The following is a 46869-nucleotide window of genomic DNA, read 5'->3' on the forward strand; positions in this document are numbered from 1 at the left end:
CCGACGTGGGAGGGCTTCTTCGACGAGGCGGACTACTCCTCCGTCGCGAGCATCGGGGAGCGGATCGTGCAGGGCTGCCTCGACGCGGGCGCCGACGTGCTCTTCAAGCCGCATCCGCTGACCGGTCACCGCCTGCCCGAGGCCGGTCGCGCGCGGGAGGCGATCGACGACCTCGTCCGCAAGGCCGGCGGCGGCAGCGAGGTCGTGGCGCCGTCCCCGAACTCGCTCTACGAGGCGTTCAACCGCGCCGACCTGCTGATCAGCGACATCTCGAGCGTCATCACCGACTTCCTCGCCTCCCGCAAGCCGTACGCGGTGAGCAACCGGCGGGACGTGCCGGCCGACGAGTTCCGTGCGATGTTCCCCTCCTCCTCCGCTGCGGAGCTGATCGGCAGCGATGTCGCTGCGCTGCCGATCGCGCTGGCCGACGCTGCCGGGGCGGACCCGCGCCGCGCGCAGCGGGAGGCCCTCGCCGAGTACCTCCTGGGGCCGGAGGGGGACCCGATGGTCGTATTCCTTGCGGAGATCGACGCGTTCGTCGCGCGCTCCGACGCCCGCATCGCGCGGCTGGCGGGGGCCTGATGCGCCGCGTGCGGCGGGCCGGGATCACCGCCGGTCTCGGGCTCGCGTACGTGCTGCTGCTCGTGGCGGCGGTCGTGCCGCTGCCGATCCTGTTCCTGCTGGCCGCGGTCGCCGCGGTCGTGCTCGAGCTGGTGCTGTCCCGCCGCGCGCCCTACCTCCTGCCCGAGGTGCTGAACACGGGGCTCGGGATCCGGTTCCGGGTGCTGTCGCTCGACGTGCTGACCGCGATCCTCGCGGCTCGGCTGCTGCCCGATGCGGGCGGGATCGTCGCCCTCGCGATCGTCGCGGTGCTGCTGCTCGCCGCGGGGCGCGACGCCGCCGGGGTGTTCGCGCGCCGGCTGCACTGGCGGCGGGCCGGCGGTCCGGTCAGCTGGCGGAACCTGACCGTGCCGAGCCTCCCGGAGCCGCGCTCGCTCGGCTCCGTGCCCGAGCTGGACCTGCCGTTCACGCTGCTCGGCCTGCTCATCCCGCTCGGCTACGCGATCGGGTCGGTCTCCGACCGGTTCGGTTGGGCGATCCTCGCCCAGTGGGTCGTCATCGGGCTGGTCGTGGTGTTCCTCGCCGTGCGCGTCGGGCAGTACGTCGTCCTGAACCGGCCGAACGACGCGGTGCGGGAGGCGGTCCGCGCGGCGATCGAGCTCGCGAGCCCGGAGGTGGTCATGCACCACGCGGGCCGGCGCGGCACGGTCGATCAGGTGCTGCTCTGGGTGCCCGCGCTGCTCGCGCTCGAGCGGCCCTGCCTGATCGTCGTCCGCGAGCCCACGCACCTCGACGCGCTCGCCGGCTGCGGGATACCGGTCGTCTGGGCGCCGCGCAGCCAGGACGTCGAGCTGTTCATGGTCGCCTCGGTCGACCTGGCGCTCTACCCCTCCGACTCCACGAACATCAACAACCACCTCCTGCGCGTGCCGGGGATCTACGACGTGCTGGTCGGCCACGGCGACTCGGACGAGCCGGAGTCGGGCAGCCCGATCGCGCGGATGTACGACGAGATCTGGGTGGCCGGCCCGGCCGGACGCGCGCGGTACGCGTCCCCGGTCAGCGGCGTGCCCGACACGAAGGTGAAGGAGATCGGGCCGATCCGCCCTCCTGCGCCCACGGCCCGGGAGGCGGGCCCGCGGCCGACGGTCGTCTACGCGCCGACCTGGGAGCACGTGGTCGACGCGACCGACCTCGACTCGCTGCAGTCGCACGGCGCGCAGATCGTGGAGGCGCTGCTGGCGCGTCAGGACGTCCGCACGATCTTCGTCCCTGCCGCACCGACCGGTTCCCGCCTCCCCGCGCTGCAGGTGGAGGCGGACCGGCTGCGGCACCGCATCGCCGCGGCGGGCGCCGATCACGGCACCTGGCCGGCAGAGCGCCTCCCCGAGGCCCTCTCGATCGCGTCGTTCGCGGTCGTCGACGTGTCCCCGGCGCTCGCGGAGGCGGTGCGCGCCGACGTGCCGTTCGCCGTCCCGGCGGTGAAGGACGTCGCGACCTACCCGTCGGTCGCCGCGGGAGCCCTCCTCCGCACCTACCCGAAGGACGTCTTCGCCGCGCTCGACGACGCCCTGGGCGATGACGCGAACGCGGCCGCCCGCCTGGCGCTGGGCCGCCGCCTGGACTCCTCCGGCGACTTCACCGCCCGCTTCCGCGCGGCGGTCGACGCGGCGATCGCGGTCCAGCGCCGCCGCCGCGCGTTCGCCCGCCCCACCGCCTGACCCGCCTCCGGGTGCCTGTCCCGCCCGCCGCGGCAGGCGGGACAGTCACGCAGCGGCGGGTTCAGCGCCGCCCCTGCGCCATCAGGTCGCCGGTGATCTCCGCGAGTGCGGTCGCCCCGGCCAATCGCATCGAGTGTGCGAGCTCGTGCCGGAACGTCTCGAGGGCGCGGGTCACGCCCTGCTCGCCGTCCGCCATCAGCGCGCGGAGGATCGGGCGCCCGACGAGCACGGCATCGGCGCCGAGCGCCAGCGCAGCGAGGACGTCGAGCCCGGACCGGATGCCGCCGTCGACGAGCACGGGCGCCGATCCGCCGATCGCGGCGACCACCTCCGGCAGCGCGTCGGCGGTCGGCAGCGCGCGATCGAGCTGACGGCCGCCGTGATTCGAGACGAGCACGCCCGACGCACCGGCCTCGAGCGACGAGACGGCGTCATCGCCGCGCAGCACGCCCTTGACGAGCACCGGCAGCCCCGTCTCCTGCACGAGGCGGCCGATGAAGGAGAAGTCGATCGTGGGGTCCTGCTCGACATCCGCGGCCACGAGATCCGACCCGGTCTGCGCGCGCAGGTTGCGCAGGTGCGTCTCGGCGACCACGAGCCCGGGGGTGGCGCGTTTCTTCGTGCCCACCACCGGGGTGTCGCCGGTCAGCACGAGCGCCGTCGCTCCCGCGGCGGCGGCACGCCGAGCCAGGTCGAGGGTCAGGGCACGGTTGCGCATCGCGTACACCTGGTACCACCAGGGCCCGCCGAGCGCGGTCGCGACCTGCTCGAGGGGGACCGACGACCGGGCGGAGAGCGTCAGGAGGTTCCCGGCGGCGGCCGTCCCGCGAGCGGTGGCGAGCTCGCCGTCCTCGTGGGCGAGCCCGTGCAGCGCCGAGGGGGCGACGACGACGGGGGAGGGGAGTCGGACTCCCAGCAGGTCGACGGCCGTCGACACCTCGCCGACGTCGCGCAGCACGCGCGGCCGGAAGCGGATCGACCGCCAGGCTGCTTCGTTGGCCTCGAGGGTGGTCTCGGTTCCCGAGCCGCCCTCGTAGTAGTCCGCGACGGACTCGCTGCTCGTCCCACTCACCGGCCTTGTCCCCCTCGTGTTCTGCGGCCCCTCGCGCCTGCGGGTGCGGTCAATTCAAGCGTCTCGACCGCGCGGCCGCCGGGCTGCTCGCGCGATGACCCGCGAAGTGGGGATGGGACGGACCTGTCCGCTGTTCTACGGTCGGGCCAAGCGGTCACCCAGCCGCGATGCCGATGACCCCGCTCGGCGCACGTGCAGTGCTTCCTCGGCGTCGACCAGGTCATCGGTCCGTTCCGGCCGTGCCACGCCGGACGTCCGAAGGAGACCACTCGTGCAGACCGGAACCCGATCCGACGGCACCGACCGAATCGCACCCTGGCGGGGACCGCTCGCCGCTGCGAGCGTGATCGCCGCTGCGGCGCACGTGCCGGTGACCGGTGAACATCTGGAGGAGGCGCTGTACATCGGCGTCCTCTTCATCGCACTGGAGGTGGTGTCCGTCGCGCTCGCCGTCGTGGTGCTGCTCCGCCCGTCCCGCGCCGTGTACGGCACGATCGCCGTCGTCGGAGCGCTCGCCGTGGCGGCGCTGGTCGTCAGCCGCACGATCGGCCTGCCGCTGATCCAGGACGACATCGGGAACTGGACGGAACCGCTCGCGACCGTGTCGATCGTCGCGGAGGCCGTGATGGCCGTCGGAGGCTGGATCGCGGCCGTCGGCCCCGCGTCCTCGCCCGGTCGCACGACGCGATCCGGGCTGGTCGCCGGCTTCATCATCCTCGCACTGGGCATGACCGCGACGGGCTTCGCCGCTGCGGCCGAGACCGCCGAAGCGGATCACGACGTCCCCGGGATGGAGATGGAGATGGAGGGGATGGACATGGGACTGCCCCTCCTCCCGTCCCCCGAAGCCGCCTGACCCGCCTCCGAGTGACTGTCCCGCCCGCCGCGGCAGGCGGGACAGTCACTCAGCGGCGGGTTCTGGGGACGGCCAACCGTGCCTCGGCCGCCCAGTCGGCGAGCGTGGGTCGATGCTCCGCCGGTCTCAGGCCGACTCGATCCAGGATCGGGCGGAGGAGGGTGGGCCGTCGCGCCTCGCTGTAGCCGAAGCGGGCGAGGTCATGGATCTCGGCGCGCACGCGGTCCTCGCGCCACTTCTCCTCGATGACGGCTCGCCCGGCGCCCTGCGGCGCGAACGCCGGGTCGAGGTACTTCTTCAGCCCATCGATCTCGGTGCCGATCCGTCGGCGGCGGTCGTCGGTGTCGAGCACCCCCGCAAGCCCCTTCGCATCCCAGACCTCGTGCTGCAGCTCCTGCGGCTCCATGCCGAGCTCGAAGAAGCTGACCCGACCCTCCGACTCGGCAGCCGATTCGGCTCCGGGGTGTGCGAACGCGACGACATCGCCGATACGCCCACTCGCGCGGCGCAGGCCGGCCAGGTCGACGGCCTGCTCGAGGAGCGCCCTCGGGAGGCCCGCACTCAAGGCGCCGTCGGCCGTCAGGACTCCCGCGCGGAACGGCGCAGCACCGGCGATGTCGACCACGGTTCTGGCCGAGCCGGTGACCAGCAGGTCGCCCACCTCCACCACCTCCTGTCGACCGAGGTGGAACGCGTGCACGGCGACACCGTCGATGCCGCGCCGCCGGTCATCCGGTGCCGTGACGTGCACCTTGGTGAGCCGCTCATCGACCATGGGCAGTGCGAGGATCGCGCCCGCTGTCCAGTGCGAGAAGACCGGGCGCTCCGCGGCGACGGCGTCGAACGCGCGAGCACGAAGGGCGTGCCGGGCGAGCTCGCGCTGCCAGCCCTCGCCGGCGTTCCAGTCCACGGCGGGCACGGTGACGCCCTGGCGCAGTCTGACCAGCAGACCTCGCTCCACATCACGCGAGATCGAGCGTCGCTCCGTGACCCCCAGCGATCCGTTCTTCACGACGATCAGCTCGACGGTCCAGGGATCCATGGTCGCCACCCTCGCGTGCCGAGGAGGGTCGTGGGGCGGTCCGACCTGGGGAGGAGCGGATTCCGGGCTCTCGCCCGCGCACCGGGCTCAGGTGGGCTGCGGGGCCGCGTCGCGGCGACGCACGTCCACGATCTGGCCCGTCACGGGGGAGAGGAGGGTGTCGAGCGACGCCATCGCGACCGTCTCGGCGGCGAGGAGGGTGCCGGTCGGCTCCTCGCCGAACGCCTTCGTGCGCATCCCGGTCGCCGTGCGCTCCGGGTTGATGCAGTTCACCCGCACGCCCGCCTCCGCCCACTCCTCGCTGAGGGACTGGGTCAGGTTCACGGTCGCGGCCTTCGTCGCCGAGTACATGCCGTAGTTCGCCCGCCCCCGCGTGTAGGAGGAGGAGGTGAAGAACAGCAGCTGCCCCTTCGTCTCCTTGAGGTGGGGGAGCGCCTCCTGGGCGATGATGATCGGCCCGAGCAGGTTCACCTGGATCGTCTTCTTCACGGCCTCGTGGCTGAAGGTCTCGAGCCCGCCGAGCTCGAGGATGCCCGCGCAGTTCACGACGTAGTCGATGCGGCCGCTCTGCCGCCTCGCCTCCTCCAGCGCCGCCTTGACGCGCTTGCGCTTGCGGATGTCCGTGCCGGTGGAGGAGCGCGAGTACGAGAACACCGAGGCCCCGAACCGCTGCGCCGCGTCGGCGATCGCGGCGCCGATGCCCTCGCTGCCGCCGAAGACGACGACGGTCTTGCCGGTCAGCGCGGCCTCGCGCTCGGTGCTGGACAGCCCCTCCGCCTCCGCGGACTTCAGCTGGAACAGCTTGTCGGCGATGAACACGTCGATCGACTCGGTGATCTTCATGTTCTCGTCCGAGCCGGCGACGACCGCGATCGGCACGTCGGGCGTGTACTTCAGCACCACCGTGCAGTCGTCGGTCGCGACGAAGTTGCGGTCCTTGCCCGCGCGCTCGTAGGCCGCCCGGATCGCGGAGTTCAAGAACGCCTGCGGCGTCTGCCCGCGCCGCAGCAGGGCGCGCGGCGGCACGTGTTGATCTGGATGATCGTGTCGGCGGAGGGGATCGCGACGTCGACGGCGCCGTAGTGGTCGAGCGCGTCGACGCAGTCCTGCAGGATCCGCTCGTCGACGAACGGCCGCACCGCGTCGTGGAACAGGACCTTGCACTCGTCCTCGCCCAGCTGCTCGAGCGCGAGGCGCGTCGTGTCGTTGCGGGTCGCGCCGCCCGGGTGCACGCTCTTCAGCTTCGGGTAGCGGCCGGAGGCGATCAGGTCCTCGACGGCCGACATGTGGTTGGGCTCCATCATCACGAAGATCTCGTCGATGCAGGGCGCCGAGTCGACCGCCGCGATGGTGTGCTCGATGATCGGCTTGCCGGCGATGCGGGCCAGCTGCTTCGGCATCCCGAGGCCCGCACGCACACCGACGCCGCCGGCGAGGATCACCGCCACCGTGCGCAACCGCTGCTTCGTCGTAGCCATGCCCTGGATCGTAACCGGGCCCCATCCCGCGCACTCGGACCTGGAAGGCGGGGCAGGGATTCCCAGGCGCTCCGACGCGGCTGGGTAGCCTGTCGGGGCAGTTCCGGCGACGGAGGAGGAGGAGCCGTGCAGCCACGGGTGAGCGTCGTCATCGCGGCGTATCAGCCCGGCGACGGCTTCGATCGGGTGATGGCGTCGCTCGACGCGCAGACCCTGCCGCAGGACCAGTTCGAGCTGATCGTGGTCGATGACGGATCGCCGGACGACACGGTCGAGCGCCTCCTGGCCCGCGCCGCGACCCGCCCCAACATGCGGGTGGAGCGGATCGAGAACTCCGGCTGGCCCAGCCGGCCGCGGAACATCGGCACCGACCTCGCGACGGCGCCGTACGTCTTCTACATGGATCACGACGACTCGCTGTACCCCGATGCGCTGCAGCGCCTCGTCGACTACGCGGCCGAGACCGGCGCGGACGTCGTCAGCGCGAAGGAGGCCCAGACCAGGTCGGTCTGGTGGGGCACGTCGCCGTTCCGGCACGGCAACATCCCGAACGTGGTGCCGTCCGGCGACATCCACCAGCTGATGCCGATGATCCCGCACAAGCTGTACCGCCGGGCGTTCCTCGCCGAGCACGGCATCCGCTTCCCGGAGGGGCGGCGGCAGCTGTGGGAGGACATCTTCTTCAACATCCAGGCGTGGCGGCACGCGACGGTCATCGCCCTGCTCGCCGACACCCAGGTCTACCTCTGGCATCTGACGAAGGCGAACAACTCCAGCACGTACGGCCCGGGCGGCATGGAGTTCTGGGACCGGATGGATCTGCTGCTCGAGTTCATCGACCGCACGCTCGACGGTGCGGAGTTCGCGCGCGCGCACCAGGACGAGGTGCTGCACCAGTGGCGCTCCCGCGCCCTCAAGCGGTTCGCGAAGCTCGCCGGGACCGCGGAGGACGACCGCCCGGCCACCACCCTCCCGCGCGCGCAGGCCGTGCAGGCGAAGTACATCCCGGAGGAGGTCGAGCCGCTGCTGGGGATGGTGAGCCGCCCCTACTCCGCACTGACCCGCTCCGGCAGCATCGAGCTGCTCGGCGAGCTGTGGAAGCTCGACCAGCAGATGGCCGGGCGATTCACCGCCTTCGACGCGCGCTGGACCGCCGGCGTGCTCGAGGCGGACGTGGTCGCGCGCTGGACCGGCCCGGACGGGAAGCCGCTGCGGCTGACCCGTCGCGACGGCCGGATCCTCCGGGACCTGCCGGCCGGGATCGCGGCCGCGCTGCCGCCGGAGGCGCTCGACGTCACGGACACGCTGGAGACGTTCGTGCTGCGCGTCGGCGTGCACTCCCGGACCGAGCATGTGACATGGGACCTCCCGGTCACGGGTGCGACGACGGCCTGGGAGCCGCTCGGGCCGGGCATCGTCACGCCGGTGTCCCGCGGCCGCGTGGTGATCGATGTCGAGCGGGCCGGCGGCGGCCGACCGCTGGCGCCCTCGGTCTGGGAGATCACGGGGATGATCCAGTGGGATGACATCTCCCGCAGCCAGGGCCTGCGCATCAAGGTGAAGGCGATGCCCGCGCTGCCGGCAGGCAGGCCCACGGTCGCGTACACGAACACGTCGGGGACGCTGGCGATCGACCTGATCGGGCGGGCGCGGAACCTGGTCGCCGAGGGCGGGCCGGCCGGCGGGCCGGTGCAGGGGAGGGTCCGATCGTTCGTCCTCCCGCTGCCGAAGGTGCAGACCTGGGTGCCGCAGCGGACGCCCGCCACGATCCGGTTCGAGACCGATCGCGCGGCGGGCCACAGGGTGCAGGCGGAACTCGTCGCCGACGCGGCGGGTGTCCGCCTCGAGGGCGGGGGACCGGTCCCGCCCGGGCGCTACCGGCTCGCCTTCCTCCTCCCGGACGGCGTGGACCGCGTCACCCGGTGGTCGGCCCACGTCACCCGCCGAGGCGACCTGACCCTGACCGACACGAAGCTGCGGCCCTCGCGCTCGACGATCGCGGGCGCGAAGGCCGAGGTCCGGCGGATCGCGGCCGGCGTCCGCCGCCGGATGCAGCGCCGGCTCGGCCGCTAGCCCTTCGCGGGGCCGATACGGGTGTGGAGGCGGTGGGCCAGCTCGTTCGTAGCCAGGTAGCCCTGCTGCACCTCGCGCAGCAGCGAGAAGATCTCGTTGTCGCTGAACTGCACGGACCTGCCGTTCAGCTCGAGGAAGACGTTGGTCGCGAGCCAGGCGAGCCGCTTGTTGCCGTCGAAGAGGGCGTTGCTGCGGGCGAGGCTCTCCATGAACGCCGCGGCCTTCATCGCGAGCGGCGTGTAGACCTCCATCCCGCGGTACTTCAGCGCAGGCCGGTCGACGGCCCCGATCAGCAGCCCGAGATCCCGGACCGCCTCGCGGAGGGGGGACTCGCTGAACATCTCGACGATCTGCACGACGTCGTCGATGGAGAGGTACTCCGTCTGCGCGACGCGCTGCGCGTACGGATCGGACACACGACTCCAGACGGACCGGCGGGCGGAGAGCGCGTCCTTCGGGGAACGCTGCACCAGGGTACCCAGCGGCGGGGTGCGGCAGGATCGACGGATGGGCGAGGCGGGGGACTGGCAGCGTCTGTGTGCGCTGCTCGACGACGACGAGTCGGTCTGGGAGGCGGTGGAGGCGGCGCTGCAGGACGGCGAGGACCCGTGGGACGCCCTGATCGGGGGGCTCGACGACGCGGGAGCGCTCGCCTACCTGCAGGCTGACGACACCGGGATGGAGCTCTCGGACGCGCTGGCGCAGCTGCCGCGGGTGTTCGCCCTGCAGCCGGACCTGGACGAGGTGACCGACACCGACGACCTCGTGGCGGCGACGGCAGCGGCTGATCGCATCCTGTCCGCCGCGGGCCTGCGGATCGTGCGGCTGGTCGAGGAGGAGGACGCCTGGCCGGTCGCGGTCGTAGCGGCGTCAGGCGTTGCTGAGATCGTTCGGCTGGCCCACGGGACCGGTCATCAGGTGATCGAGGGCGGGTAGCTCGTTCAGGCCTGTTCGAGTCGGCTGAGCAGGTCGTCGTACTGGGAGATCAGACGCCGAGTGGTGCGCTGCACGAACTCCGGGTGATTCCGCTTCGGTGCGGCCAGATCGATGGCCTGCGCGGCCGCCTGGTTCTTGCTCACCCTGAATTGGCGCGCCAGGCGGGCGAGGGTCTCGTCCTCGGCGGGGCTGAGTCGAAGCGTCATGGCCATACCCTCAACCTAGGATTGAGGTCGAGGGTTCTATGGAGCGCCACGCCGGTGCGGCTGCCGCGTCCAACCCGTCGCCGTCTGTGATCTGATCGTCGTGTCGGTCCCGCAGACCCGGAAGGATGCCGTGCGCGTCGCCTACCTCCTGATGGTGCACCGGAACCCCGACCAGGTGGCGGCGCTGCTGCGGGCGCTGCCGGCGGATTCCCCGGTGTTCGTGCACATCGACGCCCGCGTGCCGCGCCGGAGGTTCGCGGCGCTGTCGGCGCTGCAGGAGGTGCGGCCGTTCACGCTCGTGCGGCGGCACCGCTGCTACTGGGGCCGGATCGGGATGGTGCGCGCCACGCTCGAGCTGACCCGGGCGGCGCTCGCCTCCGGGACCGACTGGCAGTACGCGTCGCTGCTCTCCGGCGCCGACTACCCGATCGCCTCCAACGAGGCGATCGCCGAGTTCCTCGAGGAGCACGCCGGGCAGGAGTTCCTCTCCTTCTGGGACATGCGGGCCGAGTCGAATCCGTGGAGGCACTCGCCCGGCCGGATGCAGGCCGATGCCCGCGTCGACCGGCAGTACTTCGGCGCGGGTCGCCGCATCGTGCGCGCGCCGTGGCGGAGGTCCATGCCCGGCGGCCTGCACCCCTACGGCGGTGCGCAGTGGTGGACGCTGACGCGGCAGGCGCTGGAGTTCGTGGTCCGGTTCACGGATCAGCATCCCCGCTACCTGCGCTTCATGCGCGGTGTGTTCGTGCCGGACGAGTGCTTCGTGCAGACGGCGCTCGGCAACTCCCGCTTCAAGGCCGCGATCCCGGGCGACGACCTGCGCTACGTGGACTGGAACCGGCCCGAGCCGCCGCACCCCGCGATCCTGCGCTCGGAGGATGTGGAGGTCCTCGGCGCGAGCGGCAAGCTCTACGCCCGCAAGTTCGATCTCGGGGTCGATCCGGAGGTGTTCGCGGCCGTCGACGCGCGCCTTCGCGGCGCGACCCCCGTCGGCTGAGCTCAGCCCACGGCTCCGCGCGGCGGGCGCTTGGCGTCGATCCGGTCTGCGAAGAAGTCTGCGCGCACCGCGCGGGAGATGGCCGTGCCGGCCGGGTCCTTCTTCGGCGACGACGGTTGGTAACCACGCAGGGTCGTCATCCCCGTTCCGCCGGAGCCAGGGGCTCGCAGGCCGGGGTCGGACCGCTTCGTGCCGCTGCCCTTCGGCTCGCTCGAACCGTGCACACCGACGAAGGTGTTGCTGCTCGCCTTCACCGATGTCGGCCATGCGTAGGAGGGGTTGGCCGTGTTGTAGACGAGGTTGTTGAAGAAGCGGATGTCCGAGCCGCCCGTGCCGCCGAAGGTCCTCGCGACCTGCCCGCCCGCCTTCTTCGAGATGGAGACCGTGTTGTTGTAGATGGAGGTCCCGTTCGCGGGGATGCTGCCGATGAAGGTGAATGCGCCGAGCCGGTTGTCCTCGAAGATGTTGAACCGCACGGTCGCGTTCGTCGAGCCGCAGATGAGGATGCCGCCGCCGTCGTTGTCGTGGGCGTAGTTGTACTCGACGACCGTGTCCCTGGCGGAGATGTCGATGTCGAAGCCCTCGCCGTCGCCGCCGGGCTGCTTGGTCCCGTACGCCTCGTTGTGGTCGATCCGCACGCCCTTCGACGACCCGGTCCACACGCCGGCGTTCGCCGTCCGGGGGCTGACCCCGCCGCAGTCGGGACAGGGCCATTCGTCGTTGGCGTTGGAGCTGACGTTGTGGTCGATACGGCCGGCGGTCGCGCCGAGCATGACGATGCCGTCGCCGCGGGTGTGGTCGACCCGGTTGCCGGTGATCCGCGGGCGGACATCGCCGCCCGTGTCCCACGAGATGTTCGTGGTGATGATGCCGGTGCGCCCCACCCGGGAGATGCGGTTGTCCTTGATCAGCAGGTCGGTGAAGCCGCCGACGAGCCCGGGCATGGTGATCGCGGAGATCCCGCCGAACGAGCGCGAGCCGTTGAAGTCGTCGGACATGCTGCTGACGACGTGGTCGATGGTCAGCCGCTGGACGACGATGCCGCGCAGCTGCCCGCCCGAGCGGTTCAGCAGCATCACACCGGACCGGTAAAACGGAGTCGTCGCATCACCGTTCGTGTTCGTGACGTGCAGGTCCTGCACCGTCCACCACTGCTGGTCGGTCAGCTGCACGCCGCCCTCCCATGTGCCGGTGCCGCCGCCTGCGATGGTCGGCTTCGCACCGGACCCGTAGGCGTCGACGACGACCGGCTTGCCCGCCGCGCCGTTGCCGGCGGGTACGAGCTGCCCGGCGCACGTCGTGCCGCGCCTGAACAGGATCCGGTCGCCGGGCGCGAACGCCCCGTGCTCGTTGACGGCGGCGGTCGAGTTCCACGGCTGTGCGGAGGAGCCGGAGCCCTGCCGCGGCGAGGCGCAGTCGACGTAGAAGGTGCCGGAGGCGGCCTGCGCGGAGGCGGGAACGAGCGATGATCCGACCGCGAGCGCAGCGGCGATCGCAAGTGCGTGGGGGCGCACGGGTTCTCCTTGGGTGAGGAGCATGCGGCCGAGTTCGGGTTCGGCCGCACGTCAGGTTGTACTCAGCGGCCGTTCGGGGGACAGCTGCGCGGTGGGTGCGGCCATAGTGATGGAGGCGGGTACCTCGCGCAAGACCCCAGTCTTCAGAGAACGACGAAGGCCCCTCCTGCGCACAGGAGGGGCCTCCGTCGTTCGGCTACTTGATCGCGGCGCCTCGCGGCGGGCTCTTGGGATTGATCGTGTTCCCGAAGAAGTCCTTGGTCACGCCCTTCGGAATCGCGATACCCCTCGGGTCGTCCTTCGGCGACGAAGGGTGGTACCCGCTCAGCGTCTTGAACCCGTTTCCGCCGTTGCCGGGACCGCGCAGGATCGCCGTGTCGAAGATCGTCCCGTTCCCACGCGGCTCACCAATTCCGTGCGTGCCGACCACCGTGTTGTGGCTGCTCTTGTAGGGCGCCGGCCACACGTAGTAGCCCCAGCCCATGTTGTAGATCAGGTTGTTGAAGAAGTTGATTCCCTTGCCGCCGCCGTCTCCCTGAGTGTGCACCACCTGAGAACCGTTCTTCATCGATGTGTACACGGTGTTGTTGTAGATGCGAGTGTTGGTGGCGGGGATGCTCCCGATGAAGATGAAAGCTCCGCGGCTGTTGTTCTGCAGTACGTTGAAACGTGCCTTGGCTTTGTTGGACCCGCAGAATAGAATTCCGCCGCCCTCATTGTCGTGCGCGTAGTTGTACTCGAACACGACGTTCTCGGTCTGGCCATCAGCGTCGAACGCGACACCGTCGCCGCCCAGCCTCTTCATGCCGTACACCTCGTTGTGGTCGATCTGCACGTCCGAACTGCGCGCCGGCCAGATCCCGGCGTTCGCGGTGTTCGGGGTGATCCCACCGCAGAGAGGGCACGGCCACTCGTCTCCGGCGAAATCGACCACGTTGTGATCGATTCGTGCGTGCTTCGCGCCGAATATCACGATTCCGTCACCCCGAGCATGGCTCACACGGTTGCCGGTGATCCGGAGGTCTTGGTTGAACGTCGTTGGATATTCCCAGCCCATGACCGCGATACCTGTCCGCCCGACGTGCGATACCACATTGTTGCGGATCTGTAGACCCGGGAACGAGTCTCCGGTCACGCCGCCAACCGCAACCGTGATTCCGCCCCACTCACGCGAGCTGCCCTTTTTTTCGTTCGGTGCACTCGCGACGTTCTCTACCTTGAGGCGCTGCACGAGAATCCCCGGAAGCACACCGCCGTCCTGATTTCTGATGGAGACCCCTGCGCGGTAGGTCTGGGTCGAGGTGCGTCCGTTGGTGTTCGTGATGTGAAGGTCCTGGATCGTCCACCACTGCTGATTGCGCAAGTCGACCGCTGCCGTGAAGTTCGGAGTGCCCCCTCCAGCGATCGTCGGTCTTGCGCCAACGGATCCCCACTTGCCGATCGTGATCGGGGCGCCCCTCGCACCGTTGCCCTTCGGGTGTAGTCGACCGCGGCACGTGGTGGCGCGCTTGAACAGGATCTGGTCACCGGGCTTGAACGCTGCATGTGCGTTGACGGTGGCGAGCGATCGCCATGCCTTGGAAGTGGTCGAGCCGTCGCCCCCTGACCTCGCCGCACAGTTCACGTAGTACGTCGTGTTGGTCATAGTCGTAGAGGCTCGGGGTTCCGGCGCTGCGAGTGCAGGCGCGGCGGCCTCACCTACGAGCGCGGTGCAGAGCGCGGCGATGATCGCAGTGTGTCGGAGGCGGATGATGAGGTCTCCTGATGATCGGGACCGCCGGGTCGACGGTAGCCAGAAGGATGCAAGAAGGTCGCGAATCATCCCGGTGGGACTCGCCGCCAAGGACGATTCCGCCACGTTGGCAGGTCTCGTGTCCGGCCGATAGATCCCCGCTCGGGGGCGACCCGGATCTCGTCCTCGACGCTCTACTCGCGGGGCCGCGTCGCGGTGCGGTGAGCGCCTGGACCATGACGAAGCGGGCACCGGCATCAACGCGCGGTCCGGAGTACGAGGCGGCCCGGGTATCGGTGACGTCGGCAACCACGACACTCCGCGCGAGTGGAAGGCCGCGCGCTGCCTGCGACCTACAGTGACCCTCAAACGAGGGGGTGGCATGACAATGGGCGCTGTACTGCAAATGTCGAAGAGGAATGCCGCGATCGCCCTCGGCGTACTGTCTCTGCTCTATCTGGTGTCGACCACCTACGCGGCGTTGAACGGGACCCACGTGTGGCGTCAGTCGGACGCTTTCGCGCAAATCATGAGCTTCCTGGGCGCGAAGAGCATGGAGCCGTTGCAGCTCTTCAACCAGCCCGCGACTATGTTCGACACGCCAATCTACGAATGGCTCGCGGCCACGTTGAGCCGGATCACCTCGAGCGATCCCCTCGTCTCCGCTCGACTCGTGAACGACCTTTTCTGGTGCGTGTTCCTCTTGTGCGGTTACCGGGTGACCGAGCGCATCGTTTCGGGTGCTGGGCTGTACTTCGTGTTCCTGGCCGCGACCTCGCCCGTATTCCTCCAGTACTTCGCGGCTCCGATTCCGGACGGTATGGCTCTCGCTCTCTCAATCGCCGCCATCGATGTGATGGCGACGTCGGTGCGTGCGCTCCAGCTTTTCTCAGCCTCCTTGCTCTTCATCGTCGCGGCACTGATCAAGTCACCGATACCCTTCGTGATAATCGTCTTCTTCGTTGTCAGCACAGCGGTGACCGCGCTGTCTGAGCGAGGCGTGCGCGGTCTCCTGCGGCACTGGCCGATGGTCATACCCCTCGCGGCCGCAATGGGGGCGACGGTTGCAGCGGAGGTCATCCGCAAGATCGTGACGCACAGTACGCCTGCAGGTGAAGCCGCCAACTTCACCTGGTACTTCGGCACGGGATCCACTCGCCTGCAGCAGTACTACTGGCAGACGATGCTCGACCGCGCAACCGCGAGCTTCGCCAGCCCGGCCCTGGTCGCAGTGGTGCTCTTGGGTCTCGTGGTCCTTCTCGCCTGCGCGCCCCATGACTTCGCTCGTCTCGTGCTGCCGCCCGCGGCGGGATTCTTTGCGGGCTGGCTGGTGTTCGCAAATGTGTTTCTCTTGCACGACTACTACGAGATGGCGGTTTCAGCCCTGCTGATGATCGGGAGCGCGCTGGCGCTCGAACTCCTCGCTCAGCGGGCCAGGGCTGCGATCGCCGTGCGCGGCTTGGGTCTGAACTTGAGTACGACGTGAGGTACCTCGGTCTGGCCGCCGTGATTAGTGGAGCCCTGCTGATCGCACTTGCTCCCAAGCAGAACCTGCCGGCTGTTGCGTCCGACTCCGATGTGCTGACCTACGCCCTTTCTGGGCAGAGGGAGATCCTGTATGTGTCCGACAACGCCTCCAATCCAGTGATCGGCGGTCTCGCTCGGACTCCGTCCGTGCCGATCAGCAGAGCGGAGTTCGAGTCGGGCTGCGACCGTTGGCTCATCCGCTTTCATGCTGTCGTCACTGACGGCGACTCGGCCTGCCTGCGCGCACATCGGGACGACGCGACCACCTACCTGCGCGGTGGTCCGTACGAACTCTCAGAAGCCGGATTCACGCTCTACGTCGCTGGAGAGGAAGGGCGGTGAACGCTCCGAATCTCCCCCGACAGGGTCGAGCGGTGATCGCACTGGTCGGGCTGACCGGCGCGTGTGCGACGGGCGCCTATGCCGTCCGCCCGGACCTCGTGCCGGGTGGGTTCCACGGTGTCGACGTCTTGCTCGTCCTTGCTGGCTGGTCAACGGTTCGACGTCTGCGAGACGGGCGGGCGTTGCCGACCGCAGGTCATGCGGCAGCGGTCGTCGCAGCGATCTGCGTCATGGCAGCCGTAGCGGCAGTGGTCCTCGAGCGCGGCGCGAATCGGACCCATGACGCATTGGGCATTCTCGCCGCGATCACGGGCAGCCTGAATTGGGTACTCCAGTCGGGCTTCGAAGTGCCCGGCTCCTACGCGACTATCGTGCAGAACCTGTGGCTGGCTGACGCGGTCGCGCAGCTCGCGCTGGTGACCACACTCCTCCTCCTTCTGCTGGCGAGGACAGCTCCCAATGCGGACCGAGCCGCGATTCGGCTCGCGGCCGTGGCCGCCGTGCTGTCCTTCGCCTACGCGGCGACTCCGGGCGTCTACCTTCCCTTCAACGGTTACTTCGCGTTTGCGTCCCGCGGCTGGGAGTTCGCAATCGGATGTCTCGTCGCACTGGTGGCTGCGCGGGCCCGAGATCCGCGCGGACGTCTGGGCGGAGCTGTGGCACTTGTGGGTCTGGCCGGGACGATCCTCTGCGCCTTCGTTGTCCCGCCGTCGGCGACCAACAACGCGTCCTGGTGGGCCATCCCCTTAGTGGCCTGCGCGGTTGCGATGACGGCAGGGGCAGAGCAGTGGGAACGAGGTCTCGACTCGAACGACGGTCCGCTGCTGCGCGCGCTCGCCGCGCTCCCGCTGCCGCTTTCTCTCACTCCGGGTATTGTCGTCGGGGCACTTCTTTACGTGACGGGGCCCATCTGGATTCCGGGTTCGAATGTCGTTCGCGACATCTCCGCGGTACTCCTGTCACTCCTGTCCGCTGTCGTCGCACTCGTGTTCGCGCGCGTACTGACCGGCGCCGTGCGAAGCCTTCGCTTGCGTTCGACCGTTGACGCAGGCGCGCTTCGGGAGCGCTCGGCCTGACTCCTTGCGTTCGTTGTATGCACGCCTGCCGTGTAGCTCTCCCGCAGCAGGCGACAAATGTGCGATGGGTCTGCAATGAGCCCAGACGGACACATCGGCATACGCCCGTGGGTCGCAGTGAGTTGCTTCGTCGGAGTCTGCCCTTCCGTGCGCGATCGGCGTACGCAGTTCGTCGGGCAATTCGCACTCGGCGTGACGGCCAGGATGTTGAGCGGGACCGGCGCACGATCGATTCCAGTGATAGCGCGGCATACGTAACTCGAGTCCGTCAACTCGGCGCGTTTGCTGGCGAGAGGGAAGTCGAGCAGGCTGCGGTCTTCCCCCCGCGGGCGTCGAGCGCGGCAGGTACCGGTTCAGCCTCGGGGTGCACCCTGGTCGAATTCATTCGCCCTGCGCCGGGTGCGTTGGTTCGGCCGAGAAGTGCTTCTCGATCGGCGTGCCTCGAACGGATTCACCGATCGCGACCACAGGCTTGGTCGAACTCGAACATTCGCTCGACCAATTAGGAGCAGGACGTGGCAGCCACTATGGGACAACGCGTACTCGCCGACTACCCGGGAGTAGCTCGATGACCGCCATGGACCCCGGCCTCGAGCACGGCGGAACGAGATCACAGGATGAGGGGGTGGCTCCTCGGCGGCTTCGACGCATGGGTCTGCTGGGAGTGACGTCAAAGGCTTCGACCTGGTACTGGCTCGCCAAGACCCGCTTGTATTTCAAGCCTCAGTTCGCAGCTCTGGGCGAGGGTTCGGTCATCCGGAATCCATTGCTCATTCGCAATCCTGCCGGAATCTCCATCGGCCGCGATGTGAGTATTCGGGACGGGGCGCGCCTCGAAATTATCGATCGGCAGGGGCTGCCGGGGGGTCGCCTTTCCATCGGCGACGGGGTCAATATCGAGCAGGACGTGCACATCGCGGCCTGCGACGACGTCGTGATCGAGGACCTTGTCTGCTTCGCCGCCCGCTGTGCGATCGTCGATACCAATCATCCCGCGAACACCGAGGGGAACCGTGCGTCGGCCGTGTCGTCGGAGCGATCCTTCGTGCGGATCGGGAGGCGCGTGTTTCTCGGCGTTGGTGTTGTGGTGCTGCCCAACGTCACGATCGGCGAGAACAGCATCATCGGCGCGAATTCGGTGGTGGCGAAAGACATCCCACCCAATTCCGTTGCCGTGGGTGCGCCCGCGCGGGTCATCAGGACGCTCGCCGCCCCAGCCTCGGGCGAGACGTCGGAGAATCGCGGCTGACGGCTGACGGGTACTGCGCACCAGCAATGCGGTCGAGCACGAGTGGCGCCTGCGAGATGCGAGCAACAGCGCGCCGGCTCTACACGCTGCGAACGACCTGGGAGATTTCGAGTGCGCTCGAGGCGCTCCAGGCGTGAAGGATCTGGCGAACGGCGGCTCGCCGATCTTGAGTGCGAAGCCGGCTACGCACGTGGGACAGCGGCAGACCGACCGCTCCAGACGAGGCGGACCACGCCGGTCAGCTGATCGGCTGCACCCCAGTCACCAGGCGAGGTGGGCGGACAGGGGTGAGGATGGCGGCACGGCGATCTGCGCCTCACATGGCCGCTCCAGGCCGAGCCGCCGTCCGCGCTTTACGCGACGACGCGAATGGCCGGTCCGCGCCGCGCCGCGTGCCGTCGCCCTCGATTGAGGGCCAACCTCTATCGTTCGGCGCGATGCGCACTATGAGCTCCTGGGGTCTCCTCACGAAGGAACCACACACCGTCGTCCCCCTGACCGACCGCCGTGCCGTGCCCGACGCGATGCGCGTCGATGGCGCGGGCGTCGCCTACGGCGCCGGCCGCAGTTACGGCGACGTCGACTTGAACGCTGGCGGAGTGCTGTGGGACATGCGGGGCCTCGACCGATTCATCGCCTTCGATGACCAGACGGGCGTCCTGCAGGTCGAGGCGGGCCTGCTCATCAAGGAGATACAGGACCTGCTCATCCCCCGCGGGTGGAAGCTCGCAGTCACTCCGGGGACGCAGCTGATCACGGTCGGTGGAGCGATCGCGAACGACATCCACGGGAAGAACCATCACAGCGACGGCAACTTCGGCCATCACGTGCTGGGCCTCACATTGGCCCGCACTGATGGTGAGCTCATCGACTGTGGCCCCGATCTCGAGCCGGAACTCTTCGCCGCGACCATCGGCGGGATGGGACTCACCGGGGTGATCCTCGCGGCCACGCTTCGACTGCAACCTGTCGCCGGCCCCTGGATCGACGCCGAGGACATCGTGTTCGAGACCATCGAAGATTTCTTCCGGCTCTCGGAGGAGTCGGACCGGACCTGGAAGCACAGCGTCTCGTGGGTCGACTGCACCACCGACAGTGGGCGGCGCGGCATCTTCAGCCGCGGCAACCCCTCGACCGAGCAGAGGCCCGCCGTGCGCCGCGACCTGCCCCTCGGCATTCCGATCACGCCGCCGCTCTCGATGGTGAACGGGCTGACGCTGCGCGCATTCAACAGGGCCTACTTCGCGATGAAAAAGCTGCGCAGCGGGCGGGCGCTCGTCGACTATCGGTCCTTTTTCTACCCGCTCGACGGAATCCGTACTTGGAACCGTATGTACGGCCCCGCCGGGTTCTTCCAGTATCAGAGCGTCATCCCGCGGGAGGGCGCGGTAGAGGCGACGAAGGAGATGATGGGAGAGATCGCGCGGTCCGGCGACGGTTCCTTCCTCGGCGTACTGAAGACATTCGGGGACAAGCCGTCGCTCGGGATGCTGAGCTTCCCGCAGCCCGGCGTGACGCTGGCACTTGATTTCCCCAATCGCGGCGAGCGCACAGAGCGGCTCTTCCGGCGGCTCGACTCGATCGTCGACTCCGTCGGCGGTCGCTTGTACGCCGCGAAGGATGCGCGGATGAGCCGCGAGATGTTCGAGCGCGGGTACCCGCGGCTCGGCGAGTTCGACGCCTACCGGGACCCGGGCATCAGCTCGGAGCTGTCCCGTCGACTGACTGGGAAGTGACATGACAGTTGTGCGAAACGTGGCAGTGGTCGGGGCGACCTCGGGAATTGCGAAGGAGAGCGCGCGTCTCTGGGCCCAGCGGGGTGTGGACCGCCTCGTGCTGGTCGGCCGCGATGCCGGCGCACTCGAGTCGATCGCTGCGGACCTCCGCGTACGAGGCGCTGGCGCGCTCGTAGAGGTCGAGCGCGCGGATTTGACGGACGTCGAGTCAATCGAGCCGGTGGTGAACGCGATCTTCTCCCGCGGTCCGATCGACGCCGTACTCATCGCTCACGGGTGGATGGGCTCGCAGGATGAGGGACAGACCGATCTCGTTCACGCGGCTAGAGTTCTCGAGGTGACCGCGGTGTCGCCAGTCCTCTGGGCTGAGGCCTTCGCGCAGCACTTCGGACGTGCTGGTAGTGGCCGCATCGCCATCATCGGGTCGGTGGCAGGTGACCGTGGGCGCCGCACGAACTACATCTATGGGTCCGCAAAGGCGCTCGTTGCGGCATACGCGGAAGGCATGGCACATCGATTCGCTGGAACGGGCGTGAGCGTCACCATCGTCAAGCCCGGGCCGACCGACACCGCCATGACCAGCGATCTGAAGGCAAAGGGCGCGCGGCTGGCGCCTGTGCGCGCTGTCGCCGCGCAGCTCGTCGCCGGTGTCGAGAGCCGGAAGCCTGTGGTCTACGCGCCGGGGCTCTGGCGGATCATCATGCTCGTGATTCGGGGATTGCCACGGCCGATTTTCAATCGACTTTCCATCTGACCACATAACGCCGAAGGGTCCGCATGCTGCCGCATGTGGACCCTTCGGCGTTCGGCCGGTCGGACAATTAGGCCGCGACCGCCTCGCTGGATCGGAACACGAATCGGCGGTCGAGCTGGTACTTCGCGACGTACCCTACGAGCAGCCCGAGTGCGCCACCGATGTAGCGAGCGGACTCCGTGCCGAAGACGGCACCGAAACCGAATTCGCCCGACCAGAAAATCACGGTGGTGACGATGCTCATCAAGCCGTACAGCACGAAAAGTCGCCCGTCTTGCCCGAGGCTCTGTGTTGTGAACCGGAAGATGTACCGTTTATCGAGTACGTACTTGACGGCCAGTCCCGCGAGCGTCCCGATGACGACCCCTGCTGCAACGGCGTAGGGGAGCGGCCAGAGACGCACCGTCGCAGCCTGAAACGCGAAGTTCGTCAGCGTTGCGACAGCGGCGAAGATCCCGTAGAGAACTGCGCGGCGAGCGGTCATGGATCCTCCGGAGTGTCGTTCCATCCCGATACTCGGGACCTTCTTACGCTACGGCGGTGTCCCGCGTTCGAGGGGTGCCGCGCCGAGCAGAGGAGTCCCTTGTCCGACCAGACCATCGCCGTCCGTGGCGTCGAATACGCGACGCGCGATCGCGCGATCGGGCTCGTGCTGCTCATGCGCCCGAAGCAGTGGATTAAGAATCTCTTCGTCTTCATGCCGCTGCTCTTCGCCCGCCAGTTCCTGAACCCGGTCGCGCTGGCCGACGCAATCGCGGCGTTTGCGCTCTTCTGCGTGGCATCGAGCGCTACCTACATCGTCAACGATATTCGGGATCGCGAGGCGGACCGGCTGCATCCCACCAAATCGAACAAGCGGCCGATCGCGTCCGGCCGCGTCACGGTTCGGGCAAGCCTGGCCTTGCTTGGGGTGCTGTACGCCGTCCTCCTTGTCGGGCTTTTCCTCCATCCGGCTGTGCTTGCGGTGATCGCCGGCTACTTGCTGCTCAACGTCGCCTACAGCTTCTACCTGAAGCACCAGCCCGTTCTCGACATCTTCACCATCGCTCTCGGCTTCGTGCTTCGCGTCATTGCGGGCGCAGTTGCGATCAACACTGCCTTGTCGAGTTGGATGTTCATTACGACGCTTTGCCTTGCTCTCTACCTAGCTGCGGTCAAGCGTCGCCAGGAGTACCGGGGCAGCGGATCCGGAACCCGGGCCGTGCTCGGCAGCTACTCGCTGCCGCTCATCGACCGGTACGCCGAGATGGCCGCGATCGGCGCAGTGATCTTCTACAGCCTGTTCGTCGTCTCTGTACCGCACCGTCACATGACGCTCACGATTCCGTTCGTGCTTTTCGGGCTCTTCCGCTACTGGTATGTCGTTGAGGTGAAGGAGGGCGGCGAGTCGCCCACGGACGCTCTCGTCGGAGACTGGCAGCTCGTTGCCTCGGTTGCAGCCTGGGCGACCATTTGCATCTGGGCCCTGTGGCCGACGCCGATTTTCGCGCTGCCGTTCTGATGGCCACTGCGCTGCTGACCCCGCGCGCCGCGACCCGCGAGGACACGGCGCGGCCGCGGCGACTTCGCGTCACGGGCGTCCTGATCGTCGCTCCGTTCCTGGTTGCATGCGTGTGCGTCGCAGACTGGATCTTCGCCGCCGTACGACCGGCGACTCGCGACCAGATCTGGCTCTGGTACACGGCCACCCACTTCAACGGCCTGCACGAGGTGCAGCTGGGGTTCCTGCTGCTCTCTGCGGCCACGATCGCGATCGCTGCACGTGGTCGATTCGAGTTCAGATGTGAGGTCGCCCTCGTCGTTGAGTTCGCTGCTTACTGCCTAGGCACGAAGATCTGGCCGCCGACTGGTGATCAGATGACCTGGTACCAGAATGCGGCGACGCCAAACGTCTCGTTATCCGAACCTCTCGCCGACGTCGTGCACAAGATCCCGTTCTGGCTTACTGGCGACCTCGAAGCGGTGCGGCTTGTGTCGCCAATATTCGGCGTCGCTGCGATGATCGCCGGGATCGCGCTGTCGCGCCGGTTGAGCTCGATCCTCGGACTACCTCGCTGGCCTCTGCTCGCCGGACTCGTCGCCAGCCCGCTGCCGTTCTGGTACGTGACGGGCTACGTCGAGAACACCTTCCTCGCAGTGCCGTTCATCATGCTCGGGCTCTGGTTCGCGTGCGGCGCTACGTCGGGTTCGCTTCATCAGCGGCGTCGGGTCGTCGGCTCTGCATCCATGTTCGTGCTCGCGGGTCTGTTCCACGCGGGCTTCATGCTTCTTGCCGTAGGCCTCGGTGCGTGGTTCCTTCTGCGAGAAGTGGGGTCGCCCTGGGGGCGCCTGAAGGACGTGGCCGCTGCGGTCGGCGCCGCTGTCGCGACTGGTGCGGTCGTGATCGGCGGGGTCGCATTGCTTCCCGTCCGGCTCGCGCCAGGAAACTCGCAAGGCGGTTACGACGGCCAACTGCTCGTGCCCTTTGCGCCCCGAGCCGACGACCCGATCTTCCGCTTCGTCTTCGTGTCGCACGCACACCTGATCGAGTTCAGCAACATCGTTGTTCACGCGATGCCGGCGCTCGTCCTTGCAGTGCCGGTTCTGCTGATCCTGGCGGTGATGCGAAAGACTTCGGCATCCGTGATCCCTGCCGACGCCGTCGGCAGGTCGGTCCTGCTCCTGCTTTCGTGCGTCTCGCTGGCCTACTTCGCGTTCGCCGCTGTTTGGGGATTCGACCTCGGTCCGGTCGGGGATCTCGACCTCATGCTCACAATGGACATCGCGTTCGTCTTCGCGACGGTCGTGACGGCGGCGCGCCTCCTGCAAAGGCATCCCGTCGTGCTCGGGGCGCTGCTGCTCCTCTCCGGCGCGACCCAATTCGCCTTCTACGCGATGAAGATCGCTGACGTGTGGGTCCGGTGACTTCTCGTGGGCTGGAGCGGACGTCGACCGTAAAAGTGGGACCGCAGGCTGCACGCGCAAGGTCCAGGTCCTTTCCCTCCCGCTTCGCCGCGCTTCCGGTCGCGGCAGTGATTCTCGTTGTCGTCGTGGCGGTCCTGGACTACGCGGTAGCACTCGCGCGGCCCGGGACGAGGGAACAGGTCTGGTTCTACTGGACCGCGGTCTGGGCGACACCGATCTGGTTCACCGGATTCCTCCTGCTCCTCGCTGTCCCGGCGATCGTTCTGGTCGGACGGCGCGCGGCGGCGCCACCGCTGGTCATCGACGGCCTGTTGACAGTCGCGTTCGGGCTGTACTGCTTCGGTACGCGAATCAGCCCTCCGACGGGCGACCAGCTCGGCTGGTGGAAGGGCGCCGCGACGAACACGATCGCGGCTTCGGAGACCCTCGCGGATCTGTTCCACAAAGTGCCTTTCTGGCTGACCCACGATCTGAACAGCGTGCGACTCGTCTCACCGGTGTTCGGCGTGCTGACGATCGCCGCCTACCTGGTGCTTGCGCGGCGACTCTCCCTGGTCACGGGCCTCGATCGCGACCTGCTGCGCGTGTTCGTCATTGCGACGCCCCTGCCGTTCTGGTTCGTCGCCGGCTATATCGAGAACACCTTCCTCGGGCTGCCGCTCCTGCTGCTCGGGCTCGATCGCATGATCGCCTACACGTACGGCAGACGACTGGTGACCCTGGTCCAAGGCGCCCTGCTGCTCGGCTGCGCGGTGGCGGTGCACCTGCTGTTCCTGACGATGGCGGTCGCGGTCGCTCTCACGCTGTTGCTGTCGCCGCACACTGCGCGGCGCGCGCGTGCGGCGGGCGCCGGTCTCGTACTCGCCGCTTCGGTCGCTGTGCCCGCCGCAGTGATCGGACTACTGATGCTGACGCCGCTGCACGTCTTTCCAGGCAATACCAACGGTGGCTACGACAAGCAGCTACTTACGCCATGGATGCTGCACGCCGGCGAGTGGCCCAATCGATTCACGATGCTGTCGCACGCACATGCAATCGAGTTCGACAACATCGTCGTGCAGGCAGCGCCCCTACTCGTGCTTGTACTGCCGGCGCTCTTGATCCTCGCCATTCGGGGCCGGCGGCTGCACGATGTGGTCGAGATGACTCCCGTGCTGCTTATGCTCGCTGTGATGTCGGTGGCGTACATCGCCTTCATCGCGGTGTTCGGCTTCGACTACGGTCCAGTGGGGGACCTTGACCTGATGCTGGTCCTGTCGACACCCTTCTCGCTCTTCGTGCTGCTGATCGCCTCGACGCTCCTGAGGCGGCGGCCTGGTGTTCTTGTCGGGCTCGTCCTCGGCTCCGCGGCGCTGCAGTTCGCGTTCTACACGCTGAAGGTGGCGACCGCTTGGACTGGACTCAGCTGACGCCCGTCAGACCGGCGAGAGCCGCGTCCACTCGATCCGCTACGACATCCCAGGAGTAGTCCTGCCTCATGCGGGCGCGAGCGCGCTCTCGCGGAGACTCGAGCGCGCGAGCCAGTGCCGAAGCCCAGCCGTCGGCTTCGTGCGCGTTCTCGACCGCCTCGCCGTCGCCCCCGCAGATCTCTGCCACTGCAGCGCAGCCGCTCCAATGCACCACCGGGCAGCCGGTTGCGAGCGCCTCCGCCGCGGGTAGGCCGAACCCCTCGATCAGCGACGGGAGGAGGAGCGCAGCGGCTGCGGCGTAGAGCCCGGCGAGCTCGACGTCGGACACGCCTGACCGCACCGTCGTCCGGTCCCTGACGCCGAACTCCGTAGCGAGGACATTCGCACGCTCAACATCTGCCGTGACGACAGTGAAGCGAAGATTCGGAATCGCCGCGACGGCAGCGAATGCTGCCGCCGGGTTCTTGTGCGGCTTCAGATTCCCGACGTAGAGCACTCCGGACCGGTCGAGCGACGGTGTGACGTCAAAGAAGACATCCGAGCAGCCGTTCCCGACGTCGACCACCTCGATCGAGTGACCCAGCCAGCCCTGCACCGCGACTTGAGAAGTGCGAGACACCGTGAGCACGCGGCCGGCGTGCTCTGCCGCGGGCCGCACGAGCCGCTCGTAGTAGAAGGTCTTTCGTGGATCCCGCTCGTCGGGATCCACGAGATGGATCAAGTCGTGCAGCGTCAGCAGCTGCCTTGCGCGCGTAAGGCCCGCGTTGAAGCCGGGGGAGAAGACCACGTCGCGGCGCCCGAGGCGAAGCCGGTCCGGGTTCAGCAGGTCGAGCGGGGACAGCGGATCGGCGGGCCCCCGAAGTGAATGGTGTGGTGTCCGCAGACGCGGCACGACCTCGTGCGCAAAGCGCGCGATGCCATGGCGCCCGGTCCAGCGACCGTCGACGAGCACTCGGGCCTCACGCGGCATCGCGCACCCACTCCCGGATCCTGGATTGGAACACGTCGACCGAGAACTTCGTCGCGTGCTCGCGGATCCGTTGAGGATCGAGCGTGCGCGCCTCCTCGACCGCTCGGGCCAGGCTGGCGTCGTCGAAGGCGTTCAGGAGCACACCGGACACTCCGGGCACCACGCTTTCCCTGGCGCCACCCACGGCGTTCGCCACGACCGGCGTTCCCGCCGCCATCGCTTCGACGGGCATCATCCCGAAGTCCTCGACGGCAGGAAAGACGAAGACGGCCGCGCGCTGATACAGGGCGTACAACATCGCGTCGCTCGGTTCGTCGACGATGACGACGGGCACGCTGGCTCGGCGCGCGAGCGCTGCCAAGGTCGCCCGCTCGGGTCCTCCACCCGCAAGTACCACGGGGGCGCCGGCTGCCTCGCCCGCCCGTACCACCACGTCGAGCTGCTTGTAGGCGACGAAGCGCGAGGCGCCGAGCAGGAAGGTCTGCGGAAGCGCGTCGAAGACCTCCCGCTCGGAGTCTGCGAGTCGGTCTCGCCAATCGGCGACCGCTGCGATCCGGTCGACGTCGACTGGAGGATGGATCACGATCGCGTCCCGGTGCCATGCGCGAAGGACGCGGTCGCGGACGTAGTTGCTGTTCGCCGCGATCGACCTCGCCTCACCCGCGCGCATGCGATCTATGGGCTTGAGCAGCACCGACACGGCTCGAGCCAGGATCGACGCTCCGCGCGGGTCCAGCTCCGGATTCCAGATGTAGCGCGCGGGCGAGTGCACATAGACGAATTTCGGTTGGTGCCGCGAGACACCGCGAAGCCGCACGTGATGCGAGAAGAGGTGTGAACTCGCGATGACCCAGTCGTACTCCGCGTCTTTCGGCACGAGGCTGCGCCAGACCGCGGGCAGCACGAGCGCCGAAAGCGCCTTGTGGTTGCGGAGACGGGACCCGGCGAGCCAGCTTTCCCGGACGACGTGTCCGCGCAGGCGCTCCGGTGCGTTGTTCCAGGGGACCACAAAGTCGGTGTGCTCGAACGCGTCGGCGATAGCCGCGGCGACCCGCTCGCTGCCGCCACGCGCCTCTACCCACTCGTGGGCGATCAGTCCTCTGATATCTAGAACCTTACGTTCCGGCGGCGTGTCCCCGGCGGTTTCCAGGGGGCGACCTAGGCTGACACGGCATTGCGTCCCCCGTCTGGGGGCTGGCGGCGTGGCACGCATATTGGTGGCACGCACTTGGAGGGGGATCGCTTGGCGACCATAAACCGGATTCCGATCGTCGGCGTCGTCACCGTCACCTTCGGTAGCGGGGGGGTGCTCGACGACTTCCTCGACAGCCTCGCCGCGCAGGAAGGCGTGACCATTCGTCTTTACGGCGTCGACAACGATTCGAAGGACGACTCGGTCGCGCGGTTGCGCGCGGAGCAACGGCTGCAGCACGTCGAGGTCATCGCGAACGACGCGAATCTCGGTGTTGCCGTCGGGAACAACCAGGGGATCGAGGCGGCGCTCCGCGATCGCTGCGATTGGATCCTGCTGCTCAACAACGACACCATGTTCGGCCCGTCGATGATTGCTCGGCTCGTCTCGGACGCTGAGTCGCGCGCCCTCGACCTCGTTTCGCCGGTCATCGAGGCCACCGATCCAGCTGACACGGTGTGGTACGCCGGCGGTCGGATTCGTGGAGTGTCAATGGTCACACGCCACCTGGGCGTTGGACGCCCCATGTCGTCGGTGCGAGCTGGGGTGCGTCGGACGGGCTACGCCTCCACGTGCTGTCTGCTCGTCCGCCCGCAGGTCTTTCAGCGCATCGGCCTGATGGATCCGCTCTACTTCGTGTACTTCGACGATGTCGACTTCGCCGCCCGCGCGCTCAAGGCCGGGTATCAGTACTGGCTTGACTCCGATGCTCGGCTAACTCACAAGGCGAGCTCTCTGACAGGCGGGAAGCAGTCAACCTTCACGGTGTCGTGGACGGCGCGGAACTGGCCGCTCATGGTCCGTCGACACCGACGAGGTGCGGCACTCGCGCTCGGCCTCGCGTACGTGCAGCTGTGGATCGTCGGGCGCTTCATCCTTCGACGCGATCGCTTCTCCGACTTCGCTCTTCGGCAGTCGCGCTTTCGCGATGCCATGCGAGTGAAGCTCGTTGAGCCGCCGCGGGTAGCAGTGTGAGCGGCGCATCGAGGGCCGCCGCCTTCGCGGTTTGCAGAGGACGCGGTGGGTCCACGATGGGTCCGACCGGGTACGGGGTGTTGCTGCGGAGCGGACCTGTCGACCAGAACTCACCTCGAGATCTGGCGCTGGCCTCAGCAGGGCGCACAGCCGTTCTGGGGCCGGCGGTGCCGATGCCTCGAAGCGCGCAGCGTCTCCGCGGGATCGCGCACAAGGTGGGGGTTTCCCGGTCCCCCGCCCTCTGGGCCGCTCGTGGCTGAAGCGACGGCAGCCGGGGTCCTCGCGCGGAACTCCGTCTCCAACCTGGCGCGTGTCGCATCGACGTCCCTCGTCGCGCTGCTCATGCCCGTGGTGTTGGTCGCCACCCTGCGCCCGGATCTCTATGCGCTCTGGGCGCTGATGTTCGGTCTTGCGGGCTTCGTGCTGTACCTCGACTTCGGTCTACCAGCCTCCGTGCAGACGCTCGTGTCGCGAGCTGTGGCGGGCGGCGACCTCGCCGCAGCGAGTGCGAGGGCGATCTCCGGCATTCGCTGGGCGTCCCTCATCGGTGTGGTGATGCTTGCAGCGCTCGCTGTCGCTGGTTTCTCAGCCCCTGAACTGTTTCCGGCCGTCCGAGCGGGTGGCGGCGAAGTGGCGCTGGTCGTCCTGGCGATCGGCGTCGGCAACATCGCGACCTTCGTCGGCAACACCGCGTCCGCGTATTTCGCAGGTCTGCAGCGCAGCGAGATCGCCGCCGTCACGCTGGTGCCCGGGCGCGTGGCATCCTTGGCGATCGCCGTGCCGACGGCCGTCCTCACCCAACAGCTGGTGCTCGTGGCCTTGGCCTACGCCATTCCTCTCACCCTGGGCAGCGCAATCCTCGTCGTGGGGATCTTCCGAGGCGCGCCGGGCGGGCGCAGGGCGTCCCTGACCCGGAGCGAGCGGTTCCTGGTTCTTCGATTTTCTGGTCCGCTCGCCGCATGGAGCATTTACATGCTCTGCATCAGCGGGGCTGGCATCGTGATCGTCGGACGATTTGATTTCAGGGCCGTGGCCATCTTCTCGCTCGCAAGCGCGTTCGCCGCCGCACTCGTCGGCGTGCAAGGCGCGATCGTTTCTCCGATCCTGTCGGAGCTCGGGCGTGCCCACGAAGATCGCGCCCGTTTCTCCGAGGTCACTCTGCTCGGAACAAGGATCAACACCGCCTTCGTCGTGCTCGGCGTGGTCGGGATCGAGGCCGTCTATCTTCTAGCGGCACCCCTGCTGACTGGCGCTCGCGGCGTCCCTGCCCTGGAGGCCTCGGCGATAGTTGGCTGCACCGTCCTTGCGGCCGGCCTGCGCCTGACGGTGTCTCCGTTGACCTATGCCTTTGTTGCGGCAGGGGCACATCGCCGGCTCCTTCTCCCACCATTGGTCGAGGCCATGGCGACTTTGACTGCGACGATCGCTCTCGGCTCCTTGCTCGGCGGTCTCGGCGTAGCCCTTGGGCTCCTGATCGGAGCGACGGTCGGTGTCAGCGGCACTCTGTTCTGGTCACTGGTGAAGACCAACGTGGTGGACGTGCGTCCGGCGGTCCTGACTCGGAGCGCTGTGCTTCGACCGCTTCTCGTCCTGGCGCCGATTCAGTTGTTCCTGGTGTCGTTGACGCTGATCACTCCTCGAGGTGAATGGACGACCGTCGGCGCAGTCCTGGCGGCAGTTCTCCTCACCGCGCTCCTCGCGTGGTGCGTCTGTCTGCCGCGCCTGGTCCGTCTGCAACTGGCTGAGCACCTCCGGCGACGCGCAGCAGTGGCGTTCGCGCGATGAGGGCCGTCATGCGGCTGCAGGTGACGCGAGCATTCCTAGGTCCCGTGCGGGTTGCTCAGGCCGACCGTGCACGGCTTCGCACGCTCATAACCGCGATGGCGACCGCACTCACTGCGGTCGGGCTGTTTACCGCGTCCTGGGATCGGCTCGCGAACCTTGGTGTTGCCGGGTACAACGTGAAGCTCGCACCGCTCGCGTTCTCCCTTGCGGCGCTTGGGAGCCTCACGCTGGTACGTGAGCGCCGAAGTCTTCTCGCTCACCCGCTGGTCCGGGTGCTTGCGGGACTCGTCGCGGCGATCGTGCTGGTGCTCGTGCTCGCAAGTGCGGTGTCGGCGAGGCCGGTGGCTGGGCTCACGCAGGTCGTTGCGGTGCTCACCGGCAGCGTCGCCCCACTGGTCGCACTCGTGCTGCTGCTCCGGCGCCGCTCCGACGTCGTATGGGCCCTGCGTTGGATGGTTGGGGGAGCTGCCCTGAGCGGCGCATTCGGTCTCTACCAACTCGTCGCCTTTTACACCGGACTGCCGCAGCTGGTGCCCTACACAGGTCTGAGCGTCGACGGAAGCGCTGGCCGAATCGCCGCTTTCAGCTACGAGCCCGCGTATTTCGCAAACTTCATGCTTCTAGCGGCGGGCGCGGCAATGGTGATCGCGCTGCTTCAGGGCAAGCGTTTGCGGTGGCTGCCCATCGCGGGCTTCTCACTCGTGCTCGTGCTCGTGAATGTCCGTGCGCTCGTTTTCCTGCTGCCGATTCTGGCTGTGCTGCTCGCGTTCCGCTGGCGTCAGAACCGCAGGGTGCTGCTGCGTGCAGTTGTCGCCGGTGCGATCATCATGGGGCTCAACGCGGGAGCGTCCTCCGTGATGACGCAACTGACGCAAGCGACAGCAGCGCAGGCGCCCGCTGCCGAGGCGCCGAAGGCGCACGCCGGGACAGCGGTGCCAACGCCTGCTGCCGGCGCGCCTGACCTGCACACGGCGACGGTCGCTCGCGAGCCCGACGCGCCGTCTGGAGGGGGGACGTCCAACGGCGTCCTCGACCCGAACGAGCAATCATCGAATGCGCCGCGACTGGCTTTGTATTCCGCTGTGCTCCGTGCCACCGCACAGCACCCGCTGCTCGGCGTTGGGCCGGGTAACCTCCGCCAAGCACTCGTGAGCGTGGGCTATGTCGCACCGAATCAGGGTTCACAGGTCGTCGCGAACAACATCTGGCTGCAGGCGTTCGCTGACGGGGGCATTCCGCTGGTCCTGCTCGAACTCGGCGTGATCGTGTGCGTGATCGTGATCTTCTTCAAGCGAGGCCTGGCCGCTATCCAGCCCCTGAGCGCGGCTTGGCTCGCTGTGTTGAGCGTCAGCGGCATGCTCACGAGCTACTTCTTCGACGTCAAGATCTGGGCGGTGCTCGCCATTCTCGTCGCCGCAGCAGTGCTGCCGTGCGAGGAACAGCTCAGCTCCGAGCGAAAGACAGCAGCTCTGTGAGCCCATCCTGGAGCGTCACTTTCGGGCGGTAGCCGAGTGCTTGTTGGGCAGCGGCGATCGACGCGAATGCGGCTCTGACGTCACCAAGGCGATAGCGGTCCGTGACGATCGGCGCAGGCGCCGAGCTCAGATCCGCCATGATCTCGGCAACCCGCTGTAGGGAGACGCCCTCGCCACTGCCGATGTCGACAGGCTCGCGCAGGGCTCCTGGAGCGTCGAGTGCGGCGACAAGGGCGGTAGCAACGTCTGAAACATGCACGAAGTCGCGCAAGATGCCGCCGCCCTCGTACACCTCGATCGCCTCACCTGCCACGGACCTGGTCGCGAAGAAGGTGAGCACGCCCGTGTAGCTGTTTGACAGCGCTTGACCGGCGCCGTACACGTTCTGCAGGCGAAGGATCGAGAGCGGCACGCCCATCGCCGAGCACCAACTGTTCAGCAGGTGCTCCTGCGCAAGCTTCGTCGCGGCGTACACGTTCGTCGGCCTGGGCTGCACCGTCTTCGCCACGTGCGGCAGCGGATGAACCGCGAAGCGAGCACCGATGCGTGGCATCCAACGCATTTGATCCAAGTCGGCGGCTGTTCGTGGATCGGGGGCGCCGGGCCTGCCGTCCTCGTCCAGCCACTCTCCCTCGCCGTACACCGCCCGCGACGAGGTCAGCACGATCGACGTCGGCCACACATTTCGATTGACGAGAGCGTCCGTCATCGTCGCCGTGCCGAGGACGTTGACCCCGGCGTGACGCCGCGCCTCCGTCAGTGACTGGCCCGTGCCCGTCTCGGCGGCCAGGTGGAGAACGCTGATGTCGCCTTCACTGCGGTCGATCGCAGCAAGCCAGTCGTCTAATTCAACGACCGAACCCTCGATGCGAATTGCCCGCGGATCGAGGGCCTCCGGCCATGCTCCGTCGGGGTGCACCTGTCGGTGCAGGTTGTCCAGCACGATCACTGTGCGCCCCGAGTCGAGGAGGCGCGGAGCGACCCTTGTGCCGATGAAGCCAGCTCCGCCGGAAATGATCACGGTCCCGTTCTCCACGACAGCATCCTAATGATCGGCGAAAAGTGCGTCTGCTGGAGCGGCGACAACTATCGCTTTCTGGCCGGGAGAGGATCTGCTCCCTCGCCTGTCAGTACTGCCTCCTGATGGGCAGGAGGTCTGTGGACACGCTCCCGTCGCGCAGGTACCGCCATCGAGGGTTGACGACTCCACTCCTCTGCGGTCACGTGTCGCTTCTGCTTCAGAGTCTGACCCCCGGTGGATTGCGCGACCTCGCAATGGTCGGCGTGCCTAGAACGGGTGGCTCGTTTCGAGAGCGAACCTATGCGTGAGTTGAAGACCTGATCGCGAAGTCTGGAGGCCGACGTGTCGGCAGCGAACGAACGACGGGTGCTCGTCGACCATGAGCCGCGATCCGCACGGACCCGGCAACTGCGAGATGTGCGGGCGGTCGGTACGGCGATCCGGCGCACGCGACCCACCTGGGAGCGGGCCTACCAGCGGCGTCTGGTCGTCACGGACGCCCTGATCCTCACATTGGCACTCGCCGGTACCCAGACCATTTGGTTCGGGCTCGGGGGCACTCAGCAGGTGGCTCGGATCTCCGGCGCGGCGACCGTGCCCTACTGGATGGCGACTGCTGCGCTGCTCGTGCTGTGGCTGGCGGTGCTGAAGTTCTTCGGCACGCGCAGCTTCCGAGTGACCGGGTCCGGCTTCGCTGAGTACGGCAGGGTGGCTGACGCCAGCTTCCGGTTGTTCGCTGTCGTCGCGATCGCCGCGCTACTGCTGCAGGCGCTGCCGGCGCGTGGCTACATCCTCACCGCGTTCCCGGTCGGTGTGCTGCTGCTGGTCGCGTCCCGGTGGGCATGGCGGCAGTGGCTGCGCGGGCAGCGCAAGCACGGGCGGTACATGATCCGGGTGCTGCTCGTCGGTGCGCCGGCCAGCGTGGAGCATCTTTACGACGAGTTCGAGCGACGCACCTACCTCGGGTTCGAGATCGTCGGAGCGTGTCTGCCGGCGGGTCGCGGCGTCACGGGCATGGAGGTCCCGGTCGGGGCACTCGGCACCTTCGACGAGGTCGCGAAGGTGGCGTCACGGGAACGCGTGCACGCCGTCGCACTGGCCGGCTCGGAGGACCTGCCGCCGGAAGCCGTCCGGCGCATCGGGTGGCAGCTCGAGTCCACCGGCGTCGACCTGATGGTGGCGCCGGCGATCACCGAGGTGGCCGGCACCCGCATCCACACGCGGCCCGTCGGCGGCCTGCCGCTCATGTACGTCGACTCACCCTCGTACGAGGGCAGCAAGAAGGCCGCGAAGACCGTGCTCGACTTCGGGCTCACCGCACTCGGCCTGCTCGTCGTCTGGCCGTTGATGCTCGCCACCGCGATCGGTGTGAAGCTCACCTCGCACGGACCGATCTTCTTCCGCCAGCAGCGGATCGGACTGAACGGCAAAGCGTTCGACGTCTACAAGTTCCGGTCCATGCGTGTGGGTGCCGATGCCGAGCTCGCCGCGCTGCTGCAGGCGCAGGGCACGAGCGGCACCCCGCTGTTCAAGGTCGACAACGATCCCCGAATCACGAGGTTCGGCGAGTTCATCCGCAAGTTCTCGCTCGACGAGCTGCCGCAGCTGTTCAATGTGCTGAAGGGCGAGATGAGTCTCGTCGGGCCTCGGCCGCAGCGGGCGGAGGAGGTCGCGCTCTACGACAACGCGGCCGGCCGGCGCCTGCTGGTGAAGCCGGGCATCACCGGGCTCTGGCAGGTCAGCGGCCGCAGCGACCTGTCGTGGGAGGACACCGTGCGCCTCGACCTCTACTACGCGGACAACTGGTCGTTCGTCGACGACTTCGTGATCATGCTCTGGACCGTGAAGACGGTGCTGCAGTCGCGCGGGGCGCGCTGAGCGGATCGAGGAGCCGTCCGCTGCGGCCGGATCGCGTGCCGGCGGAGCGCGCCGTCAGATCGTGATCCGCGCGAAGGCGGACACGTGGTGCTCGTGCTTCGGCAACCCTGTGGTGTCACCGACGAGCAGCGTGGCGGCACCGTCGGGCTCGCGGAACATGCACATCCCCTCCGGCTCGAACTTCCCGCCCGGCCACGAGGTCCCGACCTTCGAGACGGTCGAGAAGTGCTGCTCCGCGAGGAGCCGACCCGTCTTCCAGTCGAACCGCTGCAGCGTGATCGGGTCAGTCGGCTCGATCGCATCCCCCACCGTGCCCCTCCCGAGCCAGCGGTAGAAGGTGTCGTCGATCGTCGCGAAGCCCTGCGTCGTCGGCGGGTCGACGGGGAGCGGCAGGCGGTCGAGCTGCTCGTCCGGCAGCATGACCCCGTTGCTGATGTCGCTGATTCGACGTCGCTTGTAGGTCTCGGTCGCGCCGTTCCAGTCGTAGTGCCGTTCGACCGCCCAGTCGTTCTTCCAATCGAATCGGAATTGGGCTTCCGGTTCGTCTTTGAGTGGCAGGACGACGAGTCCCAGTTGCCCGACGGCGTCGGCGCGGCTCCAGGATCCGGGCGTGTACCGGAACCGGACGAAGTCGTTCTCGCGCCAGCCCGACTCCAGCGACTTCCCCTGCCAGGTGACCCAGATGTACGTCGCGTCCGGCTGGGACTCCGCCTCGATGCCGAGCCCGTGACCGCCGTCGATCAGGGTCATCGCGTCCAGCACCGCACCGGACGCGTTCACCCGGCTGATGATCAGCGTTTCGAAGGCGGCCTCGGAACCGGCCGACTTCTGGGTCACGAAGAACGTGCTGATCGCGGGCAGGTAGCTGAAGTCCTGCATGACGCCCGGGTTCGCAAGTGTCGGGAACGTCGCGAACGGTGTGGGATCCGGGAGGGGATCAAGCGTCGGCGTCGGCGTCGGGGTTCCGCTCGCGACCGGACTGGCCGCCACAACGCCGGTCCTCCGGCTCGCAGCCGACGCGGCGACCTGCACGCCGAGGGCGGCCGCGCCGACCGTCACAGCACCCGCGAGCAGGAGGACCCGACGTGTCGGTCCTCCTGGCTGCGGATCCTCAACGTCGGGCATCGTGCTCCTCGAACGTAGCGCGGGATGTCGGAGGAGGATCTCGGTGCCGAGCGGCCAGTGCGCGCCTCTGACCGAGTCTCGTGGCGATGACCTGCATGGTGCAAAAGCGCATGACCCGACCGTCGATCAGGGACAGCATCCAACCATGCGCCGCATCGAACCCGTGATGGAGGAGGCCCACGGCGCTTCCTGCGCCGACGCTCGCGCGCAGACCTCGACCGTCATGCCGTCAACCGTCGGTGATGTGCCCTCCTCCCGCGCGCACGACATGCGGGCGAGCCGAGACGGAGCTTTCAGGAGGTCTCGGCCAGGTACGCGCGCAGGCCGTCCCAGTGGTCCGTGGCGACGAAGCCGGTCGCGGCGATGCGATCGAGATCGAGCGTCGACTGGAGAGGGCGCGGAGCTGCCGACCTGCCTGCGAAGAACGCCTCCGTGCTCACGGGGGTGATCGCGCCGGGATCGTGCCCGGTCGCGCGATAGACCTCCTGTGCGATCCGTGCCCAGCTCGCGACCTCGCCGGCGCTCGACAGGTTGTAGGTGCCGGGCTCCGCGTCGACGGCGAGGAGGTGGGCGATGGCGCGCGCGATGTCGTCGGCGAACGTGAGCCGGCCGTACTGGTCGTCGACCACCGACGGCTGCGCACCGCGTTCGGCCAGCGACGCCATCGTGCGCACGAAGTTCCTGCCGTCGCCGATCACCCAGCTCGTCCGCACGATGTAGTGCCGCGGAACGGTTCCGACGATCGCGTCGCCGGCCGCCTTCGTCTGCCCGTACACGCCGAGGGGACTGAACGGCTCCTGCTCGTCGTGCACCTGCGCGGTGCCGTCGAACACGTAGTCGCTCGAGATGTGCACGACCGTGAGGAGGTTCGAGACCGCGGCCCGCGCCAGCTCGGCGACGGCCGTCACGTTCGCCGCCCACGCCGCGCGCCGGCCCTCCGGCGTCTCCGCCTCGTCGACGGCCGTGTACGCCGCGGCGTTGATGATGACGCCGTAGTCCTTCCATCGTCTGGAGGCCCACGCCGCCGGGTCGGTGACGTCGAACTCGGCCCGGGTCGTGAACTCGGCGTCGGGGAAGACCGCACGCAGCGCACGACCGAGCTGGCCGTTCGCGCCGAGCACGAGCGTCCTCCGCGGCGGCATCGGTACGACATCGGCGAGGCGCGGGTGCGCGAGGTCCTTCGGCGACACCTCCACGCTGTCGAGGGGGATCGGCCATCCGATCGCGGCGGTCTCGTCCGCGAGGTTCAAGAACGTGTACGCCGCATCGGGCGACCAGTGGTCGTTGACGAGGTAGGTGTAGGCGGTGTCCGGCTCGAGCGTCTGGTAGCTGTTGCCGACGCCGCGGGGGACCAGGATGGCGCGAGAGGGGTCCAGCTCGGCCGTGAACACCGCACCGAACGTCGGGCCCTCGCGCAGGTCGACCCACGCGCCGAAGATCCGGCCGGTGGCGACGGAGACGTACTTGTCCCACGGCTCGGCGTGGATGCCGCGGGTCGTGCCGACCGCGTCGTTGAACGAGATGTTGTTCTGCACCGGGCCGAGGTCCGGCAGGCCGAGCGCCAGCAGCTTCTGCCGCTGCCAGTTCTCCTTGAACCAGCCCCGGTTGTCACCGGGGACGGGCAGGTCGAGCAGCACGAGGCCGGGGATGGACGTGGACGTGGCCGCGAGAACGCGATCGTGCCGGAGGGTCACGGCTTCACCGTAACCGGGCTGATGCTCCCTGCGGCGTCGACCCCGTCCGCGTCGGGCGAGGGCCGCCGTCTGTGTCGCCGTTCCGGAATGTCTTCACCCGACCCGGCGGCCTGTTGAGACGATGGGGCGTGCCCAACGCGAGCGTCTCCGTGATCATCCCGACCCTCGGCCGCGAGCAGGTGCTGGTGGACACCCTGCGATCCGTGCTGCAGCAGCTCCCCGAGGACGGTGAGCTGCTGGTCGTCGACCAGACCGAGCGACACGACGAGGCCACGGACGCGCAGCTCGCGGACCTGACGGCACACGACGACCGGTTGTCGATCGCCCGCGTGGTGCCCGCGTCCACGACCGCCGCCCGGAACTTCGGGCTGGCGCACACCACCGCCGACATCGTCGTGTACTTCGACGACGACGTCCTCCTCGAGCCGGGGTGCCTGCAGGCGCACCGGGCGGCCCACGACGAGTTCCCGGAGGCGGGAGGCGTCGTCGGGCGGGTCCAGCACCCGGGGGAGGCCGTTGCGCCGAGCCTGTACTGCATGGACGACTACGGGCGGGAGTCCGGGACCTTCAACTGGTTGGCCCCCTCCGCGATCGGCACCGTGAACGGCGCGAACATGTCGTTCAAACGGGCTGCGATCGAAGGTGTGGGCGGGTTCGACACGAGCTTCACCGGCAACGGCTGGCGTGAGGAGTCCGATGCTGCGCTCCGCGTCGTGCAGAGCGGGTGGTCGCTGCGCTTCGTGCCGGCGGCGCACCTGATGCACCTGGCGAACCCCTCCGGTGGTGCACGTGCCTTCGGGTCGGACTACTACGCATCGTCGGACATCTACCAGAACGAGACGCTGTTCTTCCTGCGCCGGTTCGGGGTGAGGCGGCTGCCGGTCCTGACCGTGAAGCTGGTGCGCCGCGGGATCATCCGCAGGTCCGCGCTCCGCGACAGGTCCGTCGGTCGCCGGGCTGCTGCCCTGTTCACCGGTGTCCGCGAGGGCATCCGCCTGCATCGGACGCCTCGACGCTTCGCTGCCACCCCGCGGCAGTAGGGCGGCGCTCCGCCGTCAGGAGACGGGGCGGATGTTGGCCGCGATCGTCCGCAGGTCGCGCCGCACCGGCTTCACGGCGAGCCCCACGGATGCGGCGACGAGCCAGCCGGCCGCGGTGACGAGCATTGCGGGCAGCGGAGCCATGCCCCCGGCGAGCAGGTCCCGGGTGATCACGCCGCCGGCCAGCGCGCCGACGAACAGCAGGACCGGGCGTCCGGCCGTCCGGAGCATCGGCGCGGAGGGGACGCCGATGCGACCTCCGAAGATGAACGTGGACAGCGCCCAGATCAGCATCTGGCCGGTCGCCACCGATGCGGCGACCCAGATCGGGCCGAGGGGCGCGAAGGACACGATGAGCACCGCCATCGGGATGCGTCCGCCGATCTCCGCGAAGAAGAGGGTCATCGTCCTCGCCTTGGCGAGGAACGCCCAGTAGTAGATGTAGCCCAGGATGCCGAAGAACGCTGCGATCGCCAGGACGGGGATCAGCTCGCCCATCGGCTGCCACCGCGGACCGAACACCACGACGGGGAACGAGGCCGACAGGGCGCAGAGCAGGCTGAGCGGTGCGGTGGTGACGTAGACGATGATCAGCTGGAGCCGGGTGAGCAGCTCGAGGAACTCGCCCTCGGTCCCTCCCTCGCGCTCTGCGGCGGCAGCGGCGGAGAGGCGGGGGAGGAACACCCGGGTCAGGGGAGCGACGATCTGCAGGATCGGCATCACCGTCACCTGGTACGCCCGGTTGTAGATCCCGAGCGACACGGGACCGGACCACCGCCCCACCATCACGGAGTCGATGTTGCTGGTGACGTAGTTGGTCACCTGCACCAGCAGGGTGTCGCGCCCGAAGGCGAGGAGCGGGCGGGTGTCGTGGAAGGCGCCCGGGCGCGTCGGCCGCCACCTCGACGTCCCGACCGCGATCACGAGGGCTGTCAGCGCGGCGACGAGCTGCTGGGCGACCAGCGCCCAGTAACCGAAGCCAGCGGTCGCGAGCACGATCGCGACGAGCAGCGCGACGGCCTGGGACCCGAGATCGGTCGCGCCCAGCGCCCGGAATCGCAGCGCGCGGTTCAGCTCCACCTTGAACTGCACGGCGGCGCCGTTCAGGGCGAAGACCGCTCCGAGCAGCACCGTCACCGGCACGAGGCGGGGCTCGTCGTAGAAGGCCGCGATCAGCGGGGAGGCGCCCGCGACGACGGAGCCGATGCCGATCCCGATGCCGGTGTTCAACCAGAAGAGGTTGGACTTCTGCTGCTGCGTGAGGTGCGTGGCCTGGATCGCGGCGAGCGAGAGCCCGAAGTCGCCGATGACCGCTGCGATGCCGATGAGCGCGGCGGCCATCGTGAGCAGCCCGTAGTCGGCGGGGAGCAGGATGCGGGCGAGGACCACGAGCGAGACGAGCTGCAGGACGTACGTGCCCCACTGGAAGACGAGGGTGGTGACCGCGCTCGCCCGGACGGTCGTCGCCTTCACCATCCGCTCCCCGCCGCGGACGCTCGACTGCGGTCCGTGGGTCGGATCGTGAGGACGAGGTGTCGAGCCGGCAGGGCGCACCTCGGTTCCATGTGGTGGGGGACGCGCCGTCGGTGTGCTCCACCGTGCGCGTGGTCCCGGATCGGTCCGTTGCGGCATGCCGAAGCGTCCCGGGACCTGAAACCCTAAGCGTCGACGATCGTCCCCCCGAAGTGCCGCCCGGTGAGTCGCTCGAGGCCGCACGTCTGGGAGGGTCGGTACCGCTCAGGCCTGGCCCTGCTCCTGGTAGCGCGCTTCCGTCGCCGCCTTCTGCGGCCGCCACCAGTCCTGGTGGTCGCGGTACCAGGCGATGGTGTCCTCGAGGCCGCTGCGGAAGTCGCCGTAGGCGGGTGTCCAGCCGAGCTCGGTGCGCAGCTTGGTCGAGTCGATGGCGTAGCGGAGGTCGTGGCCGGCCCGGTCGGTGACGTGGTCGTAGGCGTCGGGGGACTGGCCGAGCAGCTCGAGGATCGTCTCGACGACGGTCCTGTTGTCCTGCTCCCCGTCGGCGCCGATCAGGTACGTCTCGCCGATGACGCCGTGCTCGAGGATCGTGAGCACGGCCCGGGAGTGGTCGGAGGCGTGGATCCAGTCGCGCACGTTCAGTCCGGCACCGTAGAGCTTGGGCCGGACGCCGTCGAGCGCGTTGGTGATCTGGCGGGGGATGAACTTCTCGACGTGCTGGTAGGGCCCGTAGTTGTTCGAGCAGTTCGAGATCGTCGCCTGCAGCCCGAACGAGCGCACCCAGGCGCGGACGAGCAGGTCGCTGCCGGCCTTGGTCGACGAGTAGGGGCTCGAGGGGTTGTACGGAGTCTGCTCGGTGAAGCGGTTCGGGTCGTCGAGCTCGAGGTCGCCATAGACCTCGTCGGTGGAGATGTGGTGGAACCGGGTCCCGTGCCGGCGGGCCGCCTCGATCAGCGTGTAGGTGCCGACGATGTTCGTGTCGAGGAACGGGCGCGGGTCGTGCAGCGAGTTGTCGTTATGGCTCTCGGCCGCGTAGTGCACGACGGCGTCCGCGTCGCCGGTCAGCCGATCGACCAGGGGCCCGTCGGTGATGTCGCCGACGACGAGCTCGAACCGGTCGTCGGGCAGGCCGGCGAGGGAGGCGCGGTTCCCGGCGTACGTGAGCTTGTCGAGCACGACGACCGAGTGGTCCGTGGTGTCGATGACGTGGTGGACGAAGTTCGAGCCGATGAACCCGGCGCCGCCGGTGACGAGCAGTCGCATGCGCCCCAGGCTAGGGCGCGGTCGTCGTCGGTTCCGGTGTCGCCGTGCCTCTGCGCGTCGTCACGAACCGCTGCAGGTCGGCCGCCAGGCGGCCGGCGTAGTAGGCGTGACCTGCGGTGTCGGGGTGCACGGTCGTCGGGTCGATCAAGCCGTCGACGTTCGTCGGGTTGAACCAGCCCTCCTTGAGGGGCGAGATGTAGTGGATCCCGAGCTGCTGCGCGACCCCGGCCTCCTCGAAGTCGATCGCGCTGAGGCCCTCCGGGACCGTGCCGTCGGGCGAGGCCGGCCCGACGAGGACCAGCGGCGCCCCGTGCGCCTTCGCGCGAAGCGTCTGCACCGTCAGCGCGACGCGGTCCCAGAAGTGGGTGAGGGGACCCGGTTTGTCGTTCAGCCCGCCCTCCAGGACGATCAGGTCGGCGTCCACCGGTGCCAACGCCGCCGCAGCCTCGGGGAAGAGGGCGTGATTCGTGTTGAACGTGTGGACGAAGCCGGCGCCGGAGTTGTCAGGTCCGAGCACCGTGGTCCAACCCAGGCTCCGGCTCACGACGAACGGGAACCCTCGACCCGGCGCAGCCGTGGCGCCGTTCGTCCACGAGTCGCCGAAGAAGTAGACCCGTGGGTCGGCGGGAAGCTCGATGGGCCCAGGAGAAGCGGCCGCGGCACCGGTGGGACGTGGGGACGCGATCGACGGAGCTGTGGGTGAGGAGGTGGCGGTGCAGCCGCTCGCACCGATGACGAGCGCACCGACGAGGGCCGCGAGAACGAACCGTCGCCGCATGATCACGGCGGGAGGATATGCGCGTCTGCCCGTCAGGCCTGCTTGCCCCGCTCCAGGAGCGCGAGGAGGTACTGGCCGTACCCGGACTTGGTGAGCTTCTCCGCTCGGGTGCGCAGTCCCTCGTCGTCGAGGAAGCCGAGGCGCCACGCGACCTCCTCCGGAGCGCCGATCTTCAGGCCCTGCCGGTGCTCGATGGTGCGGACGTACTCGCCCGCATCGTGCAGGGAGTCGTGGGTGCCGGTGTCGAGCCAGGCGGTGCCGCGGCGGAGGACCTCCACCTGCAGCTTCCCGGCGGCGAGGTAGGCGCGGTTGACGTCGGTGATCTCGTATTCGCCGCGGGCGGAGGGGGCGAGGTCGGCTGCGATGGCCTTCACGTCGTTGTCGTAGAAGTAGAGACCGGGGACGGCGAAGTTCGACTTCGGGACCTTCGGCTTCTCCTCCAGCGAGACCGCCTTGCCGGCGTCGTCGAACTCGACCACGCCGTACGCGGAGGGCTCGGCGACCCAGTAGGCGAAGATCGCGCCGCCGTCGAGGTCGCGGTACCGCCGCAGCTGGGTGCCCAGGCCGTCGCCGTAGAAGATGTTGTCGCCGAGCACCAGCGCGACGGAGTCGTCGCCGATGAAGTCGGCCCCGATGACGAACGCCTGGGCGAGACCGTTCGGCTCCGCCTGCACCGCCCAGCTGATGGAGATCCCGAACTGGCTGCCGTCGCCGAGCAGGCGGTGGAACTGCTCCGCGTCGTGCGGGGTCGTGATCACCAGCACGTCGTCGATGCCCGCCAGCATCAGGGTCGACAGCGGGTAGTAGATCATCGGCTTGTCGTAGACCGGGACCAGCTGCTTCGAGATCCCCATCGTGATGGGGTGGAGGCGGGTTCCGGAGCCCCCGGCCAGGATGATGCCGCGCATCTCGCCCATTGTTCCGGAATCCATGGGGCGCTGCTCGGGTCGCGGCTGCCCGGCGCCCTACGATCGACCGCCATGGCCCGCGCGACGTATGCCGGCGCGTTCCGGGTGCGGTTCGTCGCCGCCCTGACGGTGATGTACCTCATCGTCGTGCTGCTGGTCACGCTGTGGCCGACGACCGTCGACAGCGGGATGGCCCCGTACATCGACCGGCTGCTGGCGAAGCTGTGGTCGAAAGGCATCCCCACGTTCGTCGACTACGGGTTCATCGAGTTCTCGGCGAACATCGTGTTCTTCGTGCCGGTCGGGTTCCTGCTCGGGCTGCTCTTCAGCTACCGCTTCTGGTGGCTGGCGATCGTGGGCGGCGGACTGCTGTCCGTAGGGGTCGAGACCGCGCAGGGGCTCTTCCTGACGGGGCGGGTGTCGAGCCCCGCCGATGTCGTGGCCAACACGACCGGCGCGATCGTCGGGTGCTTGGTCGCCGTCGCGATGCGGATGCTGATCCTGCATCGGGACACGTTGGTGATCAGGGATGTCGCAGAAGGTCGGCGTGCCTCGAACGGGTTACCGGTTCACCAATAGAACCTATGGCCACCGCACGTTCGTCGACATAGGGGGTCTCGGTGGCAGTGACCACGGCACGACCACGTCTCGCAGGTGAGGCCTCGCGGTCGCGTTCGACCCGGAGACTCCGCGACGAGCAGCCGATCGGGCTGCCGATCCGGCGGACGAAGCCGACCTGGGAGAAGGCGTTCCAGCGGCGCCTCGTCGTCAGCGACGTGGTCCTGCTCACGGTCACCCTGCTCGGGACGCAGTGGTTCTGGCTCGGTATCGACACCGCGCAGAACCTCGCGTCATTGACACCGACATCCGTCCCCTACGGCGCCGCGACCGTCACCCTGCTGGTGCTGTGGTCGGCTGCGCTGAAGGTATTCGGCACCAGGAGCCCGCGGGTCATCGGCTCCGGCTTCACCGAGTACAGCCGGGTCGCGAGCGCCAGCTTCCGGCTCTTCGGCCTCGTCGCCATCGCGGCGCTGCTGCTGCAGTTCCTGCCGGCGCGCGGCTACATCATCACCGCATTCCCGCTCGGCGTCGGGTTGCTCATCGGCTCCCGCTGGATCTGGCGGCAGTGGCTGCGCAAGCAGCGCCGGAGCGGCCGCTACCTCGTCCGTGTCCTCCTCGTCGGCGCGCCCAGCTCGGTCGAGCACCTGCACGCCGAGTTCTCCCGGCGCAGGTACCTCGGGTTCGAGATCGTCGGCGCCTGCGTGCCGGAGCGCGCGGTCGACGACTCGGTCGAGATCCCCGTCGAGCAGCTCGGGTCGTTCGAGGAGGTCGCCGCAGTCGCCCGCCGCGAGCGCGTGCACGCCGTCGCGCTCGCCGGCTCGGAGGAGCTGCCGCCCGAGGCGGTCCGGCGCATCGGCTGGCGTCTCGAGTCCACCGGCGTCGACCTGATGGTCGCCCCGGCGATCACGGAGGTCGCGGGCACCCGGATCCACACCCGTCCCGTAGGCGGCCTGCCGCTCATGTACGTCGACTCGCCCTCCTACGAGGGCGGGAAGAAGTCCGCCAAGGCCGTGCTCGACTTCGGCCTCGCGTGGCTCGCCGTGATCGTGTCCTCCCCGCTGATGCTCGCGACGGCGATCGGCGTGAAGCTGACCTCGCCCGGCCCGGTCCTGTTCCGTCAGCAGCGGATCGGGCTGAACGGCAAAGCGTTCGACGTGTTCAAGTTCCGCTCCATGCGGATCGGCGCCGATGCCGAGCTCGCGCAGCTGCTACAAGAGCAGGGCACGGCGGACACACCGCTGTTCAAGGTCGAGAACGACCCGCGGATCACCCGCTTCGGGCAGTTCATCCGCAAGTACTCGCTGGACGAGCTGCCCCAGTTCTTCAACGTGATCAAGGGCGACATGAGCATCGTCGGGCCGCGCCCGCAGCGGGCGGAGGAGGTCGCGCTCTACGACAACGCGGCCGGCCGGCGCCTGCTGGTGAAGCCGGGTATCACCGGGCTCTGGCAGGTGAGCGGCCGCAGCGACCTGTCGTGGGAGGACACCGTGCGCCTCGACCTCTACTATGCCGAGAACTGGTCCCTGCTCGATGACTTCGTCATCCTGCTGTGGACCGTGAAGACCGTCCTCGAATCTCGAGGGGCCCGATGAGGAGCCGACCCATCACTCTTCAGCGCGAGCATCCCGACGACGTCCTGGCCACCGGGCAGGTCCACGTCGTCACGGTGACCTACAACAACGTCGCCACGGTCGACCGGTTCTTCTCCGGCATCGCGTCGTGCGCGGGCCAGATCCACACGGTCACGGTGGTCGACAACGGCAGCACCGACGACACCGTCGCCCGGGTCCGGGAGGCCGCGGGCCGCGTCCGGGTTCCCGTCGAGATCATCGAGAACGAGAACACCGGGTTCGCCGGCGGCTACTTCGCAGCGCAGCGCAGCGCGGCACCCCGAGGGCTGCCCGTGCTCTGCCTGAACCCCGACGTCCAGCTGGCCTCCGGGGCCGTCGAGGCGATGGTCGACGTGCTCGACAGCTTCCCCGACGCGGCGGTCGCGACCGTGCCGCTCATGGAGAGCGACGGCACGCCGGACACCGCGAGCCGACGACGGCTGCCGACGCTCGGGGCCTCGATGGTCTACTCCGTGCTCGGGCGCGTGACGCCGGCCGCTCTGCGCTACAACAAGCGCGAGAAGGACTCCGTGCCCACGCTGCGCACGAAGGGCGGTCGAGCGGTGAGCGCGCTGCAGGCGACCACCGGCGCCATGATGCTCGTCGCCGCGGACTTCCGCCCGCTCGACGACGGCATCTTCGATCGCGACTACTGGATGTACGGCGAGGACCTGCAGCTCTGCGCCGACGCGGCCGCTGCCGGTCGCTCGGTGCTGATCGCAGAGGTGTCGCCGTCGGTGCACGTGAAGGGCGTCTCCAGCGGACGTCCGCGGTCCCGCCGGTCGAACCGGGCGTTCCACGACGCGATGTACGACTACGCGCGGAAGAACCTCGCGTCGTCGAAGGTCGTGCTCGCGGTGGTGCGCGTGGGGGTCGAGGCGCACTTCGCGCTATCCGAGTTGCGGGCGATGCCGACCAGGCGTCGACGCGCGCAGGCGCGGCTCTTCCGGTCCTAGCAGCCGGCGTCGCGACGACTCCGCTCGCGGTCAGGTCGGCGCGAGCGGGCGTAGGCCGCAAGCGGAGACGTCTTTCGGAGCGGATGCGCGGTGCGCCCGCGGTCGTGGTCCCGTGCTGCCCGACTCAGGCGGCGGTGGGCGCGGCCCGTGCACGGAGTGCGATCCTCCGGCCGCGCGCCCGATGCGCGAGCAGCGCGGCCATCGTGGCCGCACGTCGCGGGGTTCCGAACCACAGCAGCTCCCGCGGCGATCGGGATCCCGCGGCGCGGAGGCGGTCCCAGCGATCCCGCACGGCGACCGCGCGAGCCGTCTCCGCCGACACGAGACCGGCCTCGAGCAGCCGGCCCGCACCCGACCGCATCGCCTCGACGTCGACGCTCACCTGCCCGGGGTGCGTGCGGTAGCGGACCGTCGGCTCGGGTAGCACGAGGCCGGGTCCTCGCGCGAGGAGGCGCGCCCAGAGGTCCAGGTCCTCGCTGTGCCGCAGCCGCTCATCGAACCCGCCGACCTCGAGCGCCGCGGCGCGGTCGACGAGCACGGCGCTCGTCACGACGGGGTTGTCGGGCCAGAGCAGCCGGTCGGCCGAGGTGAGCACGAGCGGGCGCCGCGACTGCGATCCGATGAGCACGCCGTCGGTGCTGAGCGCCGCGCTGGAGACGAGCACCCGGCCCGTCGCGACCGCCGCCAGGCGGGCGAGATGCGTCGGATCCCACTCGTCGTCGGAGTCGAGGAAGGCGACGTGCCGTGCCGAGGCCGCTGCGAGTCCGGCGTTGCGCGCGGCGCTGACCCCCTGGGCGCTCTGCCGGACGACCGTGCAGCCGAATCCCTCCGCGACCTCGGCGCTGCCGTCGCTGCTGCCGTCATCGACCACGATCACCTCGGCGGGCTGCAGCGTCTGGGCTCGGACGCTCTGCAGCGCGAGCTGGAGCAGCGCCGCGCGGTCGTGCACGGGGATGACGACGGCCGGAGCGCCCATCAGG

41 protein-coding genes and 1 pseudogene are annotated in these 46869 nt (G+C 68.7%); 23 read left to right on the top strand and 19 right to left on the bottom strand.

The window, feature by feature from the left end; translation table 11 throughout:
- Both ACFE67_RS01190 and ACFE67_RS01195 read left to right on the top strand, forming a co-directional pair.
- Nucleotides 1-582 (top strand): CDP-glycerol glycerophosphotransferase family protein (locus tag ACFE67_RS01190; RefSeq protein ID WP_375405042.1); only part of this gene is annotated, 582 nt, incomplete at its 5' end.
- Complete coding sequence (locus tag ACFE67_RS01195; RefSeq protein ID WP_375405043.1) at nucleotides 582-2282, top strand: hypothetical protein; 1701 nt, start codon at nucleotides 582-584, stop codon at nucleotides 2280-2282. The genes ACFE67_RS01190 and ACFE67_RS01195, both read left to right, overlap by 1 nt.
- A gap of 61 nt (nucleotides 2283-2343) precedes the next feature.
- Here ACFE67_RS01195 and ACFE67_RS01200 read toward each other — a convergent pair whose 3' ends face one another.
- Nucleotides 2344-3354, bottom strand: coding sequence for an alpha-hydroxy acid oxidase (locus ACFE67_RS01200; RefSeq protein WP_375405044.1), 1011 nt, complete (start codon nucleotides 3352-3354; stop codon nucleotides 2344-2346).
- A 271-nt stretch (nucleotides 3355-3625) separates the two neighbouring features.
- Here ACFE67_RS01200 and ACFE67_RS01205 point away from each other — a divergent pair, with 271 nt between their 5' ends.
- Complete coding sequence (locus ACFE67_RS01205) at nucleotides 3626-4210, top strand: hypothetical protein (protein ID WP_375405045.1); 585 nt, start codon at nucleotides 3626-3628, stop codon at nucleotides 4208-4210.
- 49 nt (nucleotides 4211-4259) lie between these two features.
- On the opposite strand, the gene ACFE67_RS01210 is transcribed toward ACFE67_RS01205, so the two are convergent.
- The 3 genes and pseudogenes from ACFE67_RS01210 to ACFE67_RS01220 all read right to left on the bottom strand — a co-directional run.
- Nucleotides 4260-5252 (bottom strand): hypothetical protein, encoded by a 993-nt coding sequence (locus ACFE67_RS01210; RefSeq protein WP_375405046.1) that lies wholly within the window; start codon nucleotides 5250-5252, stop codon nucleotides 4260-4262.
- 87 nt (nucleotides 5253-5339) lie between these two features.
- Nucleotides 5340-6095 (bottom strand): SDR family oxidoreductase, encoded by a 756-nt coding sequence (locus tag ACFE67_RS01215; RefSeq protein ID WP_375405080.1) that lies wholly within the window; start codon nucleotides 6093-6095, stop codon nucleotides 5340-5342.
- Nucleotides 6096-6113: 18 nt separating this feature from the next.
- Nucleotides 6114-6730 (bottom strand): annotated as a pseudogene (locus tag ACFE67_RS01220) (2-C-methyl-D-erythritol 4-phosphate cytidylyltransferase); the annotation flags it as partial.
- A gap of 126 nt (nucleotides 6731-6856) precedes the next feature.
- Here ACFE67_RS01220 and ACFE67_RS01225 point away from each other — a divergent pair.
- Nucleotides 6857-8803 carry a glycosyltransferase family 2 protein gene (locus tag ACFE67_RS01225; protein WP_375405047.1) on the top strand — a complete coding sequence of 649 codons (1947 nt, stop codon included), beginning with the start codon at nucleotides 6857-6859 and terminating at the stop codon, nucleotides 8801-8803.
- On the opposite strand, the gene ACFE67_RS01230 is transcribed toward ACFE67_RS01225, so the two are convergent.
- Nucleotides 8800-9219, bottom strand: a complete 420-nt coding sequence (locus ACFE67_RS01230) for a type II toxin-antitoxin system death-on-curing family toxin (protein WP_375405048.1) — start codon at nucleotides 9217-9219, stop codon at nucleotides 8800-8802. The two genes, ACFE67_RS01225 and ACFE67_RS01230, sit on opposite strands and share 4 nt — an antisense overlap.
- A 91-nt stretch (nucleotides 9220-9310) precedes the next feature.
- On the opposite strand from ACFE67_RS01230, the gene ACFE67_RS01235 reads away from it, so the two are divergent.
- Nucleotides 9311-9739, top strand: a complete 429-nt coding sequence (locus ACFE67_RS01235) for a hypothetical protein (protein WP_375405049.1) — start codon at nucleotides 9311-9313, stop codon at nucleotides 9737-9739.
- A 5-nt stretch (nucleotides 9740-9744) separates the two neighbouring features.
- Here ACFE67_RS01235 and ACFE67_RS01240 read toward each other — a convergent pair whose 3' ends face one another.
- Nucleotides 9745-9945, bottom strand: a complete 201-nt coding sequence (locus tag ACFE67_RS01240; protein WP_375405050.1) for a CopG family transcriptional regulator — start codon at nucleotides 9943-9945, stop codon at nucleotides 9745-9747.
- A gap of 100 nt (nucleotides 9946-10045) precedes the next feature.
- On the opposite strand from ACFE67_RS01240, the gene ACFE67_RS01245 reads away from it, so the two are divergent.
- A complete protein-coding gene (locus tag ACFE67_RS01245; RefSeq protein ID WP_375405051.1) occupies nucleotides 10046-10942 on the top strand; it encodes a beta-1,6-N-acetylglucosaminyltransferase in 897 nt (298 codons plus the stop codon).
- Nucleotides 10943-10944: 2 nt separating this feature from the next.
- Here ACFE67_RS01245 and ACFE67_RS01250 read toward each other — a convergent pair whose 3' ends face one another.
- Together ACFE67_RS01250 and ACFE67_RS01255 are read right to left on the bottom strand one after the other, a co-directional pair.
- The gene (locus ACFE67_RS01250) at nucleotides 10945-12456 is read right to left on the bottom strand and encodes a right-handed parallel beta-helix repeat-containing protein (RefSeq protein ID WP_375405052.1); all 1512 of its coding nucleotides are present in this window, start codon (nucleotides 12454-12456) and stop codon (nucleotides 10945-10947) included.
- A gap of 196 nt (nucleotides 12457-12652) precedes the next feature.
- Entirely contained in the window at nucleotides 12653-14101 is a 1449-nt protein-coding gene (locus ACFE67_RS01255) for a right-handed parallel beta-helix repeat-containing protein (protein WP_375405053.1), read from the bottom strand.
- A 469-nt stretch (nucleotides 14102-14570) separates the two neighbouring features.
- Here ACFE67_RS01255 and ACFE67_RS01260 point away from each other — a divergent pair, with 469 nt between their 5' ends.
- The 6 genes from ACFE67_RS01260 (at nucleotide 14571) to ACFE67_RS01285 (ending at nucleotide 20872) form a co-directional block, all read left to right on the top strand.
- Complete coding sequence (locus ACFE67_RS01260; RefSeq protein WP_375405054.1) at nucleotides 14571-15674, top strand: hypothetical protein; 1104 nt, start codon at nucleotides 14571-14573, stop codon at nucleotides 15672-15674.
- Nucleotides 15671-16057: a hypothetical protein gene (locus ACFE67_RS01265; RefSeq protein WP_375405055.1), complete on the top strand. Its 387-nt coding sequence runs from the start codon at nucleotides 15671-15673 to the stop codon at nucleotides 16055-16057. Before ACFE67_RS01260 ends, ACFE67_RS01265 begins: the two co-directional genes overlap by 4 nt.
- Nucleotides 16058-16089: 32 nt before the next feature.
- Nucleotides 16090-17133, top strand: coding sequence for a hypothetical protein (locus ACFE67_RS01270; RefSeq protein WP_375405056.1), 1044 nt, complete (start codon nucleotides 16090-16092; stop codon nucleotides 17131-17133).
- Nucleotides 17134-17701: 568 nt separating this feature from the next.
- The gene (locus ACFE67_RS01275; protein WP_375405057.1) at nucleotides 17702-18382 is read left to right on the top strand and encodes an acyltransferase; all 681 of its coding nucleotides are present in this window, start codon (nucleotides 17702-17704) and stop codon (nucleotides 18380-18382) included.
- Nucleotides 18383-18894: 512 nt separating this feature from the next.
- Nucleotides 18895-20118: an FAD-dependent oxidoreductase gene (locus tag ACFE67_RS01280; RefSeq protein ID WP_375405058.1), complete on the top strand. Its 1224-nt coding sequence runs from the start codon at nucleotides 18895-18897 to the stop codon at nucleotides 20116-20118.
- A 19-nt stretch (nucleotides 20119-20137) separates the two neighbouring features.
- Nucleotides 20138-20872, top strand: a complete 735-nt coding sequence (locus ACFE67_RS01285; RefSeq protein ID WP_375405059.1) for an SDR family NAD(P)-dependent oxidoreductase — start codon at nucleotides 20138-20140, stop codon at nucleotides 20870-20872.
- A 67-nt stretch (nucleotides 20873-20939) separates the two neighbouring features.
- Here the strand turns inward: ACFE67_RS01285 and ACFE67_RS01290 are convergent, their stop codons facing one another.
- Entirely contained in the window at nucleotides 20940-21356 is a 417-nt protein-coding gene (locus tag ACFE67_RS01290) for a GtrA family protein (RefSeq protein ID WP_375405060.1), read from the bottom strand.
- A gap of 99 nt (nucleotides 21357-21455) precedes the next feature.
- On the opposite strand from ACFE67_RS01290, the gene ACFE67_RS01295 reads away from it, so the two are divergent.
- The 3 genes from ACFE67_RS01295 (at nucleotide 21456) to ACFE67_RS01305 (ending at nucleotide 25185) form a co-directional block, all read left to right on the top strand.
- The gene (locus ACFE67_RS01295; RefSeq protein WP_375405061.1) at nucleotides 21456-22373 is read left to right on the top strand and encodes a decaprenyl-phosphate phosphoribosyltransferase; all 918 of its coding nucleotides are present in this window, start codon (nucleotides 21456-21458) and stop codon (nucleotides 22371-22373) included.
- Complete coding sequence (locus ACFE67_RS01300; RefSeq protein WP_375405062.1) at nucleotides 22340-23776, top strand: hypothetical protein; 1437 nt, start codon at nucleotides 22340-22342, stop codon at nucleotides 23774-23776. Before ACFE67_RS01295 ends, ACFE67_RS01300 begins: the two co-directional genes overlap by 34 nt.
- 125 nt (nucleotides 23777-23901) lie before the next feature.
- On the top strand, nucleotides 23902-25185 hold the full coding sequence (locus ACFE67_RS01305) for a hypothetical protein (RefSeq protein WP_375405063.1): 1284 nt from the start codon (nucleotides 23902-23904) through the stop codon (nucleotides 25183-25185).
- Here the strand turns inward: ACFE67_RS01305 and ACFE67_RS01310 are convergent.
- Nucleotides 25178-26155: a glycosyltransferase gene (locus ACFE67_RS01310; RefSeq protein ID WP_375405064.1), complete on the bottom strand. Its 978-nt coding sequence runs from the start codon at nucleotides 26153-26155 to the stop codon at nucleotides 25178-25180. The two genes, ACFE67_RS01305 and ACFE67_RS01310, sit on opposite strands and share 8 nt — an antisense overlap.
- Entirely contained in the window at nucleotides 26145-27383 is a 1239-nt protein-coding gene (locus tag ACFE67_RS01315) for a glycosyltransferase (RefSeq protein WP_375405065.1), read from the bottom strand. Before ACFE67_RS01315 ends, ACFE67_RS01310 begins: the two co-directional genes overlap by 11 nt.
- A gap of 15 nt (nucleotides 27384-27398) precedes the next feature.
- On the opposite strand from ACFE67_RS01315, the gene ACFE67_RS01320 reads away from it, so the two are divergent.
- The 3 genes from ACFE67_RS01320 (at nucleotide 27399) to ACFE67_RS01330 (ending at nucleotide 31582) form a co-directional block, all read left to right on the top strand.
- Nucleotides 27399-28322 (top strand): glycosyltransferase family 2 protein, encoded by a 924-nt coding sequence (locus ACFE67_RS01320; RefSeq protein ID WP_375405066.1) that lies wholly within the window; start codon nucleotides 27399-27401, stop codon nucleotides 28320-28322.
- Nucleotides 28323-28574: 252 nt separating this feature from the next.
- A complete protein-coding gene (locus ACFE67_RS01325; protein WP_375405067.1) occupies nucleotides 28575-30107 on the top strand; it encodes a hypothetical protein in 1533 nt (510 codons plus the stop codon).
- 95 nt (nucleotides 30108-30202) lie between these two features.
- Nucleotides 30203-31582, top strand: a complete 1380-nt coding sequence (locus ACFE67_RS01330; RefSeq protein WP_375405068.1) for an O-antigen ligase family protein — start codon at nucleotides 30203-30205, stop codon at nucleotides 31580-31582.
- Here the strand turns inward: ACFE67_RS01330 and ACFE67_RS01335 are convergent.
- Complete coding sequence (locus tag ACFE67_RS01335) at nucleotides 31551-32618, bottom strand: NAD-dependent epimerase/dehydratase family protein (protein ID WP_375405069.1); 1068 nt, start codon at nucleotides 32616-32618, stop codon at nucleotides 31551-31553. The two genes, ACFE67_RS01330 and ACFE67_RS01335, sit on opposite strands and share 32 nt — an antisense overlap.
- A 327-nt stretch (nucleotides 32619-32945) precedes the next feature.
- Between ACFE67_RS01335 and ACFE67_RS01340 the strand changes: the two genes are divergently transcribed.
- Entirely contained in the window at nucleotides 32946-34481 is a 1536-nt protein-coding gene (locus ACFE67_RS01340) for a sugar transferase (RefSeq protein ID WP_375405070.1), read from the top strand.
- A 54-nt stretch (nucleotides 34482-34535) separates the two neighbouring features.
- On the opposite strand, the gene ACFE67_RS01345 is transcribed toward ACFE67_RS01340, so the two are convergent.
- Nucleotides 34536-35606: a hypothetical protein gene (locus tag ACFE67_RS01345; RefSeq protein ID WP_375405071.1), complete on the bottom strand. Its 1071-nt coding sequence runs from the start codon at nucleotides 35604-35606 to the stop codon at nucleotides 34536-34538.
- Nucleotides 35607-35899: 293 nt separating this feature from the next.
- Complete coding sequence (locus ACFE67_RS01350; RefSeq protein ID WP_375405072.1) at nucleotides 35900-37300, bottom strand: sugar nucleotide-binding protein; 1401 nt, start codon at nucleotides 37298-37300, stop codon at nucleotides 35900-35902.
- A 128-nt stretch (nucleotides 37301-37428) separates the two neighbouring features.
- On the opposite strand from ACFE67_RS01350, the gene ACFE67_RS01355 reads away from it, so the two are divergent.
- A complete protein-coding gene (locus ACFE67_RS01355; RefSeq protein WP_375405073.1) occupies nucleotides 37429-38340 on the top strand; it encodes a glycosyltransferase family 2 protein in 912 nt (303 codons plus the stop codon).
- A gap of 15 nt (nucleotides 38341-38355) precedes the next feature.
- Here ACFE67_RS01355 and ACFE67_RS01360 read toward each other — a convergent pair whose 3' ends face one another.
- From ACFE67_RS01360 to rfbA, 4 genes are all read right to left on the bottom strand, one after another.
- Nucleotides 38356-39816 (bottom strand): lipopolysaccharide biosynthesis protein, encoded by a 1461-nt coding sequence (locus ACFE67_RS01360; RefSeq protein ID WP_375405074.1) that lies wholly within the window; start codon nucleotides 39814-39816, stop codon nucleotides 38356-38358.
- Nucleotides 39817-40077: 261 nt separating this feature from the next.
- Nucleotides 40078-41076 (bottom strand): dTDP-glucose 4,6-dehydratase, encoded by a 999-nt coding sequence (gene rfbB, locus ACFE67_RS01365; protein WP_375405075.1) that lies wholly within the window; start codon nucleotides 41074-41076, stop codon nucleotides 40078-40080.
- Between the two features lie 10 nt (nucleotides 41077-41086).
- Nucleotides 41087-41854, bottom strand: coding sequence for an SGNH/GDSL hydrolase family protein (locus tag ACFE67_RS01370; RefSeq protein ID WP_375405081.1), 768 nt, complete (start codon nucleotides 41852-41854; stop codon nucleotides 41087-41089).
- A 32-nt stretch (nucleotides 41855-41886) separates the two neighbouring features.
- Entirely contained in the window at nucleotides 41887-42762 is an 876-nt protein-coding gene (gene rfbA, locus ACFE67_RS01375) for a glucose-1-phosphate thymidylyltransferase RfbA (RefSeq protein WP_375405082.1), read from the bottom strand.
- A gap of 72 nt (nucleotides 42763-42834) precedes the next feature.
- Between rfbA and ACFE67_RS01380 the strand changes: the two genes are divergently transcribed.
- The 3 genes from ACFE67_RS01380 to ACFE67_RS01390 are packed head-to-tail and all read left to right on the top strand — an operon-like array spanning nucleotide 42835 to nucleotide 45889.
- Nucleotides 42835-43341, top strand: a complete 507-nt coding sequence (locus tag ACFE67_RS01380; RefSeq protein WP_375405076.1) for a VanZ family protein — start codon at nucleotides 42835-42837, stop codon at nucleotides 43339-43341.
- A 41-nt stretch (nucleotides 43342-43382) separates the two neighbouring features.
- Nucleotides 43383-44915, top strand: a complete 1533-nt coding sequence (locus ACFE67_RS01385) for a sugar transferase (protein ID WP_375405077.1) — start codon at nucleotides 43383-43385, stop codon at nucleotides 44913-44915.
- Complete coding sequence (locus ACFE67_RS01390; protein WP_375405078.1) at nucleotides 44912-45889, top strand: glycosyltransferase; 978 nt, start codon at nucleotides 44912-44914, stop codon at nucleotides 45887-45889. Before ACFE67_RS01385 ends, ACFE67_RS01390 begins: the two co-directional genes overlap by 4 nt.
- A gap of 124 nt (nucleotides 45890-46013) precedes the next feature.
- Here ACFE67_RS01390 and ACFE67_RS01395 read toward each other — a convergent pair.
- Nucleotides 46014-46869 (bottom strand): glycosyltransferase family 2 protein (locus tag ACFE67_RS01395; protein ID WP_375405079.1); only part of this gene is annotated, 856 nt, incomplete at its 5' end.

The sequence above is a fragment of the uncultured Amnibacterium sp. genome, from assembly GCF_964244015.1.
Lineage (GTDB): Bacteria > Actinomycetota > Actinomycetes > Actinomycetales > Microbacteriaceae > Amnibacterium.

Coding starts and splice junctions, on each gene's coding strand:
- ACFE67_RS01195 (WP_375405043.1), top strand. CDS start 582: ATGCGCCGCGTGCGGCGGGCCGGGATCACCGCCGGTCTCGGGCTCGCG.
- ACFE67_RS01210 (WP_375405046.1), bottom strand. CDS start 5,252: ATGGATCCCTGGACCGTCGAGCTGATCGTCGTGAAGAACGGATCGCTG.
- ACFE67_RS01215 (WP_375405080.1), bottom strand. CDS start 6,095: ATGAAGATCACCGAGTCGATCGACGTGTTCATCGCCGACAAGCTGTTC.
- ACFE67_RS01235 (WP_375405049.1), top strand. CDS start 9,311: ATGGGCGAGGCGGGGGACTGGCAGCGTCTGTGTGCGCTGCTCGACGAC.
- ACFE67_RS01240 (WP_375405050.1), bottom strand. CDS start 9,945: ATGACGCTTCGACTCAGCCCCGCCGAGGACGAGACCCTCGCCCGCCTG.
- ACFE67_RS01255 (WP_375405053.1), bottom strand. CDS start 14,101: ATGACCAACACGACGTACTACGTGAACTGTGCGGCGAGGTCAGGGGGC.
- ACFE67_RS01260 (WP_375405054.1), top strand. CDS start 14,571: ATGACAATGGGCGCTGTACTGCAAATGTCGAAGAGGAATGCCGCGATC.
- ACFE67_RS01275 (WP_375405057.1), top strand. CDS start 17,702: ATGACCGCCATGGACCCCGGCCTCGAGCACGGCGGAACGAGATCACAG.
- ACFE67_RS01290 (WP_375405060.1), bottom strand. CDS start 21,356: ATGACCGCTCGCCGCGCAGTTCTCTACGGGATCTTCGCCGCTGTCGCA.
- ACFE67_RS01310 (WP_375405064.1), bottom strand. CDS start 26,155: ATGCCGCGTGAGGCCCGAGTGCTCGTCGACGGTCGCTGGACCGGGCGC.
- ACFE67_RS01330 (WP_375405068.1), top strand. CDS start 30,203: ATGGCGACCGCACTCACTGCGGTCGGGCTGTTTACCGCGTCCTGGGAT.
- ACFE67_RS01345 (WP_375405071.1), bottom strand. CDS start 35,606: ATGCCCGACGTTGAGGATCCGCAGCCAGGAGGACCGACACGTCGGGTC.
- ACFE67_RS01360 (WP_375405074.1), bottom strand. CDS start 39,816: ATGGTGAAGGCGACGACCGTCCGGGCGAGCGCGGTCACCACCCTCGTC.
- rfbB (WP_375405075.1), bottom strand. CDS start 41,076: ATGCGACTGCTCGTCACCGGCGGCGCCGGGTTCATCGGCTCGAACTTC.
- ACFE67_RS01370 (WP_375405081.1), bottom strand. CDS start 41,854: ATGCGGCGACGGTTCGTTCTCGCGGCCCTCGTCGGTGCGCTCGTCATC.
- rfbA (WP_375405082.1), bottom strand. CDS start 42,762: ATGCGCGGCATCATCCTGGCCGGGGGCTCCGGAACCCGCCTCCACCCC.
- ACFE67_RS01380 (WP_375405076.1), top strand. CDS start 42,835: ATGGCCCGCGCGACGTATGCCGGCGCGTTCCGGGTGCGGTTCGTCGCC.
- ACFE67_RS01390 (WP_375405078.1), top strand. CDS start 44,912: ATGAGGAGCCGACCCATCACTCTTCAGCGCGAGCATCCCGACGACGTC.